Origin of the sequence: Flavobacterium sp. 140616W15 (assembly GCF_003668995.1) — a bacterium.
Lineage (GTDB): Bacteria > Bacteroidota > Bacteroidia > Flavobacteriales > Flavobacteriaceae > Flavobacterium.
This window is the reverse complement of sequence record NZ_CP033068.1, coordinates 2,652,884-2,710,554: the sequence shown is the minus strand read 5'-3', so window position 1 is coordinate 2,710,554 and position 57,671 is coordinate 2,652,884. Positions and strand designations below refer to the sequence as shown.

At 31.6% G+C, this 57,671-nt stretch carries 52 protein-coding genes and 1 pseudogene (1 of these 53 cut by a window edge); 26 read left to right on the top strand and 27 right to left on the bottom strand.

Going from position 1 to position 57,671, the window contains the following annotated elements; translation table 11 throughout:
• Positions 1–33 precede the first annotated feature (33 nt).
• A complete protein-coding gene (locus tag EAG11_RS11540) occupies positions 34–378 on the top strand; it encodes a hypothetical protein (protein WP_129539316.1) in 345 nt (114 codons plus the stop codon).
• A 226-nt stretch (positions 379–604) separates the two neighbouring features.
• On the opposite strand, the gene EAG11_RS22640 is transcribed toward EAG11_RS11540, so the two are convergent.
• Genes EAG11_RS22640 through EAG11_RS11525 form a run of 3 tightly spaced genes read right to left on the bottom strand, consistent with a single transcriptional unit; the run spans position 605 to position 2,371 of the window.
• Complete coding sequence (locus EAG11_RS22640; protein WP_256387088.1) at positions 605–1,207, bottom strand: serine hydrolase; 603 nt, start codon at positions 1,205–1,207, stop codon at positions 605–607.
• A 47-nt stretch (positions 1,208–1,254) separates the two neighbouring features.
• Positions 1,255–1,932, bottom strand: a complete 678-nt coding sequence (locus tag EAG11_RS22635; protein ID WP_129539314.1) for a serine hydrolase — start codon at positions 1,930–1,932, stop codon at positions 1,255–1,257.
• Between the two features lies 1 nt (position 1,933).
• Complete coding sequence (locus EAG11_RS11525; protein ID WP_129539313.1) at positions 1,934–2,371, bottom strand: MarR family winged helix-turn-helix transcriptional regulator; 438 nt, start codon at positions 2,369–2,371, stop codon at positions 1,934–1,936.
• Between the two features lie 365 nt (positions 2,372–2,736).
• On the opposite strand from EAG11_RS11525, the gene EAG11_RS11520 reads away from it, so the two are divergent.
• Together EAG11_RS11520 and EAG11_RS11515 are read left to right on the top strand one after the other, a co-directional pair.
• Positions 2,737–3,681 carry a hypothetical protein gene (locus EAG11_RS11520; protein WP_129539312.1) on the top strand — a complete coding sequence of 315 codons (945 nt, stop codon included), beginning with the start codon at positions 2,737–2,739 and terminating at the stop codon, positions 3,679–3,681.
• Between the two features lie 614 nt (positions 3,682–4,295).
• Positions 4,296–6,227 (top strand): amino acid permease, encoded by a 1,932-nt coding sequence (locus tag EAG11_RS11515; protein ID WP_129539311.1) that lies wholly within the window; start codon positions 4,296–4,298, stop codon positions 6,225–6,227.
• Between the two features lie 251 nt (positions 6,228–6,478).
• Here EAG11_RS11515 and EAG11_RS11510 read toward each other — a convergent pair whose 3' ends face one another.
• On the bottom strand, positions 6,479–7,681 hold the full coding sequence (locus tag EAG11_RS11510; RefSeq protein WP_129539310.1) for an aminotransferase class I/II-fold pyridoxal phosphate-dependent enzyme: 1,203 nt from the start codon (positions 7,679–7,681) through the stop codon (positions 6,479–6,481).
• Positions 7,682–8,018: 337 nt separating this feature from the next.
• Between EAG11_RS11510 and EAG11_RS11505 the strand changes: the two genes are divergently transcribed.
• From EAG11_RS11505 to lpdA, 3 genes are all read left to right on the top strand, one after another.
• Positions 8,019–8,477, top strand: a complete 459-nt coding sequence (locus EAG11_RS11505) for an Lrp/AsnC family transcriptional regulator (protein WP_129539309.1) — start codon at positions 8,019–8,021, stop codon at positions 8,475–8,477.
• A 106-nt stretch (positions 8,478–8,583) separates the two neighbouring features.
• A complete protein-coding gene (locus tag EAG11_RS11500) occupies positions 8,584–8,955 on the top strand; it encodes a hypothetical protein (RefSeq protein ID WP_129539308.1) in 372 nt (123 codons plus the stop codon).
• Positions 8,956–9,287: 332 nt separating this feature from the next.
• A complete protein-coding gene (gene lpdA, locus EAG11_RS11495) occupies positions 9,288–10,691 on the top strand; it encodes a dihydrolipoyl dehydrogenase (RefSeq protein WP_129539307.1) in 1,404 nt (467 codons plus the stop codon).
• 131 nt (positions 10,692–10,822) lie between these two features.
• On the opposite strand, the gene EAG11_RS11490 is transcribed toward lpdA, so the two are convergent.
• The gene (locus tag EAG11_RS11490; protein ID WP_129539306.1) at positions 10,823–11,197 is read right to left on the bottom strand and encodes a DoxX family membrane protein; all 375 of its coding nucleotides are present in this window, start codon (positions 11,195–11,197) and stop codon (positions 10,823–10,825) included.
• A gap of 196 nt (positions 11,198–11,393) precedes the next feature.
• Positions 11,394–12,293, bottom strand: a complete 900-nt coding sequence (locus EAG11_RS11485; RefSeq protein ID WP_129539305.1) for a DUF4349 domain-containing protein — start codon at positions 12,291–12,293, stop codon at positions 11,394–11,396.
• A gap of 208 nt (positions 12,294–12,501) precedes the next feature.
• On the opposite strand from EAG11_RS11485, the pseudogene EAG11_RS11480 reads away from it, so the two are divergent.
• The 3 genes and pseudogenes from EAG11_RS11480 (at position 12,502) to EAG11_RS11470 (ending at position 17,259) form a co-directional block, all read left to right on the top strand.
• A pseudogene (locus EAG11_RS11480) lies at positions 12,502–13,787 on the top strand (anthranilate synthase component I family protein).
• A 74-nt stretch (positions 13,788–13,861) separates the two neighbouring features.
• Complete coding sequence (tilS, locus tag EAG11_RS11475) at positions 13,862–15,169, top strand: tRNA lysidine(34) synthetase TilS (RefSeq protein WP_129539304.1); 1,308 nt, start codon at positions 13,862–13,864, stop codon at positions 15,167–15,169.
• Complete coding sequence (locus EAG11_RS11470; RefSeq protein WP_129539303.1) at positions 15,169–17,259, top strand: thioredoxin family protein; 2,091 nt, start codon at positions 15,169–15,171, stop codon at positions 17,257–17,259. Before tilS ends, EAG11_RS11470 begins: the two co-directional genes overlap by 1 nt.
• A 90-nt stretch (positions 17,260–17,349) precedes the next feature.
• Here EAG11_RS11470 and EAG11_RS11465 read toward each other — a convergent pair whose 3' ends face one another.
• From EAG11_RS11465 to EAG11_RS11450, 4 genes are all read right to left on the bottom strand, one after another.
• On the bottom strand, positions 17,350–18,666 hold the full coding sequence (locus EAG11_RS11465) for an ammonium transporter (protein WP_129539302.1): 1,317 nt from the start codon (positions 18,664–18,666) through the stop codon (positions 17,350–17,352).
• A 340-nt stretch (positions 18,667–19,006) separates the two neighbouring features.
• A complete protein-coding gene (locus EAG11_RS11460; RefSeq protein WP_129539301.1) occupies positions 19,007–20,314 on the bottom strand; it encodes an amidohydrolase family protein in 1,308 nt (435 codons plus the stop codon).
• Positions 20,315–20,349: 35 nt separating this feature from the next.
• Positions 20,350–23,337, bottom strand: coding sequence for an amidohydrolase family protein (locus EAG11_RS11455; RefSeq protein WP_129539300.1), 2,988 nt, complete (start codon positions 23,335–23,337; stop codon positions 20,350–20,352).
• Between the two features lie 160 nt (positions 23,338–23,497).
• Positions 23,498–24,913, bottom strand: a complete 1,416-nt coding sequence (locus tag EAG11_RS11450) for a S41 family peptidase (RefSeq protein ID WP_164998699.1) — start codon at positions 24,911–24,913, stop codon at positions 23,498–23,500.
• 354 nt (positions 24,914–25,267) lie between these two features.
• Here EAG11_RS11450 and EAG11_RS11445 point away from each other — a divergent pair, with 354 nt between their 5' ends.
• On the top strand, positions 25,268–25,675 hold the full coding sequence (locus EAG11_RS11445; protein ID WP_129539298.1) for a RidA family protein: 408 nt from the start codon (positions 25,268–25,270) through the stop codon (positions 25,673–25,675).
• 56 nt (positions 25,676–25,731) lie between these two features.
• Here the strand turns inward: EAG11_RS11445 and EAG11_RS11440 are convergent, their stop codons facing one another.
• From EAG11_RS11440 to EAG11_RS11430, 3 genes are all read right to left on the bottom strand, one after another.
• Positions 25,732–26,805 (bottom strand): alanine/ornithine racemase family PLP-dependent enzyme, encoded by a 1,074-nt coding sequence (locus EAG11_RS11440; protein WP_129539297.1) that lies wholly within the window; start codon positions 26,803–26,805, stop codon positions 25,732–25,734.
• Positions 26,806–26,846: 41 nt separating this feature from the next.
• Entirely contained in the window at positions 26,847–27,281 is a 435-nt protein-coding gene (locus EAG11_RS11435) for a GNAT family N-acetyltransferase (protein WP_129539296.1), read from the bottom strand.
• A gap of 389 nt (positions 27,282–27,670) precedes the next feature.
• Positions 27,671–28,108, bottom strand: coding sequence for a hypothetical protein (locus tag EAG11_RS11430; protein ID WP_129539295.1), 438 nt, complete (start codon positions 28,106–28,108; stop codon positions 27,671–27,673).
• A gap of 405 nt (positions 28,109–28,513) precedes the next feature.
• Between EAG11_RS11430 and EAG11_RS11425 the strand changes: the two genes are divergently transcribed.
• Entirely contained in the window at positions 28,514–29,059 is a 546-nt protein-coding gene (locus tag EAG11_RS11425) for a GNAT family N-acetyltransferase (protein ID WP_129539294.1), read from the top strand.
• A gap of 616 nt (positions 29,060–29,675) precedes the next feature.
• Here the strand turns inward: EAG11_RS11425 and EAG11_RS11420 are convergent.
• Positions 29,676–30,695: an LLM class oxidoreductase gene (locus tag EAG11_RS11420; RefSeq protein WP_207209593.1), complete on the bottom strand. Its 1,020-nt coding sequence runs from the start codon at positions 30,693–30,695 to the stop codon at positions 29,676–29,678.
• 253 nt (positions 30,696–30,948) lie between these two features.
• Here EAG11_RS11420 and EAG11_RS11415 point away from each other — a divergent pair, with 253 nt between their 5' ends.
• The 3 genes from EAG11_RS11415 (at position 30,949) to EAG11_RS11405 (ending at position 34,094) form a co-directional block, all read left to right on the top strand.
• Positions 30,949–31,791 (top strand): AraC family transcriptional regulator, encoded by an 843-nt coding sequence (locus EAG11_RS11415; RefSeq protein WP_129539293.1) that lies wholly within the window; start codon positions 30,949–30,951, stop codon positions 31,789–31,791.
• Between the two features lie 161 nt (positions 31,792–31,952).
• On the top strand, positions 31,953–32,414 hold the full coding sequence (locus EAG11_RS11410) for a GNAT family N-acetyltransferase (RefSeq protein WP_129539292.1): 462 nt from the start codon (positions 31,953–31,955) through the stop codon (positions 32,412–32,414).
• A gap of 144 nt (positions 32,415–32,558) precedes the next feature.
• On the top strand, positions 32,559–34,094 hold the full coding sequence (locus tag EAG11_RS11405; protein WP_129539291.1) for a YifB family Mg chelatase-like AAA ATPase: 1,536 nt from the start codon (positions 32,559–32,561) through the stop codon (positions 34,092–34,094).
• A gap of 54 nt (positions 34,095–34,148) precedes the next feature.
• Here EAG11_RS11405 and EAG11_RS11400 read toward each other — a convergent pair whose 3' ends face one another.
• The 3 genes from EAG11_RS11400 to EAG11_RS11390 all read right to left on the bottom strand — a co-directional run bounded on the left by EAG11_RS11400 (position 34,149) and on the right by EAG11_RS11390 (position 38,901).
• Positions 34,149–35,390, bottom strand: a complete 1,242-nt coding sequence (locus tag EAG11_RS11400; protein WP_129539290.1) for an RsmB/NOP family class I SAM-dependent RNA methyltransferase — start codon at positions 35,388–35,390, stop codon at positions 34,149–34,151.
• A gap of 141 nt (positions 35,391–35,531) precedes the next feature.
• The gene (locus EAG11_RS11395) at positions 35,532–37,490 is read right to left on the bottom strand and encodes a KUP/HAK/KT family potassium transporter (protein ID WP_129539289.1); all 1,959 of its coding nucleotides are present in this window, start codon (positions 37,488–37,490) and stop codon (positions 35,532–35,534) included.
• A 136-nt stretch (positions 37,491–37,626) separates the two neighbouring features.
• Positions 37,627–38,901: a hypothetical protein gene (locus tag EAG11_RS11390; RefSeq protein WP_129539288.1), complete on the bottom strand. Its 1,275-nt coding sequence runs from the start codon at positions 38,899–38,901 to the stop codon at positions 37,627–37,629.
• 117 nt (positions 38,902–39,018) lie between these two features.
• Here EAG11_RS11390 and EAG11_RS11385 point away from each other — a divergent pair, with 117 nt between their 5' ends.
• Entirely contained in the window at positions 39,019–40,074 is a 1,056-nt protein-coding gene (locus tag EAG11_RS11385) for an oxidoreductase (RefSeq protein WP_129541088.1), read from the top strand.
• Positions 40,075–40,138: 64 nt separating this feature from the next.
• Here the strand turns inward: EAG11_RS11385 and EAG11_RS11380 are convergent, their stop codons facing one another.
• The 5 genes from EAG11_RS11380 to EAG11_RS21745 form a co-directional block, all read right to left on the bottom strand.
• The gene (locus EAG11_RS11380) at positions 40,139–40,597 is read right to left on the bottom strand and encodes a sensor of ECF-type sigma factor (RefSeq protein ID WP_129539287.1); all 459 of its coding nucleotides are present in this window, start codon (positions 40,595–40,597) and stop codon (positions 40,139–40,141) included.
• Between the two features lie 28 nt (positions 40,598–40,625).
• A complete protein-coding gene (locus tag EAG11_RS11375; RefSeq protein ID WP_129539286.1) occupies positions 40,626–41,039 on the bottom strand; it encodes a hypothetical protein in 414 nt (137 codons plus the stop codon).
• Positions 41,040–41,072: 33 nt separating this feature from the next.
• On the bottom strand, positions 41,073–41,615 hold the full coding sequence (locus EAG11_RS11370; RefSeq protein ID WP_129539285.1) for an RNA polymerase sigma factor: 543 nt from the start codon (positions 41,613–41,615) through the stop codon (positions 41,073–41,075).
• A gap of 63 nt (positions 41,616–41,678) precedes the next feature.
• Positions 41,679–41,969, bottom strand: coding sequence for a hypothetical protein (locus EAG11_RS21750; protein WP_164998698.1), 291 nt, complete (start codon positions 41,967–41,969; stop codon positions 41,679–41,681).
• Between the two features lie 176 nt (positions 41,970–42,145).
• Positions 42,146–42,793 (bottom strand): SRPBCC family protein, encoded by a 648-nt coding sequence (locus EAG11_RS21745; RefSeq protein WP_164998697.1) that lies wholly within the window; start codon positions 42,791–42,793, stop codon positions 42,146–42,148.
• A 274-nt stretch (positions 42,794–43,067) separates the two neighbouring features.
• Between EAG11_RS21745 and EAG11_RS11360 the strand changes: the two genes are divergently transcribed.
• Positions 43,068–45,104 carry a dihydrofolate reductase gene (locus tag EAG11_RS11360; RefSeq protein ID WP_129539284.1) on the top strand — a complete coding sequence of 679 codons (2,037 nt, stop codon included), beginning with the start codon at positions 43,068–43,070 and terminating at the stop codon, positions 45,102–45,104.
• A gap of 330 nt (positions 45,105–45,434) precedes the next feature.
• Complete coding sequence (locus EAG11_RS11350; protein WP_129539282.1) at positions 45,435–45,818, top strand: nucleoside triphosphate pyrophosphohydrolase family protein; 384 nt, start codon at positions 45,435–45,437, stop codon at positions 45,816–45,818.
• 142 nt (positions 45,819–45,960) lie between these two features.
• On the opposite strand, the gene EAG11_RS11345 is transcribed toward EAG11_RS11350, so the two are convergent.
• On the bottom strand, positions 45,961–47,100 hold the full coding sequence (locus EAG11_RS11345; protein ID WP_129539281.1) for a lactonase family protein: 1,140 nt from the start codon (positions 47,098–47,100) through the stop codon (positions 45,961–45,963).
• 79 nt (positions 47,101–47,179) lie between these two features.
• The gene (locus EAG11_RS11340) at positions 47,180–48,250 is read right to left on the bottom strand and encodes a branched-chain amino acid aminotransferase (protein ID WP_129539280.1); all 1,071 of its coding nucleotides are present in this window, start codon (positions 48,248–48,250) and stop codon (positions 47,180–47,182) included.
• 305 nt (positions 48,251–48,555) lie between these two features.
• Here EAG11_RS11340 and mnmD point away from each other — a divergent pair, with 305 nt between their 5' ends.
• Together mnmD and EAG11_RS11330 are read left to right on the top strand one after the other, a co-directional pair.
• Positions 48,556–49,221 carry a tRNA (5-methylaminomethyl-2-thiouridine)(34)-methyltransferase MnmD gene (gene mnmD / locus EAG11_RS11335; RefSeq protein ID WP_129539279.1) on the top strand — a complete coding sequence of 222 codons (666 nt, stop codon included), beginning with the start codon at positions 48,556–48,558 and terminating at the stop codon, positions 49,219–49,221.
• Between the two features lie 167 nt (positions 49,222–49,388).
• Entirely contained in the window at positions 49,389–49,586 is a 198-nt protein-coding gene (locus EAG11_RS11330; RefSeq protein WP_129539278.1) for a hypothetical protein, read from the top strand.
• Positions 49,587–49,622: 36 nt separating this feature from the next.
• Here EAG11_RS11330 and EAG11_RS11325 read toward each other — a convergent pair whose 3' ends face one another.
• Positions 49,623–50,564 (bottom strand): LysR substrate-binding domain-containing protein, encoded by a 942-nt coding sequence (locus EAG11_RS11325; RefSeq protein ID WP_129539277.1) that lies wholly within the window; start codon positions 50,562–50,564, stop codon positions 49,623–49,625.
• A gap of 109 nt (positions 50,565–50,673) precedes the next feature.
• On the opposite strand from EAG11_RS11325, the gene EAG11_RS11320 reads away from it, so the two are divergent.
• The 4 genes from EAG11_RS11320 to can all read left to right on the top strand — a co-directional run bounded on the left by EAG11_RS11320 (position 50,674) and on the right by can (position 54,059).
• Positions 50,674–51,153 carry a Dps family protein gene (locus EAG11_RS11320; RefSeq protein ID WP_129539276.1) on the top strand — a complete coding sequence of 160 codons (480 nt, stop codon included), beginning with the start codon at positions 50,674–50,676 and terminating at the stop codon, positions 51,151–51,153.
• Positions 51,154–51,288: 135 nt separating this feature from the next.
• Positions 51,289–51,573 carry a hypothetical protein gene (locus EAG11_RS11315; RefSeq protein ID WP_129539275.1) on the top strand — a complete coding sequence of 95 codons (285 nt, stop codon included), beginning with the start codon at positions 51,289–51,291 and terminating at the stop codon, positions 51,571–51,573.
• A gap of 82 nt (positions 51,574–51,655) precedes the next feature.
• Positions 51,656–53,302, top strand: a complete 1,647-nt coding sequence (locus EAG11_RS11310) for a SulP family inorganic anion transporter (protein ID WP_129539274.1) — start codon at positions 51,656–51,658, stop codon at positions 53,300–53,302.
• Positions 53,303–53,423: 121 nt separating this feature from the next.
• On the top strand, positions 53,424–54,059 hold the full coding sequence (can, locus tag EAG11_RS11305; RefSeq protein WP_129539273.1) for a carbonate dehydratase: 636 nt from the start codon (positions 53,424–53,426) through the stop codon (positions 54,057–54,059).
• 40 nt (positions 54,060–54,099) lie between these two features.
• Here can and EAG11_RS11300 read toward each other — a convergent pair whose 3' ends face one another.
• Entirely contained in the window at positions 54,100–55,305 is a 1,206-nt protein-coding gene (locus tag EAG11_RS11300) for an LETM1-related biofilm-associated protein (protein ID WP_129539272.1), read from the bottom strand.
• A gap of 106 nt (positions 55,306–55,411) precedes the next feature.
• Entirely contained in the window at positions 55,412–55,939 is a 528-nt protein-coding gene (locus EAG11_RS11295; protein WP_129539271.1) for a superoxide dismutase family protein, read from the bottom strand.
• 215 nt (positions 55,940–56,154) lie between these two features.
• Between EAG11_RS11295 and EAG11_RS11290 the strand changes: the two genes are divergently transcribed.
• The 3 genes from EAG11_RS11290 to EAG11_RS11280 form a co-directional block, all read left to right on the top strand.
• Positions 56,155–56,595 carry an META domain-containing protein gene (locus EAG11_RS11290; protein ID WP_129539270.1) on the top strand — a complete coding sequence of 147 codons (441 nt, stop codon included), beginning with the start codon at positions 56,155–56,157 and terminating at the stop codon, positions 56,593–56,595.
• Positions 56,596–56,631: 36 nt separating this feature from the next.
• Positions 56,632–57,153, top strand: a complete 522-nt coding sequence (locus tag EAG11_RS11285; RefSeq protein WP_129539269.1) for a DUF4251 domain-containing protein — start codon at positions 56,632–56,634, stop codon at positions 57,151–57,153.
• 70 nt (positions 57,154–57,223) lie between these two features.
• On the top strand, positions 57,224–57,671 hold the 5' portion of the coding sequence (locus EAG11_RS11280) for a hypothetical protein (RefSeq protein WP_129539268.1). It continues 35 nt past the right edge of the window; 448 of the gene's 483 nt are visible here — the first part of the coding sequence; its start codon is at positions 57,224–57,226; its stop codon lies off the right edge, out of view.

The following is a 57,671-nucleotide window of genomic DNA, read 5'->3' as shown; positions in this document are numbered from 1 at the left end:
AACGAGTAGGAAAATCCCCAAATACTTTTTATTATGTCACAATCAACATTTTCTTGGTCCTTAGAGGCTTATGAGTCTCGTGGAAATTTATGGCTAAGATGGAGTACCAATGCACCATTTAGAGCACAACAAGGGCAAATTCACGTATATAATGCGGGCTTCCCTTCAGATCCCCAAAAAGAGACAAAAGCATGGTCTTGGGATAACGAACATAATGCAAACTGGGATACTGGACAAAAATGGGGCACAGGATGGAATTGTGCTTACATTGCTGAGAGAAGCCCAAATGGACCTTATACTTATTTTATTAAATTGACAACTACAAGCGCTATGGGACCTAATGTTCTTAAAGTTCAAGAAGTAGTTACTGAGCAGTAAAATAAATATATTGATTTAGAATAGCTTATATGAAGATTTTCTTTATATAAGCTATTTTTTTATAAATGATACTGGGTAAAAGTAATAGATAATGAGTGAGTTTTGGATTCAATTAAGATTTTAGAGTATGGTTGGAGAAAATTGAAGAAGTAAATTGCTTCTTACTTAAGTACATTAAAATTTAGAATCACGTTATCCCATATTATTGTTAGGGGTTTGTATTTTTTTACAGATTATTTTTCATTATAATTTCTTTTACGCCCCCTTTTGTCAAAATTATAGAATTGTAAATCCCTGATTTGTTTTGTATGAATTCGACTGTCCTATCATTATTGTCTGCTCTAAAAAATTTTGTTTTAGACTCAGGTAAGAGTTCCATTTCTAAGCTATTATAAAATAGCTTTTCTCCATTTTTGAATATTTCAATCTCCCCATATTTGCCTATATATTTATCATATTGCGTAATGTCTGCTTTTACTTGATGATGTTTGTACGGAAGTTCTACGTCTTTTTGTAAAGCAATTGCCGATAGGCTGTACGCTATGATATAAGAAGGTGATTCATTATTAGAAAGTACTGTAACAAAAATTTTGTCATCAGTAAATCGATTAAAAGAAGTCATTGTACCAAAGAAGCCACCATCATGTGCAATAAGTTGATGACCATGATTATAAAATGGATTAATCATAAGTCCGTAACCATAACCCTGATTATTATAAGAAGTAAACATTCGCTTTTTCATATCTGCTGATAAGATAGTTGTTCCATAAAGCGCTTGGTCCCATAAAGCCAAATCCTCAACGGTAGAATAAGTTCCATCATGTCCGATATTAAATGTCCAATTGATATATGGATTGTGAACATATCCTTTTTCGGTTATATGATAAACTTTTGCTTTTTTGAAATTATCGAATCATTATTACTGACTCCTGTATTCTTCATTCCTACTTTCTCAAATATGTTTTTCTTCAAATAAACGACATATTTTTCACCAGATACTTTTTCAATAATCTTGCCCAATAGATAATATCCAATATTACTGTATTCGCTTTTGGTTCCTGGCTCAAACTCATAAGGTATTTTCTTTATTTCATTATAGGCAGAATCAGCCGAAATGGTAGTTAATGCTAATTCTTTAAAACCTAAACCAAGTCCAGATGAATGAGATAATAACATATGAATAGTAACGCTATCAGCTTTTGGGTAATCAGGAAAGAATTTACTTAGTTTATCATCAAGTGACAATTTTCCATTTTCTACTAATTGAAGAATAGCCGTTGCAGTAAATTGTTTTGTTACCGATGCCAACTGAAATTTCGTGTCTACGGTGTTTTTAATATTCCATTCGTAGTCAGCCAATCCGTAAGCCTTTTTTAGTAAAATCGAACCGTTTTTTGTTACAATAACAGTTCCGCTAAAATTATTGACATCGACTTGAGCTTGCATGTATTTTGCAAGATTAGTTGGTATGTCTTTTTGTCCAAAAAATAGAGTTGGAAGTAGTAGGAATATCAAGGATAGTCCTAGTTTAGTTATTTGATGTGCTTTTTTCATTTTAGTTTTTACAGTTTGAAATTATTTTAGTTAGCACTTTATCCAGTAATTCAATTTCATTTTCTGATAATCCTTCAAGAGCAATTTGTCTGTTTTTGTATATAGCTGGAGTTAACAATTCAATTGTTTTTTTTCCTTTTTCTGTGATTTGCAGGTTGAATTTTCTTCTATCTAATTCGTTCATTTTTCTTGTTAGATATTCCTTTTTCACCATCAATTCAATAATTCTGGTAATCGAAGCATTGTCTTTAAAAATTAATTCAGCTATTTCTTTTTGTGAATAATCTGAGTTTTTATTGATAATCATAAGTACTAAAGCTTGGTCAACTGTAATATCATTTACAATTTGGCTTATGTTTTTTTGTGAAATCTTTCGATACTCTTTTATTGTTTGTTCAATTGTATAAAGAACAGTTCCTGTTGGATTATTTTTTTTCATCTTAAGTTGCTTGAAGTGTCAATAGTTGATGTAAATTTAATTGATATATCAATTAAATGAAAATATTTTTTCGTTTTTTTATAAATTAAGTATTTATTTCTAGTTTTTATGAGATCTAAAAGCAGTGTAATGGATTAGTAGAAATTATAATAGTCTAAAAGTTATTGCAACTGCATGAATCAACTTATTAACTCTCCATTAAATAAATTAGGTACTGCAATGAAGCTGTATTTTTGTAGATTAACTTTTATCAATTTTAAATTGCACTATTTTAATTCTAGCATAGAATAAAACAATATTTCTGAAATATTGTTTTATTGTAAGTATTATCCTTATATTGGAAAATATTTAATAATAAATGTGATATGATTGAATTTTTGAAAAAAGATAAAAATTTTAGAAATGCATTATTTGTTTTTATAATTGCTTTTTCTTCCTTTCTGGCTTTTGAACCTTTATTTGAAAATTTAGGACAAAAGGCATCTCAGGAGTTTGCTGCGGCAATTTTCGGAACCATCTTCGCAGCTGTTATTACAATGGTCTTGTTAAGTAAACAATCAGAAACAGAGCTGGAGCGAAGCCGTAATGAAAAAGTCTTTGAACAAAAAATAGTATTATTTAATCAAGTATTGGATTTTTTACAGACTATTTATGAAAACCTTGATGACGCAAATAAAATAAAAATCAGTCGTGTTAAGATTACACAATTAGAATTTTTACTAGCAAAAATGGTAATGGTTGGTAATGATAAAACGATAAAAGAATTCAAATCATTATATCAGAATATAACCAATAGTTATGTTCCCGAAACACAAATACTAACCTTGAATATAAGTCATAAACATACTATTTTTCGCTTTGCAGATTATTGCAGAGAAGAGTTAGGATTATCAGACAAAAATTTAGAAAAAGAAATATTAGAGGACATCGTATTGCAAGGAGAATTGTTTTGTAATCTTGAGCAAAAAGTGTCTTTAGATTTTGACACTCAGGAAACAATTAAAGATATCTATGGTTTTTTAGCCTTTGATTTAAATATACCTATCGAAAATATTAAGTTCCTCCCTAATGGATTTGAAGTTTTTATAAATAAAACCCAAGATAAAAAAGCCCGATTTCTGGAATGTTCAATTGATCAACAGGAAATATATATTAATATTCCAGTTCCTGATATGATAAAAGACTTTCAGCTAAATGATAATACATTTAAAATAAAACCATCAGAGAGGAATAAATTTATAGCACAACAAGTTACTATAGAAAAAGCAATTCAGCAAAGCTACGAGTTCGTTAAAATGCAAAAGAAATAATAATACTCTAGTTCTTTTTTGAAATTGTGATTTAATGATAATTAATAAATCAAGCATTACGATTAAATAGCAACAATGCTTGATTTGATTGAGTAAGGATTAATTAGGTTTTTTGAGCTTTCTAATAACTCAAGAGTAAATCATATAATTCTTTTACATCAATATCTATTTCAGAAGCAGAGTACATTAAGAACCATATCATACTTTGATTAATTTCATTTTAATTATTAGGAAGAATTAATTAGGAAGAGTTTTTTTTGTTATTGTATGTTATTATTAAAAAGAGAAGGATATTCTTAAAAAATATTGAATAGATGAATTTAATAGTTTGATATGGATATTCATTTTTCTACTTAATATTATAAAAAAATAAGGATAAAAATGATCTAATATAAAAGAATAAAAGGATGTAATGGTCTCATTTTGTAAAACTTGAGATTAGATTTTTGCGGTCTCATTTTTTTTGCTTAATATTAGATCTTGATAAAAAGTTCATCAAAAGTGTTACAAAACAAAATCGTTTTATATATTTGATTTCAGGATATTTTTTGCATTATTTGCAAAATAAAAGCAAAAAGCCCGAAATAAATTAATTATTAATAGCAAATACACCTATGTCGTTTTCAAGTCTATTTCGAAAAAAAACAGTACAAGATATTTTAAGTCAAGTCGAAAAAAATAATGCCAATGGGAATGATTCATTAGGCAAACATTTAACGGCGCGTGATTTAACAGCTTTTGGTATTGCAGCAATTGTAGGTGCAGGTATTTTTAGTACAATTGGTAAAGCTAGTGCCGATGGAGGTCCAGCAGTTATTTTTTTGTTTCTCTTTACAGCGATTGCCTGTAGTTTCGCAGCTTTTGCTTACGCAGAATTTGCTTCGATGGTTCCCGTTTCAGGAAGTGCTTATACGTATTCGTATGTAGCTTTTGGAGAAATTATAGCCTGGGTCATTGGTTGGGCATTGATAATGGAATATTCAGTTGGTAATATAACCGTGGCCATATCGTGGAGTGATTATTTTACAGGATTACTCTCAAGCGGAGGAATCCATCTGCCCCAATGGGTTCAAATGGATTATTTAACAGCTTCTAATGGATTTAATGATGCAACAGCGTTAATGCATGGCGGAAAATCATTTGAGAATTTAGAGCCAGCTTTGCAATCAGCATACACAGCATGGACAACGTCACCTCTGATAGGTTCATTTCATTTTGTTGCCGATCTACCAGCCTTATTAATTATTATCTTAATTACAGCATTGATATATCGTGGGATGAAAGAATCTCGTAATGCGAGTAATATTATGGTTGTTGTAAAATTATGTGTGGTACTTTTGGTAATTGCAGTTGGAGTTTTTTATGTAGATACAGCTAATTGGGATCCTTTTGCACCAAATGGAGTAACAGGAGTTCTTAAAGGAGTTTCAGCAGTATTCTTTGCTTATATAGGTTTTGATGCAATCTCAACAACTGCCGAAGAATGTAAAGATCCACAACGAGATTTGCCACGAGGAATGATGTGGGCAATTATAATTTGTACCATTTTGTATATCGCAATTGCATTGGTACTTACCGGAATGGTGAGTTACAACCAACTTAATGTAGGAGATCCACTTGCTTTTGTATTCGAGAAATTAGATTTAAAATGGATGTCAGGAATTATAGCAGTAAGTGCTGTAGTAGCTATGGCGAGTGTTTTATTAGTTTTTCAAATGGGACAACCTCGTATCTGGATGAGTATGAGCCGTGACGGTTTATTGCCAAAACGTTTCTCTAAAGTACATCCTAAATACAAAACACCATCATACGCTACTATTGTTACTGGTTTTGTAGTAGCAGTTCCAGCTTTGTTTTTAAATCTTACAATGGTTACTGATTTGTGTAGTATAGGAACTTTGTTTGCCTTTGTATTGGTTTGTGCAGGAGTTTTAGTATTGCAAAACAAACCAGATATTCCAAGAGGGAAATTTACAACGCCTTATATAAATTCAAAATTTATAATGCCTCTTTTGTTGATTATAGGATTGGTGTTTTCTTTTGGATACAACAAAAAAGCAACAATGAGTTTTATTATGAATGAAACTCAAATTCATGAATCGGCAGATATAATCACCTCTCTGGATAAAAGTCATACAAAAATGGTATATGATTATTTAGTAACTGTTGATCCTGCTAATGCTACAACCGAAAAACCAGATTTAGAATTAATATTAAAGCAATATCAAAAAGATGAAGCTAAGTATGCAAGCGTAATTGCTGGTTTACCAGTAGCAGATTCTATTAAGTATGAAAGTGGATTAAGCTTATTCAAACATAAAATACCAATGTGGATTTTCTTAATCGTTTTGGTTGGATTAACAGTTTGGGCTTTTAAACAAAATCTATCTTTAATTCCATTATTAGGTTTAATTTGTTGTCTTTATATGATGGCAGAATTAAGCGTTTGGAACTGGATTTACTTTACGGTTTGGTTGCTTATTGGTCTTTGTATCTATTTTGGTTTTAGTCGAAAAAATAGTAAGCTTAATTTAGTAAAGCTGTAATATCTAGTTTTTAGTAAAAGAAACTATTCAAATAAAAAATCCGTTCTGATTATTTTCAGAACGGATTTTTTTTTGGTTTTTAAAAGCTACAGAATTCCAAAATCTAAGTAGATCTAACCAGTATAACAATCTAAGGGAATCTAGAAAAGTCTAATTTATAATAAAAAAAATCCGCTTAGAAATAACTCAAGCGGATTCAAACAAACCAATTAAAAATTAAGCAAATTTATTTATAAAGAATTGTTTCGTGTTTATAAAACCCCAAGCTCGACCATGCAGGCTTTCATCATCTGATAGGTTCTTTCGATGTCATTATCCAATCCTATTGAAAATCGAATTAAACCATCTGTTAAACCCATTTCGGCTTGTTCCTCTAGCGGAATTTCACTAGAAGTTGAGGTTCCTGGAGCGCTAAATAAAGTTTTGTAAAAACCTAAACTTACCGCTAAATATCCTAAATTTCGTGCCTGCATCAACTCCATTAATTCATTGGCTTTAGCCAGAGAACCAACATCTATTGTAAGCATTCCGCCAAAACCATATTCAGGGTTAATCATTGTTTTGTACAACGCATGACTAGGATGACTTTTTAAACCAGGGTAAACAGTTTTAAGTCCATCTTTTTCAAATTTATCAGCTAGAACATGAGCATTATGGCTGTGTTGTTTGATACGAATATGTAGTGTACGAAGGTTTTTCATTACACTAGCAGAACGTAAACTGTCCATAGTAGGGCCTAAAAGCATACTAGCACCACTATTTACATTTTTCAAACTATTTATGAATTCTTTTGAAGCACAAGTTACACCACCAACAGTATCACTACTACCGTTTATGTATTTTGTTAAACTATGAATCACGATATCAGCACCTAATTTTGCTGGTGAAACCGACAAGGGAGAGAACGTATTATCTACAACTAATTTTAGATTGTATTTTTTTGCCAGACGAGATAATCCTGCAATATCTGCAACTTCTAATAAAGGGTTGCTTACTGTTTCGCAATATAAAACTTTAGTTTCAGGAGTGATTGCAGCTTCTACAACATCTAATTTTGTAATATCTACAAAAGTTGTTTTTATGCCAAATCTTGGTGTGAAATTTTTAAGGAAAGCGTACGTTCCACCATATATAGTTCTACTCGAAACAATGTGATCTCCCGTACTGCATAATTGCATTAGTGTAGGCGTAATTGCTCCCATTCCTGAAGCCGAAACATTTGCAGTTTCAGTTCCTTCCATAGCAGCAAGTGCTTGGTCTAAATAGAGGTTGCTTGGCGATGAGTGGCGGGAATACAAATAACAACCTTCCATATTTCCTTCAAAAGTGTCAAACATTGTTTTTGCTGAAAGAAAAGTATAAGTTGAAGAATCTGAAATTGATGGGTTTACACCACCAAATTCACCAAAATATTGCAAATCCTGAATTTTGTCAGCCGGATTAAAATTTTCCATTGTTATTGTTATTATGAAGAACGAAATAAATTCATCCTCTAGTTACTATTTATATATCATCCAATCTAAGTTAAAGAATCAGGAGCTAATCCCGCTCTTCGCTATATCTTTTCCTTTTTAAAGAAAAAGAAAAAGGATGTCGCTGCTATCGGGGCTATGAAACCCAGTATGTCAGAAATCATATTCAAAATAATGACATATTAGAATAATAATCAATCATAGTCTTTATTTTTAGATTTTTAGACTATAAATTTATATTTTAATAGATTTATAGTCTAAATTTGATTTTGAAATATGATTAAAACAGATTATTTTTCAGTCTATAAACCAATCGCTTATGATATTAGATTCCATTGATAAAAAACTACTATTGTTACTCCAAACAGATAGCAAGAAAACAACCAAAGAATTGTCTTTAAAATTAGATCTTTCGGTAACAGCAGTTTATGAGCGAATAAAAAAACTAGAACGAGAAGGAATCATTCATAAATATGTAGCCTTAGTAGATAAATCTAAAATAGAAAAAGGATTCGTAGTTTTTTGTCATCTCAAACTCATTCAGCATACTAAAGAATTTTTAACCAAATTCGAAAGTGAAGTGACTCAGTTAAAAGAAGTTCTCGAGTGCCATCATGTTAGTGGAGATTACGATTACATTCTTAAAGTACTAGTAAAAGATATGGAAGCCTATCGGGAGTTCTTAGTAACCAAACTCACAAACTTACAGCATATCGGCAGTACGCAAAGTACTTTTATGATTAGTGAAGTAAAGAATACTACAGTGATTTCTTTTTGAGTTTTTTTGAAGAATTAAGGTTCTGAGAGGCAAAGGAGCAAAGGGGCAAAGGTTTTGTGGCTCTAAAAAAAACTTAAATTTGGGTTTAATATTAAGGATATGATATATGGAACAATGGGAACCAATAACTTTAAATGAGCTCTTTAGTGAAATTCAAAAAACAGAAAAAGATCTAAATGGAGAATTGAAGAACTTCTGGGATTTGATTAAAATAGATCCGACAAAATGGGAGGAAAAAGAATATGGTGAAATGGGAGGAGGTTTTTGGGTAGTAGCGATTTGCGGATATAAAGTAATTTGGTATAATGATATTGAAGAAGGATTTAATATTTCAAATTATAAAATGTTTGGGGAAATTGAAGGCTATTGGTGTAATCAGGAAGAACTGGATTGTTCAGTTGCTAGGTTATTTGAATTAGTTAGATTTGGCGGAGAAGTTATTGGAGGGGCAGGTGGTCCAGCAAAAAAGATGGTTTAAAATAAAACTTTGCGTCTCCGCGCCTTTGAGAGAGATTTTAAAATAATTCTACGAGATTGGTTTTTTAATCAGTTTTAGAAATCATAAACAATATCAGCCTAATCTGCTAAATCTGCGTGCTAATTTTAAACTTTTACAATGCATATTAAATTAGAGATTTTAAAAGTCAGCGTTTTCTACTAAATCTGAAATAAAATTTAACATTTTTATGTATTTATTACAATAAGTTTTCCATACTTCAAGAAATCCTGAGAAAAAACTCTAACTTTAAACTTTAAACAAAACTTAATTCCTTAATTTTGTATCGCTAAAAAAATAAAAAATCAAATACTATGAGTTCATTTGACGTAGTCATTATAGGTTCAGGTCCCGGCGGATATGTTTCGGCAATTCGTTGCGCACAATTAGGTTTCAAGACAGCTATAATCGAAAAGTATAATTCGCTTGGAGGAACATGCTTAAATGTAGGATGTATCCCTTCAAAAGCATTATTGGCATCTTCGCATCATTATGCTGAAATCAAACATTTTGCAGATCACGGAATAGAAGTTTCTGGAGATGTAAAAATAAATTTAGAGAAAATGATTGCTCGTAAAAAAGCAATTGTAGATCAAACAGCAGGAGGAGTAAACTTCTTGATGGATAAAAATAAAATTACTGTTTTTAATGGTTTAGGTTCTTTCGTAGATGCGACACATATTGCTGTTGCAAAAGAAGATGGAACATCAGAAACTATTGAAGCTAAATATACTGTTATTGCAACAGGATCGAAGCCTTCATCTTTGCCTTTTATCAAAATTGATAAAGAAAGAATCATTACTTCTACTGAAGCATTAGCATTAAAAGAAGTTCCAAAACACCTTGTTATTATTGGAGGAGGAGTTATTGGAATCGAGCTTGGGCAAGTTTACCTACGTTTAGGAGCACAAGTTTCTGTAGTTGAATTTATGGACAGAATTATTCCTGGAATGGATGGAGCTTTGTCTAAAGAATTAACTAAAGTATTGAAAAAACAAGGAATGAAATTCTACGTTTCTCATAAAGTAAAATCAGTTGAAAGAAACGGTGATGCTGTTGTAGTTCAGGCTGAAAATGCAAAAGGAGAAACAATTACTTTAGAAGGAGATTATTCATTAGTTTCTGTTGGGCGTCGTCCTTACACAGACGGATTGAATGCTGATAAAGCTGGAGTAAAAATTTCAGACAGAGGACAAGTTGAAGTAAATGACCATTTACAAACAAACGTTCCTAATATTTATGCTATTGGTGATGTTGTTCGTGGAGCAATGTTGGCACATAAAGCTGAAGAAGAAGGAGCAATGGTTGCTGAAATCTTAGCAGGTCAAAAACCACATATTGATTATAACTTAATTCCTGGTGTTGTATACACTTGGCCAGAAGTTGCAGCTGTTGGACAAACAGAAGAGCAAGTAAAAGCTTCAGGAACGGAATATAAAGTTGGAAGTTTCCCATTTAAAGCTTTAGGACGTGCAAGAGCAAGTGGAGATTTAGATGGATTTGTAAAAATCATTGCAGATGCTAAAACTGATGAGGTTTTAGGAGTACATATGATTGGAGCACGTACAGCTGATTTAATTGCAGAGGCTGTTACAGCAATGGAATTCAAAGCATCTGCTGAAGATATTTCAAGAATGAGCCATGCGCATCCAACATTTGCAGAAGCAATAAAAGAGGCTGCATTAGCTGCTACAGATAACAGAGCATTACACGTATAAAAACGTTGTAAAGATTTAATGTGATGTATCTAACATCATATATAAATAAAAACCCGACAATTAATTTAGTCGGGTTTTTTGTTTTTTATGTTCTGTAGAGATGTACCGCAGTGCGTCTATAACAGTACGTTTTAAGCAGTAAATACGCTTTTGTAATTATCCCAATATCTGTAGATTAAAAATAGATTTCCTAAAAACAATAAACCAGCAACAGGTAAATTCTCTGGAGTCATAAAATAATTAATAAATAATATGTTTATAGTAATAGGGAGAATTAAAATATTGGCAAGAGTTACATAGCGTCCGGTTACAAAAGCAATACCACAAATTAATTCTATTGATTTTGCTAATGGCATTATATAGGTCGATGCAATTAAACCTACATTGAATGCTTTAAAATTTCCAGTTACTTCGGGTTCAGGCATTAAATGTAAAAAGTAACTCACAGAAGCAAAAAGTAGTAATAGACCAATTAAAGTTCTGATAATAATAGTAGCGATTTTCATGATATAGATGATTTTTATAGGTTGAAAAATACAATTTTTGATATAAAATTACCTGATTTTAATAATTAGAAAAACGTGTTTAATTATTAAATTATTATGAATTATGTAAACTATTTAGTTTTGTTTTGTAATTTGTTTAATGCTATATCAAATATAGTGATTTTTGTGCTATAAATAAATACATGGTTTGTTATATTTATGAGCCTTTTTTAACATATTTTCTATAAATAAATACTCCAACTGTTCCAATTAAAATAAATGGCCATATACTTAAGAAAAACACAATTATTCCTTGCAATATGTACCAACCACTTTTTAGTGCATCTATAATTTCGATACCAATATTTGGTTTGTAGGTATTGTTGTCCTTAATGCTTGCAATTACTTCTTGTTTTAAAGATTGGTTTTGATATAGTTGTAAAGTAATAGTGCTAAAATTAATTTGATCTTTTAAAGATAGTTTCTCGATTTTGCTAGAATCATTTTGTTCTTTTTGTTCAGCAAGAGTATTTTCGGCTTGCATAACATCATTTATTTTTTTGCCTTTGTTGTCAATTGCTTTTTCAATTCTTTTATGATTTTCTGCACTTCTGTTCTGTGCCAATTGATTAGCAAGTAATTTTAAAGAGACATCATCAGCTTTAATAACGCGATAATCCAAAAAATCAATTTGTTTGGCAATTGTTTTTATAACTGTATCAAGTCGTGTGTTAGGGATACGAATCGTTATGTTATTTATTACAGAGTATTTTGTAGTTTGTAAAGTGCTGTCTTGACTTATTTTAGTTTGTATTTCATCATGAATTGTACTTTGTAAATTAGTGTAAGTAACAAAGCCTCCAAATTTTACAGTTGCGTTTTCAATTGCATAAGTCGATTTAGCTACATTTTTGACTTTAAATTTTATATCAGCTGTTCGAATAAACTGATGACTACTGTCCTTTTTTTCAACAGCAGCTGACGATGAAATAATATCTGTAGTAGAATTAGACGAATCTGAAAGGGAATCTTCAGCGAGAGAATCTGCTTTTTTACAGGAAAATAATACAGTGATGATTACTAATGTAGTCAAACCGAATTTTGCAATTGTTTTCATAGGTGATTGATATAAGTATTGATTAATAAATAGTTTTTTTGTGATAGTTTTTTTAAAATAGGGTATAAGTAGTTTTCTCTCGATAATCGTTTTAATTTTAGAAATGGGTTATTATGTGGTGTAATAAAAAGCGTGCCAATATTTTTTGAGATTACTTTATCGAAGGAATTTTTTGTCGTAATTTTGAGGCATTAAAAAAAAACAATTTTTGAGAGTTTCAATTTATAAGGATATTCCAAATCCTGCAGTCTTTAAACAGCAGCTTTTAGTTTGGGCACAACAATACCGAGAAGTTGTTTTTATGGATAGTAATTTATATCCACAAGAATATTCAAGCTTCGATTGTTTGCTGGCTGTTGATGCTTTTACGTCAATAAAAACTGATTTCCATAACGCATTCGAAGATTTAAAACAATACCAACAAACAACTAAAGATTGGCTTTTGGTTATCTTACCTATGATTTAAAAAATGATATCGAAGAGTTACAATCTTCTAATTTTGATGGATTAGAATTTCCAGATTTATTTTTCTTTCAGCCTAAAAAAATATTTTTATTGAAAGGAAATCAACTAGAGATTCAATATTTATTAATGTGTGATGATGAGATAGTAGGTGATTATAATGAGATTGTAGAACTTGAATCTCAATCTTATATTACGCTTAGTGAAGTTGAGGTTAAGCAACGAATTTCGAAAGAAGATTACATTTCTAAAGTAAATACAGTTTTAGAGCATATTCATCGTGGAGATATTTATGAAGCTAATTTTTGCATGGAATTTTACGCAGAAGATGCGATTATTAATCCGTTAGAAAAATTTGAGAAGTTAAATGAAATATCGCAAGCGCCATTAACTGTATTTTTTAAAAATCACAAGCAGTTCTTATTATCGGCTTCGCCAGAAAGATATATTCGAAAAATAGGAGATCAGATTATCTCACAACCTATTAAAGGAACTTCAAAGCGTTTTGAGGATACAGTAGCTGATGAGGAATCTAAAAAGCAATTGGAAGCAGATCCAAAAGAACGTGCCGAAAATATTATGATTACCGATTTGGTTCGGAATGATTTATCCCATACAGCTCAAAAAGGGTCAGTGAAAGTGGTTGAATTATGCAAAATTTATTCTTTTTTGCAAGTACATCAAATGATTACTACGATTACTTCAAGATTAGATTCGCAATATTCAGCAATCGATGTTTTAAAAACTACTTTTCCAATGGGAAGCATGACTGGGGCACCAAAGATTTCGGCAATGAATATCATCGAAAGTTTAGAAGAAACCAAACGAGGTTTGTATAGTGGAGCAGTGGGGTATTTTACACCTGATGGAGATTTTGATTTTAATGTCGTTATCCGAAGTATTTTATATAATCAAGAAAAAAAATACATTTCATTTTCGGTTGGTAGTGCCATAACAGCACAATCGGTTCCTGAAAAAGAATATGCTGAGTGTTTACTCAAGGCAAAAGCCATGCAGCAAGTATTACAGTAGTTAATGAAACTATTTTGTATTTTTAACCAGCCGATTTGTAAAAATAAATTCCAATAAAAGACCTAAATTAAGATATGCTTCAGAAATTTAAAAATCATGTTGCTCAAACATTTCCTTTTTTAGAAAAAAAGAAATTACTCCTAGCTACAAGTGGCGGTTTGGATAGTATGGTTATGGTTCATTTATTTACTCAATTAGATTATGATTTTGCGATAGCACATTGTAATTTTCAATTAAGAGGAATAGAGAGTTTTGGAGATCAGGATTTTGTTAGTTCAGCAGCAACTACTTTAAAATGCCCATTTTTTGTTACCCAGTTTGATACAGAAGCTTTCGCTAAAGATTACAAACTTTCAACTCAAGTTGCAGCGAGGGAATTGCGATACAATTGGTTTTATGAACTTTTAGAAAGCAACGGGTATGATTATATTTTAACAGCACATCATGCCGATGATAACCTCGAAACATTTATAATTAATTTAAGCCGAGGAACAGGATTAGAAGGACTGCTTGGAATTCCGGAGCAAAACGATTCGCTTATTCGTCCTCTTTTACCATTTTCAAGAGAAGAGATAAAACAATATGCTGAGGATAATAATATTGAATGGCGCGAGGATAGCAGTAATGCGTCAAATAAATATTTGCGAAATAAAATCCGTCATGATTTAGTTCCGATTTTAAAGGAGATAAATCCTAATTTTTTGATGGCTTTCCAAAAGACGCAAGAATATTTGCAAGAAGCACAAATTATGGTAGAAGATGCCTCGATTATGGTGTATCAACAAGTTGCGAAAGAAATTAATGATGAAATCCATTTTGATTTAACTCAATTAAAGCGATTAACAAATTATAAATCGTATTTATACCAATGGCTTAAGGAATATGAATTTTCGGCTTGGGATGATATTTATGAGTTGGTTGAAAGTCAGTCGGGTAAGCAGGTTTTTTCGCCAGAGTTTCGATTGATAAAAGATAGAACAACATTAATTTTGAGTCCAATTCCTGAAATAAAGGAAGAAGAGTTTTATATAGACAGCAATGACAAAGAAGTTAATTTACCCTTAAAATTAAAACTCTGTAACGTAGGTCACATAACTATAGACTCAAATAAAGCTATATTTGTTGATTCTGAAAAAATCCAGTTCCCTTTGCTTTTACGTAAATGGAAAGAAGGAGATGTTTTTTATCCATTTGGAATGAATGGGAAATCTAAAAAAGTAAGTAAGCTTTTTAAAGATGAAAAATTATCCTTGGTTGAAAAAGAAAATACATGGATACTGTGTTCAGAAAATCAAATTGTTTGGGTTGTAGGAATCAGACAAGATGAACGTTTTAAAATAGAAAATACTACAAACAAGATATTAAAAATAGAATTACAATAATGAAATCAACCTATCTACTATCAAAACAATTTTGGAATAACTCGATCGTATTTTTATTGCTTTTCTTTTTTGCTTTTGCAAAAGGGAATGCACAAATATTAGAACCAGTAAAATGGACTTCTAAAATCGAGAAAAAATCAGGTAATAATTTTGTATTAATTTTTGATGGAGTTATTGAGAAAGATTGGCACATATATTCTCAATTTACTCCAGATGGTGGGCCACTACCATTAGAAATATCTTTTAAAAATCAAAAAGGGAATTATAACTTGGTTGGCAAAGCCAAAGAAGGAAAAACTAGAACAGCATTTAATGATATATTTGGTGTTAATGAAACTTTCTTTGAAGGGAAAGCGCATATAGAACAAGAAATAACAATTATAAATCCTGATATAAAAACAATCGAAGTCGAATTCGACTTTCAGATTTGTAAAGAGGTTTGTATCAATTTAAATAAGAAATTCTCTATTGCTATTCCAGCTTCATTTAAGATGGATGCAACAGCGCCAGTTGTTAAAATTGATGAAATAAAAGCGGAAGAAACTCCAAAAGATGGAGTAATAGTTGATACTACAAAAACTACTGCAGGTACTGTAATTGAAGATACAGCGAAAGATGATGCAGATGTAACGGTAGATAATCAGGAAATGCCTGAGTCGGCTCCACAAAGAAGTTTATGGTCTATTTTCTTTATTGCATTTTTATCTGGTTTTGCAGCATTGCTTACTCCATGTGTGTTTCCTATGATTCCTATGACGGTTAGCTTTTTTACAAAACAAAGTAAAACTAAGGCTACAGGAATAAGAAATGCAATTATTTATGGTATCTCAATTATAGTAATTTACGTTTTACTTGGTTTCTTAGTATCATGGATTTTTGGTGCTGATGCTTTGAATGCCCTTTCTACAGATGTTTGGTTTAATTTAATCTTCTTTGTTATATTAATTATTTTTGCTTCGTCATTTTTAGGAGCTTTCGAAATTATGTTGCCTAATTCATGGGCAAACAAGGTTGATAAACAAGCTGATAGAGGTGGTGTTATCGGTATTTTATTTATGGCTTTGGCTTTGGCTATTGTATCGTTTTCATGCACTGGACCAATTGTAGGTACACTTTTGTTTGAGGCAGCTACAAATGGTATTATTGGACCAATCGTTGGAATGTTTGGTTTCTCATTAGCATTAGCATTACCATTTATGTTATTTGCAATGTTCCCAGGTTGGTTAAATTCATTACCAAAATCAGGTGGTTGGTTAAATACAGTAAAAGTTGTTCTAGGATTCCTTGAATTGGCTTTGGCATTCAAATTTTTATCAAATGCTGATTTAGTTTTACAATTGCACTTACTAGAAAGAGAAGTTTTTATAGCAATTTGGATTGCAATTTTCGCAGCGTTAACATTATATCTATTCGGTAAGATTACATTACCACACGATAGTCCTTTACAGCATATTTCTGTTGGACGTTTGTATTTAGGTTTACTTACACTTGTATTTACCGTGTATTTAATTCCAGGACTTTGGGGAGCACCGCTAAAATTAATTAGCGCTTTCCCACCACCACCACAATATAGCGAAAGCCCATTTGGAGTTGGAGGATCAAATAATTCGAATTTTGGTTCAGATAAAGGGTTACCTGATGGTGCAGAATTAGGCCCACACGGAATTATGGTTTTTCATGACTATGAAGATGGAGTAGCTTTTGCTAAATCTATTAATAAGCCTATTATGCTAGATTTTACAGGTTATGCTTGTGTGAACTGTAGAAAGATGGAAAATAATGTTTGGTCGGATGAAAGAATTCTCCCGATACTAAAAAATGATATTGTTCTTATTTCTTTATATGTTGATGATAAAAGAGAGTTGCCTGCAGATAAGCAATACGTAACTGAATCTGGAGATAAAATTATTACAGTAGGTGATAAATGGACTGATTTTATGATTTCTAAATATAAAACGAACACACAGCCATTGTATATTATGACCGATTTAGAAGGTAATAATCTAAACAAAACGAAACCTACAATTAGTTATGTTGGAGCAGATGAATATTTGAAATGGTTAAAAGAAGGTATTTCAAATTTTAAATAATTAAATAGAAGGTGAAGTTAATTCAAAGAAAAAGCACTCTAATTTATACTTAGAGTGCTTTTTTATTTATGTTAGATTAAGAATGTTTTTCTACAAGAATTCTCCATGTTGAGAGATATCTAATCCTAATTCTTCCTTTTCTTCAGTTACTCTTAGAGGTGTAATTTTGTTTACAATAATGAAAAGAATATAAGATCCTACAAAGGCAAAAACAGATACGATCACCATTGCTATTAGTTGATTTGTGAATAATGTTGAGGTTCCAAAAATAAGCCCTTGATTGTCTCCAACGGCTGGATTAATCGCTTTAGAAGCAAAAACTCCAGTTAATACCATTCCTACCATACCGCCTACACCATGACAAGCAAAGACATCTAGTGCATCATCGATTTTTCCTTTAGGAAATTGGCCAACAACAAGATTGCTCACAATAGCGGCAAATGATCCAATAAAGATTGCGTGAGGAATGCTTACAAAACCTGCAGCAGGAGTGATCGCTACAAGACCTACAACTGCTCCAATACAAGCTCCGAGTGCAGACAATTTATGTCCTAAAATTTTATCAAGAAACACCCAAGCCATTGCAGCGGCAGCAGCTGCAACTGTTGTTGTTCCTAAGGCTTGAACGGCTAAACCATTAGCTCCTAAAGCTGAACCAGCATTAAATCCGAACCATCCGAACCATAATAATGCTGTTCCTAGTAATACATAGGTTATACGGGCAGGATTTACTTTTTGAACTTTTCTTTTTCCTAAAAATATGGCTCCTGCTAATGCTGCCCAACCTGCACTCATGTGTACAACTGTTCCTCCAGCAAAATCAAGTACGCCCATTTTAAAGAAAATACCTTCTGGGTGCCAAGTCATATGTGCCAAAGGAGAGTAAATGACTAATATAAATAACACCATGAATAATAGATAGGCCCAAAAACGAACACGTTCTGCAAATGCTCCTGTTATTAAAGCTGGGGTTATAATGGCGAATTTTGCCTGAAATAATGCAAATAACATAAAAGGGATAGTAGGAGCAAGACCCCACGCGGTATTAGTGCCTACGCCTTGAAAAAACAAATTTGAAGTTGGGTTACCTATAATACCTTTTATTGATGGACCAAATGCCAATCCAAATGCAATAACTACCCATAAAATGGTTACAATTACCATTGCCATAAAACTTTGAAGCATGGTACTAATTACGTTTTTCTTGCCTACCATTCCTCCGTAAAAGAAACCTAATCCTGGAGTCATTAGCAATACAAATGCAGTTGCAACAATCATCCAAGCAGTATCTCCAGTATCAAACTTTACAGCTTCAGCAGGAATAGGGTTGTCAGACAAGATAAAATTAGAGAGAAAGGTTAGTACCAAAATCGTGATAAGAATCACAGTTAAAATAATTTTTCGCATAGTTGGTTAGTTTTAAATTTTGATAAAAGTATAAAATGATTTAATACCCCTATGAAAAATAGCGTCAACTGTTTTATTTTTATTAAATTTTCATTTACACCCCCTTAATTTTGCAGGTAGTGGTTAAAAACTACGTAAAAATTAAATTTCGCAAATGATAGGTTTTGTTTATTCAGTGTTTGTAGTTTATGATTTAATTAAAAATGCACGTTTTTTCATGACGTGATTAGTTATTAATTAAATGTAGAGTATAAGTATTTTAAAAAAAAAGACCTAAATGAATTACTCATTTAGGTCTTTTGGCTCAGCTGTAAATAGTTCAAACTATTATTAATAGCGTTTATTTCTGATTGTATTTTTCTTTGTATTTTTTGTATAATTTAGTTTGATGTGTTTCCAGACTAATCATTCTTCCTTGTATAAAAGCATTAGTAAGTTTGTTGGTTCTCATATCGAGTGCATCACCTTCTGATATAAATAAAGTAGCATCTTTTCCAGTTTCTAGAGTTCCGCAAAGTTCATCTATACTTAATAGTTTAGCGGTATTAGATGTTATTAATTGTAATGCCTGTTCTTTATCTAAACCATAAGCTGCACATGTACCAGCCAAAAATGCTAAGTTTCGAGTATTCATACGCTCATTGTCACCGCTATTTTCTAAGCCAACTAAAATACCTTTATCAGTTAATATTTTAGCCATTTTATAAGGTAAGTTAATGTCTTGATCATCACTTTGTGGCATATCATGAACGCGTTTTAATAGCACACCAATATTATTTTTTTGTAATAAATCAGCAGATTTATAGGCTTCAAAACCACCTACGATAACTACTTTTTTGATTCCATTATCTTGAGTTAATTTTATAGCATCGATGATTTGTTTTTCTTCATTGGCATGAATGAACAAGGTTTGAGTTCCATCAAAAAGCCCTTTCGTTGATTCAAAAATCAAGTTTCTTTCTTTTGGAGCGTCCCCGAAATAGGCTTTAGAATTAATTAAAAAAGCATTGATTTCTTCAATTTGGGGTACATAATCTTTGTTGGCTTCAATAGGGCCTGGCTCAAACCAAGAACCACTTTTTTTAAAGCTAGGAGGGAAATTAAGATGAATCCCGTCATTTTCTTTTAGTATAGCATCTTGCCAGCTCCATGCATCTAATTGTACTATAGATGAGGTTCCAGAAATCCTTCCTCCACGAGGTGTAACTTGAGCTATTAAAATTCCGTTGGGACGGACAGTTTCTATTACTTTAGACTCAGAATTATAGGCAATAATACTTCTCACATTAGGATTAATACTTCCAATTTCTTCATCGTCATTAGATGATTTTACAGCATCGATTTCTACAAGTCCTAAGGTAGAATTTGGAGCAATAAATCCTGGATAAACGTGTTTTCCACTAGCGTCGATTGTAGTATCGTATGCATTAGCAGCAAGTCTGATTGTTTTAGAATCTGCTACTAATGTTATTTTCCCATCTTTAAACCCGATAGCACTATTCTCTATTACAGTTCCGTTGCCTAAATGTGCAGTGGCATTTAGTATTAAAACCGATTTTGTTTGTTTTGGAGCAGGTATTTGTTGTGCTATTATAGTTATTGGCATGCAAAATGCCAATAGTAAAATATATGTCTTTTTACTTATCATAGTTATCTATTTTTCTATTTGTGAATCTTTTGTTTTTATTGTTCTAAAGTATCACAGTGATATTCTTTTTTTTCTTTCTTTTTCGGTTGTTGTGTTACCGCTCCTTTATTTTTTTCTTGAAGCAATTGACCTATTAACTCGCTTCTTTCTTTTGTAATAGCTAGTTCTTGCTCCGTTTCTTTTTGAATATCATAATATACAACACCTTCAATAATTGTTTTTTCAGCTTTAGCATAAATAGATAACGGATTTGTACTCCATAAGACAACATCTGCATCTTTTCCTATTTTTAAACTACCTACTTTATCATCAATATGTAATAATTTTGCAGGATTCAGGGTGACAAATTTCCAAGCTTCTTCTTCAGATATATTGCCATATTTTACTGCTTTGGCTGCTTCCTGATTTAATCTTCTCGACATTTCGGCATCATCAGAGTTGTAGGCCACTACAATTCCTTCATTGTGCATAATTGGTCCATTAAATGGAATAGCATCATTTACTTCAAATTTATACGCCCACCAATCAGAAAAAGTTGAAGCTCCGACTCCGTGTTCTTTCATTTTATCGGCTACTTTATATCCTTCAAGAATATGGGTAAAAGTGTTTACTTTAAAGTTAAATTTTTCAGTAACATTCATTAACATTAAAATCTCCGATTCTATGTAAGAGTGACAAGTAATGAAACGCTCTTTGTTTATGATTTCGGCAATGGTTTGTAATTCTAGATCTACTCTAGGCGCTTTTCCTTTTTTAGAACCAGAATTGTATTTTTTCCAAGAGGCATCATATTCTTTTGCACGTTGGAAATAATCAGTAAAAACTTGTTCAACTCCCATTCTTGTTTGAGGAAAACGTGTAGGATTTGTGATTCCCCAATTAGATTGTTTTACGTTTTCACCCAGTGCAAATTTGATGAACTTAGGTTGGTTTTTGTATAGCATTTCTTCTGCTGGTTGTCCCCATTTCCATTTTACAATTGCTGAACGACCACCAATTGGATTGGCAGATCCATGTAGTAATTGTGAAATTGTAACACCACCAGCTAAATCTCTATAAATATTGATATCTTCTGAATTTACAACATCTTCAATAGTTACTTCTGCTGTTGAGTTGTGTCCCATTTCATTTACACCATTTGATATAGCAATATGTGAGTGTTCATCAATAATACCACTCGTTATATGCTTGCCTTTAGCGTCAACAACTGTTGCTGATCCGTCAGATAAGTTTTTACCTATAGCAGCTATCTTTCCGTTTTTGATTAAAACATCAGTTTCTTCAAGGATTCCTTCTTTTTCATTAGTCCAAACAGTAGCGTTTTTAAATAATATAGTTTGTGCAGTTAATTTTTTTGAATTACCAAAAGCTATGTTTGGGTAAGTAACTGGCATAATTGGATTTAGTTTTTCTGTTTTAGCAGAATCTTTCTCTGTTACAAAAGGAGCCGTTTTTATGGCTGTCCATTGTACTTCATTGCCATTAGGTAAAACTGCTTTTCCAGAAAGTTTTTGAGAGTTTTCTACAAGTCCAGTTAATCGACTATAATCTGCTTTAGTTGAATCTTTAGATCTTATTAATAGAGTAATCCAATTGTTTGCAGTAGAAAATGTACTAGTTATTTTTTTAGCATCGACAGTTGTTATCTCCGATTTTTGAGCAGTAGCTGTGCCATCAATTTTCCATTTGTAAGTAGTTGAGTCGAAAGTTAAATCGTAATTACCACGAATATCTTTTGCATTAGCATCATTTATAACATATTTACTTCCTTGAACCCAGTTTTCATATAAAATGGTTTTCTCATCAAATATCTCCCCTGAAGTAATTACGAAGTTTGCATAACTGCCATTTTTTAAGCTTCCTATTTCGTTGCTTTTTCCTAATATAGTAGCAGGTACAGTTGTTAAGGCTTCTAATGCTTTTGTTTTATCAAAACCGTATTTAATAGCTTTTATTAAATTGGTTCTAAAATCTTCTGTTTTCTTTAATTTGTCAGTTGTCAAGGCAAAAACAATTCCATTGTCTGAAAGAACCTTTAGGTTCGTTGGTGCTTGATTCCAAAAACGCATGTCGGCTAATTCTATTTGATTAGATTGATATGGATTTGAAACATCATATGCTTCTGGGAAGTTTATCGGAATAATAAATTGTGAATTTGTTTTCTTGATTTCTTCAATTCTTTCAAACTCGTTTCCTGATCCTTTTAAGATATAATTTAATCCAAATTCTTTAGCTATTTTGGCAGCTCTTAAGCTGTTTAACTTGTCTTCTGTAGTAAATATTTGTGTCAATTTTTCGTTACTGGCCAAGGCTTCTAATGATAAATCCTTGGTAGGTGAATTTCCTTTTTTATACCAGTCTAGATCCAAATACATTTGACGAAGCAATGCCATCATCCCCATTAAAGAACTTGGATAGGCTTGATTAGTCGTTGCGCTTCTGGTAAAGCCAAAATGGTTTGTTGCTTTATTAGATAGTATTCGAGTGCTATTTTCGGTATTATTTAGTGCTACTAAAACACCAGTTCCACGAGCAACTCCGTCAGGGATATGAGTTCCAACTACTCCAAAACCAGCTTTTAATAATTCTTCAGCTTTAGGTTGGTCATATTTAAAGCTTTCGTATGCATTTACTTCAGAACGAATACTTTCATTCCAGTAATATCCAGCTCTTTTAGTATCGTATAACGGGTTGCGTCCTCCAGAATAACCTTTTGGTTTTTCTACTCCAAAAGAAGTATAAATATCGATAAAAGAAGGGTAAATTGTTTTTCCCTCCAGATTAATCGTGACGCTGTTTTTGGGAATAGCGATATTGTTTCCTGCACCAATTACTTTTCCATCTTGTATAAGTAAAGTACCTTTTTCTATTTTTTGTGTTGGAGTTACATAAATAGTTGCATTAGTAAAAACCGTATAATTATTGTTTTTACTGTGAATACTTTCATTATTTGGAAAATAATCTTGGGCGTGTATTTTTGTTGAAAAAGTACTCAAAAAGAGTAGTAATAAGGCTTTTTTCATAAAGATATAGGTTATTTTTTCATAAAAATAGCAAATATTAATACTTAAGCAACTTTAATGCTTAAAATTTATTTTATTTATTTGAACAAGTTGAAGAAAGGGTGTAATTGACCTTTTTTTTGTTTTAAATGGGTATAAATATTACTATTATTGGTTGATACTATTTTCCTTTTAAGACACTTTCATAGCGATTTTTTAATCCATCAAGATAAGGAGCCTTAATTTCTGTAGCGATGTCTACGGCTTTTTTTAAAGCTGCTATGGCGTTATTCTTCTTTCCGTTTTGTTCGAGCATATCACCATATTTTAAAAAAGCAATTGGCGAGTTGGGATGCAACTCTGAATTGCTCTTTAAGATAGATTCGGCAATAAAAGGCTTTGTTTTTGTATATTGAAAAGTCAAGGCAACGATATCATCCTCTTTGTATAAATCTGACTCTGCTAAATTTTTTACAGCATTAAAAATTTGCTGATCCATTTTAGCCAAATCAGTTTCGTTAATAGGTTTTGTTTGTTGATTAATTGTTGCCTGTAGTTCTAGATAAAGTTTTTTTGATTCAGCAGCCTTTCTATTTCTATAGTCAAAAGCAGTTTTTTGAGCCAACTCTACAGCTTTATCATAAGCCATATCGGGAGTTGTTTTATATTCTGGAATTACACCGACACCTTCCCAGTTTGTCTTGGTTAATGGGTTTATTCCTGTTCCGTTAGGAGCAAACATTTCTAACCGATTGTTAATATCGAAAACCTCCCCAGGATTAGCTCCGCCACCAGTTGTTTCACCAATTATTGTTGCTCTTTTCTGGGTTTGCATATTGTAGCTAAACTCTTCAGCTCCTGAAAAAGTTTTTGGACTAGTAATAATAAACAAGGGAACATCAATCATCTTCTTGCCATTTACCTTTTTTACCCAAAATTCCTCGGTATAATTATCTTTCCTAAAATATAAAGTGTTTAGTAATATAGGATCTTTGAAAAAATAACTGCAAAAATATTGAACAGTTTTTGGGCTCCCACCGCCATTGGATCTTAAATCAATAATAATTGCATCGGCATTTTCTAGCAAGTGCATGTATGAATCAATTGTTTGGTCTGTCTCGTGTATGAAATTATTATATTTAATATATCCGACATTACTATCAATCAGTTTGACTTCTCTAAAACCATTTGCGCGTTTGCGATTGTCGGTATAATTATGCAGATAAATTTCATAAGAATCTTTATCTACCTCTTTTTTCTCATCAACAGGAGGGATAAATTTAGGCCAGATTCCAAGATGCTTGTCATTATTAATAAATCGAACTTCTTTTGTTAATGCTACAGCGAAAGAATCTAATAAATCATATTTCTTGAATTTCCCTTCTTTATAGGCGTTTTTTAAATGGTTCCCAATTAATTTGGCTTTATCAGGAAATATGTAATTTTCTTGTAATAAAGAATCTATTTTTAAAACGGTTTCTTTTTTGAATTTCTCCGTTATTGTTTTCTGTTGACCGCTTACACTTACTGTAATAGCAAAGGATAGGATTAGAAAAAAAATAAACTTATTTTTTGAAGATTTAAGTGGTTTATTCATAATTACTAGGTTTGGTTGATAACGTTTTTTATTTCTGCTTTGATGATTGAAATCCATCAGTCTCGAGATAATAAAAGACGAAGAATTTATACATGCTAATATATAATTTTATTGTAAACCATTTATAAGTAATAAGTTACTCTGTTTTTTTTACAGAATTGAAGTTGTAATAATGAAAATGGCTTTTTTTATGAATGATGAATCAGCGGGAAGTATTGTTTTATCTTGTAATGTAACAAGTTAAATATTTCAAAAGAGAAAGGAAATTTATAATTGCATCTTTTAAATTTGTTTAGCTCGGAATTATTTGCGGAATAAAAGTTGTCAAAAAATTAATAATTATTAGAAATAAAAATGAACATAAACAATAAAATAAAAGCGGTAACAAGATCAAATCCAAGTACCTTATCGGCACCAGTTGGCAATTATTCTCATGTTACGAAGATATCTGGTAATGCAGATATTTATACTTTTTCTGGACAAATAGGTACAAGCAAAGAAGGAGATTTACCTGAGAACTTTAACGAACAAGTCGCTAATACTTTTCAGAATATAAAAGCGGTGCTGGATAGTCAGGAATTAGTTGCAGATGACGTAATTAAAGTAAATATCTGGGCAACTCAAGAAATAGATTGGGATGCTTTTTATGCTGTGTGGAATGCTTTTTTTGGAGAAGTATATCCGTCAATGACTGTTGGATATATTTCGGCATTGGGATTGCCAGAGATTAAATTAGAAATTGAAATCTGGGCAGCAAAATAATTCAATACTCTTATTAAAATAAAAAACGAGATGAATGTCATCTCGTTTTTTATAAACTACTCAATTGTTTTCTCAATATAATCGGAGTTCAAAAGGTATAATGCTCCCATATATTTTATGTTAAATGATATTAAGTCGCCTACGTTATATTCTTTTTTAGATTTAGAGATATCAATTACCAACATATCCGAACTCGCATCGACAATGCTAATTTCGGCATCATCAGATTCTAAGTATTGTGGTTGCATATCGAGTAAACCAATATCTAGAATTGCCCGCAAAGATGTTCCTCCAAAATCCTCGGTATCATTCATAGAAAAAGTATTTCCCGCTACATTTTCTCCTAATTCACCAGTGGGAATGTCTGGTTTTTCGGTTATTTCGATAATCTCCGTATAGAGTTTAAATACATCATTGTGCATGCCTTCAATAGTTTCTCCAGTAAACAAATCTTTTCCGAAGAACAATGCTTCACCAATTCTAAAATGATTTACTTCCATTGGTCTCGCATTCTTTATAATTAAAGGCAATGCAACCGAAGTTCCGCCTGAAACCCACGGAATGCTAATATTAAATTTAGCTTCGATAAGTTGTTTGTATAAACTTAATTGAATTAATTTATCTTGGGTAGGCATAACGCCGCTCAAGCAATTTAGGTTGGTACCAATACCACGAATTTCAATATTCGGAAGACTTAAGACCTGACCATAAAATTCAATTAAATCTTCGCCCATTACACCTTCGCGTAAATCGCCCATCTCTATCATAATAATGATTTTGTGGATTTTATTTTGTTTTTCGGCCTCACGTGAAAGCAGTTGTATAGTATAAATTTCGGTGTTAAAACTAACATCAGCATATTTTACAATGCTTGCAATACTTCGTTTTGCAGGAGGTTTTATGTAAACAGTTTGAATGTTTGGATCTAATGCTTTAATTTTTCTCAGGTTGCTAACTCTCGAATCATGAATTTCGGTAACTCCTAAAGCAATTATTTCTTTCAGGTATATTTTGTTTCCACATAAAAGCTTAGATACAACGCCCCATTTAATATTTTTTGAAATGAAAATGTTGTTGAGAAAAGTATAATTCTCCTCTAATTTTTTACGGTATAATTTGATGAATGCCATTGCGTTCTTTTTCTTTTTTTATTTGAATTAATAATTCAGGTTTATTTATTCAAACGCATTTCAAGGTATTTGTTTGTAAAACCTAGTTTTTCGTATAAAATTTTAGCTGGATTATCGGGTTCTACGTGTAATGCGATATTTCCTTCGGCGGTAGCAATTACTTTTCGCATTAATTTTTTTCCATAACCTTTTCCTCTTTGGGATTTATCAACTGCAATATATACAAGTATGTTCTCAGGAATATAGTCTTTCATTCCTGTATTGTTTAAGACGCAGGCCCCCACGATTTTATTTTCTTCCAGACCAAGTACAATTGTTCCTCCTTTAGCAGGGTTCATTGCATATGCAATAGCCTTAAGTATATCTTCAAGAGTATCTCCATATTGTTCTAGGTGTGTATGAAGAAATTGAGCAATTATTTCACCAGTAAATATTTTATCCTCTCCTTGTTCAGGAGTAATTATCTTGAATTCCATTTTGTTATTCTTTTTCGATTATTTGAGCCCCGTTTTGAAATTTTTTCAAAGGCAAAAGATGCAATATGAATTGCAAATTGATATGGTTTTTTTAGTCAGATTCCAGATAGGTAAAATTATATTTGATAAATGGCAAATATAATTTTTGACTAAAAATGTGATAGATATTTCGCAATTTAAGGAAAAATAACTGTAAAATAGCCTTCAAAATCAGCTTATTTTGTTTTAGACAAATGAATAACAGGCTGATTTTACTGGTTTATTAGAGAGGAAAAAGATTTTGACAAAGGAAGTTGTGAAGTACTTTTATGAGTAATAGTACTAAGTGCCAATTGTTTTTGTTTTAAAAAAGTAGAGAGAAATTCAGGTTTTAAAAAAAGATATTTTTTTTACGAAACTGTAGGTTCAACTTGTAGGTTAAATCCGTATCCAACGTATTCAATTTCTTTTTCATTAAAATATTTTTTGAATATTTTCACTTCTTCGTTTATTGTTTTTATTTGTTCTTCAATCTTATTTTTATCGAAAAGCCAAATTTTGTTGTCATTAGGATTTATCCATTTTATTTGATTTTCCAAATGAATAACTTTAATGGGATGTATCCAACCACTACATTTGGGAAGACCACAGCAACATGAAAAAATAAAATATTCACCATCTGATTCTAAACTTTCTAATAATGCATCAGGATCTATGATATCACTTTCACCATATGGTTTTTTTTCATTAATAGTAATTTCAAGACTTCCACTCAGCCAAATATCAGATTCTGTTTGATTTGCTACAACTATTAGCTCTATGTAAATTATATCGATGGGCTTTTCCATTTTAGATGAATTAAAATTAAAATCGTAGTGTAGCTATTACAAGGAAAAAGGCTTGAATAGTTATCGGTTAAGGTATTATAAAATTGATTGAAGTTGAAATACAATCAGTGTGACTGTTAAATATAATGTTAAATGGAGTAATCTCAAATAGATTTAAAGACTTAGGATTACTGTTTAAAATAGTCAATATTTTTTTAGGGATGTAATATTTCAAAAGAGAAAGGGTATCAATTACGAAAGCTTTTGCTTATTTGTATTTTTTAATTATTTTTAAAAAAAATAAGACCAAACAAACCTTTGCCAATCTACCTAACTGGCAGATGTATACACGAAGTCTTGTTTCGCATATATGCTAGTTATGCGACATTTTACTAAAAATCGTGTGATAATAATAATTAAAAAAATATGAACATACATTTAAAAACTGAAAGATTAAAGATAAAACCAATTTCTATATTAAATATTGAAGATGTTTATAAGTTGCAATCATTAGAAGAAACTGCAAGATTTAATACATCGGGAATGCCAAAAAATAGTAACGAAACAAAAATTACTGTTGAAAATTGGATTCTCGAAAATGATAAAGAAAGCTCTAAACGATTTACGTTTTCAGTTGAATTAATCGATGGAAATGAATTTATCGGTTTGATTGGAATGAATTTAGGGAGAGAACATTATAAAAATGCAGAAGTTTGGTTTCAATATGATTATAAATTTTGGAATAAAGGATACGCAACAGAAAGTTTAAGAAAAATAATAGATTTTGGATTTGAAAACTTGAAACTGCATAGAATTGAAGCTGGTTGTGCAATTGAAAATATTGGTTCAATCAGTGTTCTAGAAAAAGTTGGTATGCTTAGAGAAGCACATACACGAAAATTATTACCTCTAAAATCTGGTTGGTCAGATAATTATGGATATGCAATTCTGTCCACTGATGAAAGAAAATAATGTAAAAAACGTCGCGTAACAGTAAAGGTTTCGTTGCGTGCGAAGCACTAACAATGAAACCTGTGTTGAACGGAACCGTTGAGATTCCGCAATTATGGGATTATCGATAAGTTATTGTTAGGATTTCAAGAGGATTTTGCATCCTCTTTTTCTGTTACCATAATATTTGAATTTTAAGTATATTCGTTATGTACAAAATAACAGTGAGTGCTACCGAAGGTTTAATTCAACAGTTGCTACAACTATTAACTCTATGTAAATTATATCGATGGGCATTTTCATTTTAGATGAATTAAAATTAAAATATTAGTGTAGCTATTACAAGGAAAAAAGCTTGAATAGTTATTGGTTAAGGTATTATAAAATTGATTGATTGAAGTTGAAATACAATCAGTGTGGCTGTCAAATATAATGTAAAATGGAGTAATCTAAAATAGATTTAAAGACTTAGGATTACTGTTTAAAATAGTCAATATTTTTTTTTGAATGTAATATTTCAAAAGAGAAAGGGTATCAATTTTGACACCCTTTGTTCTTGTTTGAATAGTAAAAACTATTATTATATTTTATTATTTAATAACGCATTTTTTGAGTGAAATACCAATTGAAACTTAGATTAATATTGAAGAGGTACTGATTTTGTGCCTTTGTGAGTTGGGAATAATGGTAAGACTTCTTCTGCTAGTTCTTGTATAGTTTCTAAAGCTGGACGTTTGGTAAATTGTATTCCTAGAGCTGCATGATTAACTCCTATTGATTGCCATTCTTCTAGAAGCTGGATTAGTCCTTTTCTTCCTGTTTTAAGTATAAAACCGCCTCGAAGCGGTGTGCGAGGAAAATCAGGGTCATCTACTAAATCAATCCATTCATTTGTTACATGAGGGCGAAATACTCCACGAGGAATTATTTTGGAACGCCAGTTTTCAATCTTTGATTTCAACTGCATCACTCCCTCTGTCGTAGCTGTTGGCGTAGGGTAACTTAACCAACCATCGGCATGTTCTCCAATCCAATCCATCGATTGTTTGCTAGATCCGGTAACCAATAATGGAATCATATCGTTTACAGGTTTAGGTAGTAATTGAGAATTTTGTTTGATTAGTCCAAGAGTAGATTGTATAGCCTGATTTTGTTTGGATGATATTAGAGAGCGAAACATAGAAACAGTTTCTCTAAAACGTTCGCCACTGATATTAATATCAATACCATAAGCAGGGTATTCTACAGGTCGATCACCAGATGCAACGCCAAGTACTAAACGCCCTCCTGATAATTGATCAATTGTTGTAGCGGCTTTTGCTAAGTCGACAGGATGTCTTAAAGGAAAAACCAAACTTCCTGTTGCTAATGTGATTTGTTTCGTTTTAGCAGCAAGATAAGCCAAATAGCTAAAGGTGTCAAAAACTTGGCCTGCATCACCAAAACTAGGATCAAATAAAGGAACGTCACGAGTCCATACAGCTGCAAAATTATGTTGATCTATTAGGGAAACTAAATCAGATTGCCCTTCTAATGCATTCATATTTCCTTCATAAAATCGCAGGGGAAGGAAAATACCAATAGTCAATTTATTTTCAGCAAACATGCGACTGTATCCAATGTGATTACTAAAATCTCTATTTAATTCTTCTTTCATAATGTAGATAATTTTTGTTTTTAATGGTATAATATTTAGACATAAGCTAGTAGGAAAATAGGCGAAGTAATTGCTTTATCTTTATTAGTCTTTTGTGAGCAAATGGTTTACTAAAACTGATTTATGTTTTTGGTCAGTTAATCAATCACAAAATAATTTACTTGCAGTGTCTTTATTTATAAAAAGACAAAATTATACATTAAAAACAGGTAGATATCCGTACATATCTGCATTAATTAGGTATATTTATGACATGAAAAAGAAAAATATTCATGCCCCTTATGAAATTCTTATTGAAAAAGTTGACGAATGTCCTTTGAGAGATGTTGTATTCAATTATTTTCAAATGGTTTATGTGGTTTCTGGAAATGGAAGGCAATGGGTTGATACTCATGTAACATCATACTCAGCGGGAGATATGTTTTTGCTTACACCAAATAACAAACACTCTTTTGATGTGGATACGACTACAGAATTCTTATTAATAAAATTCAATAACTTTTATATTCACGATAAAAAAATAGGTTTAGACAATATACAAAGGCTTGAATTCATTCTCAATAATGCGGAATTAAAAACAGGTTGTGTGCTTAATAACGAATCGGATAGGGAAGTAGTTAATACCATTACTGGAATAATGATGAATGAGATTGCGAATGATACTATTTATGGTAAAGATTTAATTCAACAATTAATGAACACACTAATTGTTCTTGTTGCTCGAAATATGGTTGTAGACCTACCAAAAGGAATCAAAGAAACTACAGATAATAAAATCACAAAAATATTGCAATACATTCAAACTAATATCTATAACCCCGATCAATTAAGAATAACCCTGATTAGTGAAAAATTTAATTTTTCAGAAACTTACTTAAGTCGTTATTTCAAAAAGCATACAGATGAAACACTTCAGCAGTATATCACAAATTATCGAATGCAATTAATTGAAAAAAGATTATTACATAGTGATATGCGTATTGGCGAGATTGCTTTTGAATTGGGATTTTCAGACGAAACACATTTAAGTAAATTTTTCAAAAAGTCTAAAACTATGAATCCATCCCTTTTTAGAAAAAAAGGAAAAATGAAATAATTAAGATGGATTTATATTTTTTGATTTCATGATATATCTCAGAATAGCGTAAAGTCGGTATCGTGCTAAAATTGGTAATGTTTGTTTTGAGATTGTGTTTGTCAGAATGTTTTAATATATTGTTTAGTTGTTCTTTTAATTAATTGAAAAGATATTTGATAATGAATACTATAACTATACGCAGTGCTAGTCATAATGATATGGATAAGCTTCTCTCTTTTGAACAAGAATTAATTAATGCTGAAAGGTCATTTGATCCAACATTAAACAAGTCAGGTGTCAAGTATTATGATATTGATAAAATGATGAGTTCACCAGATATTGAACTACTTGTTGCAGAATTAGATGGTGAAGTTATTGGTTCAGGTTATGCAAGGATAGACGATGCAAAACCCTATTTTAAATACGCACAATATGGTTACTTAGGATTTATGTATGTTGATCCTAAATTCCGTGGCAGAGGTATCGTACATAAAATAATTGAAAAACTTACTGAATGGACTACTTCAAAAGAAATCACTGAACTTCGCTTAGAAGTATATCAAACAAATGAATCTGCAATAAAAGCATATGAAAAATTAGGTTTTATAAATCATTACATTCAGATGAGAAAGGAAGTATAACTATTTAAGCTGGATTTAAGAGTCACTTTGGTCGCTAAAAAGATTGTAAGTTTTAAAACGTACTTATTTGTAATATTTAATTTACAAATAAGTACGTTTTTAATTTAAATTTAAATACTTTTACTTTTATAAATAAAAGGATCTATGTTAGTTAAAGTATACGGAAGTGCAGTTTTTGGAGTAGAAGCCACAACTATTACTGTTGAGGTAAATATGGATCCGGGTATTGGGTATCATTTAGTAGGTTTACCAGATAGTGCAATCAAAGAAAGCTGTTTCAGAATTGCAGCAGCGCTAAAAAATAACGGGTACAAAATGCCTGGCAAAAAAATAACTATAAATATGGCGCCAGCCGATTTGCGAAAAGAAGGTTCCGCTTATGATCTAACTTTGGCAATTGGCATTTTAGTGGCTTCAGATCAAATAAAAGCACCCGAACTAGATGAGTATGTCATTATGGGAGAACTTTCGCTTGATGGAAGCTTACAGCCCATTCGAGGCGCTTTGCCAATTGCTATAAAAGCTAAAGAAGAAGGGTATAAGGGATTTTTTCTGCCAAAGCAAAATGTAAAAGAAGCTGCAATTGTAGCTGGTTTAGATGTGTATGGAGTCGAGAATGTACAGGAAGTAATAGACTTTTTAGAAGGAAAAGGAACTCTGGAAACTACAGTTATAGATACAAGGGCAGAGTTTTATAAAACGTTAGATTTTCCCGAATTCGATTTCTCGGATGTAAGAGGACAGGAAAGCATCAAACGCTGTATGGAAATTGCTGCAGCTGGTGGACATAATATAATTTTGGTTGGACCTCCTGGAGCAGGAAAAACAATGCTAGCCAAACGATTACCAAGTATTTTGCCACCAATGACATTAAAAGAAGCATTAGAAACGACTAAAATTCATAGTGTTGCAGGAAAACTAAAAGAAGTAGGCTTAATGAATCAAAGGCCTTTTCGTTCACCGCATCACACTATTTCGAATGTTGCATTAGTAGGAGGAGGGAGTTATCCGCAACCAGGAGAAATTTCGATGGCGCATAATGGAGTTTTATTCTTAGATGAATTACCGGAGTTTAAAAGAGAAGTTCTCGAAGTAATGCGACAACCTCTAGAAGATCGTGAAGTAACAATCTCGAGAGCAAAGTTTACCGTTACCTATCCGTCCTCTTTTATGCTAGTAGCAAGTATGAATCCAAGTCCAAGTGGATTTTTTAATGACCCCGATGCACCACAAAAATCTTCTCCACACGAGATGCAACGGTATCTAAGCAAGATTTCTGGACCATTATTAGACCGAATTGATATTCATATAGAAGTTACACCAGTTCCTTTTGAAAAATTAGCGGATGATAATAAAGCCGAAAGTAGTGTGCATATTCGAGAACGTGTTACGGCTGGGCGCGAAATTCAAGCTAAAAGATTTGAAACATTCGAGAATATAAATTACAACGCTCAAATGAACACGAAGCAAATCAGGGAGTTTTGTGCACTCGATGAACAATCAAAATTATTATTAAAAACAGCAATGGAACGACTTAATCTTTCGGCCAGAGCCTATGACAGAATTTTGAAAGTAGCCAGAACTATCGCCGACTTAGAAGCGGCTCCCAATATTATTTCTTCTCATATCGCCGAAGCAATTCAGTATAGAAGTTTAGACCGAGATGGTTGGTTGGGATAAAAAAGAGCAACTTGTTAGAGTTGCTCTTTTAAATATATTGAGTAAAAGGAGTAATTATGCAACTACTTCTTTAGGTTCTTTAACCTCTTTACGCTCTAATAAAGCCATGTAAAAACCATCAAAACCAGACTCAGAAGCCAATATTTTGTGATCTTTTACAAAAGTAAACTGTTTACCAATTTCTGTTTTTAAGAATTTCTCTACCTGTTCTTGATTTTCAGAAGGTAAAATAGAACACGTAGCATAAACTAATTTACCACCTGGTTTTACAATCTTAGAGTAACTTTCTAAAACTTCAGCTTGAACTTTACGAATGTTATCGATAAATTCAGGCTTCAATTTCCATTTAGCATCAGGGTTTCTTTTTAAAACACCTAAACCACTACATGGAGCATCGATTAAAACTCTATCCGCTTTTTCATGTAATTTCTTAATGACCTTCGTAGAGTCAATAATACGGTATTCGATATTAAAAGCACCATTACGTTTTGCTCTAAGCTTTAATTGCTTCAATTTACTTTCGTATAAATCCATAGCAATTAACTGCCCTTTGTTTTCCATCAAAGAAGCAATATGCAAAGTTTTTCCACCAGCACCAGCACATGTGTCAACAACGCGCATTCCTGGTTTTACATCTAGAAAAGCGGCTACACGTTGTGAGTTAGCATCCTGAACCTCAAAGAAACCTTGTTTAAAAGCATCAGTTAAGAATACATTGGCTCTTTCTTTAAGAACTAAAGCATCTGGTTGCTCTTTTAAAAATTCAGTTTCAATATTTAAGTCCATTAAGATAGCTCTTAATTTCTCTTTAGTAGTTTTTAGAGTATTTACTCTAAGTATAACTTTAGCAGGTTGGTTTTGAGCAGCAATTTCTGTAGCCCAAAGTTTCTCGCCTAATTCTTTAACTCCTAATTCATCCATCCAATCAGGGATAGATTCTTTAATAGCTCTAATTTTAGAAAGTTCGTCAAAACGACCTTTTATTTTTCTTTCAGGAACACCTTCCAGTTGGCGCCAATCAGGAATTGGATATCCTCTTAACACAGCCCATACCGAAAATATTCTCCAAAGGTTGTCTCTGTCAAAAGGTTCTTTAACTTCAGCAATCTCACTGTATAATCTTTTCCAACGAACTATTTCGTATATCGTTTCTGCGACAAATTTCCTGTCAGAACTTCCCCAACGCTTGTCTTTTTTTAATGCTCTTGCAACCACTTTATCTGCATATTCGCCTTCATTGAATATAGCATTTAAAGAATCGATGGTCGTATAAACTAAATTTCTATGTAATCTCATTTTAAATAATTGAGCTGCAAAGGTACTATTAATTGGTTGAAAGTTAAATTTTTAATTTTGAATGTTCATTTTATATTTTTGAACCAAAAAAAAACACTCTTTTAAGAATTAAAAGAGTGTTTTGTAACTATTTAGCAAGGCTTAATGAACCCTTGTTAAACCTATGTTTTCTGGAGCATGAAGGACCATTGGGAATTTTTCAATTTTCACAGAACTGCTGTCTAAGCCAAAAGCGCGTTCTTCAGAAAGACTTAACTTTTTGATAAAGAAATACGAGTTCATGATAATATTTTCATGCCATCTTAGATCATTGTCGTTAGATAAGAATTTCTCAGATAATACAAATTTGAAATCTCCAATGATATTATTTTTATTCAATGATTCATATCGGCTTGTAATATCAACTTCCCCTTTTTTCACCATATCACGAATAACTTCTCTAAACATAAGGTTGATTTTGGTAGGTTCTCTAAATCCTAAATTAAAATCAACTCTATAGATATCGTCTTTTGCAATTTCAGTGACCTTATATTGTGTTTTGTATGGTTCTGTTAAAATATTTACGTGAACAAACCAATAGATATCAGCTCTTTTTGGACGCTTTTGTAAAATAGAATAAATAACTTTTTCTTCCAATTCATCTACACGACTAGCATTAGTCATATAAACTAAATGTGTAGCATATTTAGGAATAGTTAAGTCTTCGCTTAATTCCATTAGTACTTTTTTATAGTCTTCAATTTTGATAACCTTAGTGTAATTTTTATTGATTTTCTTAGCCAAGAACCAAATCGTCATGATAAGAATAAGTGCTGAAGCAATAATTAATGTTACGTATCCACCTTCTGCAAACTTAGTTACATTGGCAATTAAGAAACTAATCTCGATAGCTAGGTATATTGTAATTAAAGGAACCATAAAGTATAATTTTACTCGTTTCATAATCAAGTAAAAATTAAGTAAAATAGTAGTCATGATCATACATAAAACAATTGCTAAGCCATACGCATGTTCCATTTTTCCTGATTCTTCAAAATGCAATACGATTCCAACGCAACCAAAGAATAATAACCAGTTGATAGAAGGAATATATAATTGTCCCTTAACTTCTGTAGGATATTTTATTTTTACTTTAGGCCAGAAGTTCAATCGCATAGCTTCATTTATTAATGTAAATGAACCACTAATAAGCGCTTGAGAAGCAATTACTGCAGCAAGAGTTGCTATAACAATTCCGATAGGTTGAAACCAATCAGCCATGATTAAATAAAATGGATTTCCATTTCCGCCTAAACCTTGTAAAGTTTGGCCTTCATGATGAATAAGAAATGCTGCTTGTCCAAAATAGTTTAATACCAATGCCGATTTAACAAATATCCAGCTTATACGAATGTTTTTTCTTCCACAGTGACCCATATCAGAGTATAAAGCCTCAGCTCCAGTTGTACATAAAAATACAAAACCTAATACGAAGAAACCATCAGGATGTATAGAAAGTAAGTGATAAGCATAATAAGGATTTATTGCTTTAAATACTTCAGGATGATGTACAATTTGTATTACTCCCAAAACACCTAGCATGGTAAACCAAATCAGCATCATTGGAGCAAAAAATTTACCCACTAACTTAGTTCCGAATTGCTGTATCGTAAATAAAACAAATAAGATTGCTATAACGATAGGAACAGTATTAATACTAGGGTAATACGTTTTAATACCTTCTATTGCTGAAGAAACAGAAATTGGTGGTGTAATAATACCATCGGCTAGCAAGGCACTTCCCCCAATAATGGCGGGAACAATCAACCATTTAATCTTTGTTTTTTTAACCAAAGCGTATAAAGCAAAAATTCCGCCTTCACCGTGATTATCAGCGCTTAATGTGATGAGTACGTATTTTATTGTTGTTTGAAGGGTTAATGTCCAAAAAACACAAGAAATACCACCTAAAACAATGTCAGCATCGATTACATGTTTGCCAAGTATGGCTTTCATTACATATAAAGGAGAGGTTCCTATATCACCATATATAATTCCTAAAGTGATTAATAAACCTCCGAAAGTTAACTTACTATGTAAGTTCTTGTGTGATGCGCTCATTTAATTTTTAATTTTATAAAAGTCGCGTCAAATTTACTGTTTTAAAACAAATTAACATCAAATTATGAGTAATAAAGATAAAAAAAACACGATGGTTAAATCGTGTTTTTATTTTAATCAGCTAAGTGTAATAAAATTAGCCTCTTCGGTTGCCACCTCTTTCAGAAGAGCTGCTTTCTCTTGAATTTGAATTGCCTCTGGAAGCCGAATTTGATCTTTGATCATTAGAGCCTTGTGGGCTTGATTGTCTAGCTGAGCTAGTTCTGTTTTCAGAGTTACCTCTTGAACTTTCTGTTCTCTGAGACGAATAATCTCTAGAAGAATTTCCTCTGTTTTGACTGTAATCTCTAGTAGTCTCCGTTCTTTGCGGTGTTGTTGCTACAGTAGAACTTGGTCTGTTTTGAGTATAGTCTCTAGTCGTTTCAGTTCTTTGAGTAGCATTCCCTCTATTATAATCTCTAGAAGAGGTATTTGTTCTATCTACAGACGTCCCCGTTGAGTTTGATCTATTTTGAGAATAATCAGGAGTAGTTGGTCTAGAAGTAGCATTGTTTTCTCTAGAAGTATTTGTTCTGTTTTGAGAGTAATCTCTATTAGTTGATGCCGTTCTATCAGTTACTCTGTTAGTATTAGAGTAAGTATTGTTTCTTCTGTTTGTTTCTCTGCTGGCAACACGTCTTTGATCCAGTTCATATCTATTGTTTACATTATTGTTACGTTGACTAAATCCGTTGTTAGGATTACGTCTTTCATATCCATAAGAACGATTTGAATTGTATATTACAACTGCTGCACTACTTCTTCTATGGTTTACATAGTTGTAATGGTTGTTTACGTTAATACAAATATTAATATTGCTTCTGTATCTGTAAATTGGGTAAGGTCTCCATGCAGTATAATAAGTTGGATAGTAATTCCATCTCCAGCTTGAATAATAAGGACGGTAATTGGTTACCCAAAACGATGTGTAAATTACAGGGGTAACTGTATATACAGGCTCGTAGATATAATTTTGACCATAAATAAAGTCGTTTCCAACAACCTGAATGTGGACTTTATTAAAAGAGTCTCTCTCTAAATCAATTGTTGCTATATCTTGATAAATATCTTGGTCGAGTACAGCTTGAATGATGACAACGTGAGTTCTGTTTTCAACTTTTTCGATTACACGCAAATAATCTACTTGATTATCATTGTTTAAGTCAAGGTTTGATATTTGGTATTTTGGCTCGTTTAATCTTCTTTCAAAATCTTGAAGATTTGAAGATTCTCCAAAAATAGAGGCTACAGCTCTTAAATCTAAATTATCACTAATATCAGAATTTTTAGCATATACAGTAGCTCCAGCTTGAGCTTGCATTGTAGCAAACCCTAAAGTAAGTAGGCCTATTAAAAGTAATTTAGTTTTCATAACGTATCGTATTGTGATTGTTGTTTTGAATTATCCAATTACTGTGCCATAAAAAAAATTAGCGTTTTGATTTTATATAAATAATTGTATTTTAGCATAAAATATATTAAGAATATGATGAAGAAATTGGCTCTCTTTTTAAGTTTTTATAGTTTGGTTATGCATTGTCAGACAGTAGATTATAAAGTAATTGATGAAGGGTTTAAGTCGGTAGTGATCGATACGTTATTTAAAGATAAAATAAGTATTAGAGCAATAGCAATCGATAAAAATAAAGTATGGTTTGGAGCTGATAATTCACGATTTGGATATTATGATTTAAAGGGTAAAGAAAAATATGTAGAGTATATTTATAGAGATACTTTAAAATTAGAGTTTAGGAGTATAGCGCAAACTGCAAAAGATATTTTTGTATTAAGTGTAGCAAATCCAGCTTTGCTTTATCAGGTATCTAAGAAAACCAAAATAACTAAATTGGTTTATAAGGAGGTTAATGATAAAGTGTTTTACGATAGTATGCAATTTTGGAATGATAAAGAAGGGATTGCGCTGGGAGATCCTACCGAAGATAGTTTTTCAATATTAATAACACGTGACGGAGGTAATACATGGGCAAAGTTATTGGCAGATCAGTTGCCTACTATGGCCAATGGTGAAGGTGCATTTGCAGCAAGTAATACTAATATTGTTATAAAAGGAAAATATACTTGGCTTGTTTCTGGAGGAAAAAGAGCGCGAGTTTTTTATTCAAGTGATAAAGGAAGAACCTGGAAAGTTGCTGAGACTCCTATTGTACAAGGAAAAACAATGACAGGGATTTTTACAGCCGATTTTTATGATTCTAAAAATGGCTTTATTGCTGGCGGTGATTATGAAACTCCAGAGCAAAATTTTGATAATAAAGCAATTACTACAGATGGTGGGAAAACATGGAGTTTAATTGCTCAGAACACTGGTTTTGGTTATGCTTCTTGTGTCCAGTATGTGCCGAAAAGTAAGGGAAAAGGGCTTGTTGTAATTGGAGCTTTAGGTTTGTATTACTCAGCAGATGGAGGGAATACTTGGAAGCAATTGTCTACAGATCCTAGTTTATTTACAATACGTTTTATAAATTCAAATACTGCAATTGCTGCGGGATATAATAAGATGGTGCAAATCCACTTTAAAAAATGAGAACCCTAAATAATAAAGTAATTATTATAAAGGGTTCTCCGCTGTTGTTATTTTTAAGTAGGATTTAGTTTTTACCTGCTTTATCTCGATATTGATGTAATAGTTTGCGATTAAAGTCATCTTCTGATTTTCGAAGGATTATGATTTTTTTCGCAGGAAGAATTTTCTTCAAGTTAGTTGTGTATTTTTTGCGCAAGAGATATAACTCTTCATCTGTGTTTTCGATTTGGGAAAGAAGTGTGGCAGCTTCTTTTTCAGTCATGTTTTTTAAGGTCTCCTCAGTTAACTTTCTCGTGTATGCTTTCATTTTTTGATGCCTCAATTCATATTGTTTGTCATCATATGCGTTGTATATCGGCCAGAATTTTTCTGATTCAGCCGAAGTCAAGTCTAATTCGGTTGTGAGGAAAGAAACTTTATATGCTTTTATTTTCTCTCTCTTTTCGTCCATTTTCTCATTCTGAGCATAAAAAGGAAGAGTGATTAAGAATATAAATATCGGAAGTATGTTTTTAATTTTCATCTGCATTATGTTTAATGTAATTGTATTTTTATTCTAAAATTAGATGTTCAATATTGGGGTTCGATGCAAGGAGATCTTCTAGAGTATCATCTCCTAAAGCAATATTTTGATCTAAACTTTTAATATCGTTTGTGTCTAGTTCATGAATTAGATCATATTGATTTAAATTAGATTGATAGGATAAATAGGTTTCTAAGGTCGCCTCGTCAAGCTCTTTAGATTTTGTTGCATATTTATATACGACAGGAACGGTTAAAGCAATGACAAGAACTGCGGCAATTGCAATAAGTGCTTTTTTATTCCTAGCAAATAAAGAAATTGTTTTAGGTTCGTTTTGAGGTAATTTCTCTAATAAATTCACAGAGAAATTTTCAAAGTAATGCTCCGGAGTTCTAAATCCAGTTTCTATTTTAGGCTCGTTTTCTAATTTAAATTCTTTCATGATATATGTAAGACTATATTACTTGTAAAAGGTTTAATTGGATATAACATAAGCTTCTATTTTTTTTACCGCATGATGATAAGATGCTTTTAATGCTCCAACGGAAGTGCCTAGTATTTCAGCTATTTCTTCATATTTTAATTCTTCAAAATATTTCATTTTAAAAACCAATTGTTGTTTTTCAGGAAGTAAAACGATTGCTTTTTGTAGTTTTATCTGAATCTCATTTCCATCAAAATAAGTGTCAGCTTGCAGATTATCAATAGTTTTATTTTGTAGTTCTTCGGAGGTTATTCCGCTTAATTTTGCCTTTTGAGTTAAGAAAGTTAAGGCTTCATTGGTTGCAATGCGATATACCCATGAAAATAGTTTGCTATCTCCTTTAAATTTATTTAGATGTCGAAATACCTTCACAAATGTATTTTGTAAAACATCGTGAGCGTCATCATGATCCAAAACAATATTTCGGATATGACCATATAGTGGTTTTTGGTAATTAGATACGAGCTTTTGAAACGCTATATTTTGCGTCTTCGGGTTTAATAATTCTTGTATAAATACCTTTTCGTCTGTCAACTTTATAAATTATATAAGTTAGAATAGAATTATTCGAAAAGGTTTAATGTCCGTTTCGGGTTTTTAAAATTCAGATTCCTCTTCTTTTGCAACAGGAGGAGTATGAGTTGGAGTAGTTTCTACTCTTGGAGTACGAACTACATGTGGTTCAACAGGAACGACCTTCGGTTTTACTGGATAATAAATCTCAGTAACCCATTTTGAAGGATTCGCAATTTCAAATTTACTTACGGAGTAAATTTCAAGATGTGACCAATTAAGATCAGGAGATAATTTTTGATTATTTATATAGGCAGTAGCTTTTTCAATAGCTTGTTTGGTGTGTGAGTAGTCTCCTTTTAAAGTTGTTTTCACAGCTTCGAATGGTTCTAATTTTCCTGTTGAAATATCACTTCCAGCGCTAGTAAAAATTTCTTTTTTGATAGGTAGGCAGATCGAAATTTTTGCTAATCCATTTGTTGTGTCGTAAGTGTGGTATAGGACAAAAGGTTTTCCGTTGATTTCAATGCCATTAGCTTCGCAAAATGAAATTAATTGAGGAGCAACAACTCTAACGTTTTAGTGATTTTTGCAATCTCACTTGTAAATGTTTGACTAATGTAAAAGGTTTCTGGTTTCTTTACAACTCCATCAACTTTGATGTCAAAGGTATTGGTTTCATAAACCAATATTTTATCTAAGTTGGCCAGACTTTTTTCGTACATAGTACCAATAACTTTATCTGCTCCACCATGAAGTGCTGAATATATTTTGAAAAGAAAGCTCATCGTTCCTTTAGATTTCCATGTAACTTTTGTGCCTCCAAGAGTATCTTTAAAAACCCATGAAACATCTGCTAAACTACCGTCGAAATTCATTTTTTGATTAATACTTTGCGTATCGGTTACAGCTGTAGTTTTAATATCTCCATTACCGTCATTTCCTTTCCACGAAAATGAAGCGTTTAATCCAGAGGTGTTTTGAGGATATACAAATTGGGTTGTAGGATCTTCAACAATCCAAGAGCTAAAATCAGCCCAGTTTCTGTAGTCATTTACGAAATTAAATAAAGGAGCACGTTGTATCTTTATAACTTTACTTCTCTCAACTGTGAAATCACCTTTTTGAGTAGCTACAAATACGGTTAATGAGACTAAACTTAATAGTAATAGTAGGAATATATATTTTAAAATTCTCATAGTATCTTGGTTGTTTACAGGTGTAAAGTTATAAATTTTATTAATATTCGATAGAGAATATTAAAAGGCCAAAACTAGGTCTTTTTTGTTAGTTTTTTCACTTTCCGAATAGTTTTATAAAAAATATTTGAAGGAAAAATGATTAAGCAATATAAATAAAATTGGCTTTTAAAAAGTACTCAAAAGTAATATTAACGTTGTTTTTTATATTTTTTTTAAAGAAAATGTATCTTTGATGGATAATAACAATTTTATAAACTAAATATCATTAATAATGAAATTACTTAAAGCTGCAGGAATTTTTATGATTGCTGGTGTTTCGGTTATTTGTAACGCACAGGTTGCTAATACATCTAAGCTGAAAACAAACAATGATAAGCCTTTTGATTTTACAGTAGAGCAATTTGCCGACATTAAAGTACTACGTTATCAAATACCAGGTTGGGAGAATTTAACGCTCAAAGAACAAGAATTAGTATATTATCTTACGCAAGCAGGAACTGCTGGACGTGACATAATGTGGGATCAGAACTATAAGAATAATCTAAAAATCAGAAAAGCACTTGAGCAAGTTTATGTAAGTTATAAAGGGGATAAAAAAAGTTCTGACTGGAAAAATTTTGAAATTTATCTTAAGCGAGTATGGTTTTCTAACGGTATCCACCATCATTACTCTAATGAGAAGATTAAGCCTGATTTCTCAAAAGAATATTTTGAAGGTCTGTTAAAAGCTACAAAAACTAAATTGGCAGCAGACGTTACGGCTATTTTGTTTGATGATGTAGATAGTAAAAAAGTAAATCTTGATGAGTCTAAAGGTTTGTTAGCTGGTTCTGCAATTAATTTTTATGAAAAAGGAATAACAATAGAAGAAGCGGAAGATTTTTATAAAAAACAAACAAGTCCAGATCCAAAGAAACCTATTTCTTATGGATTGAATTCTAAATTGGTTAAAAACTCAAAAGGACAATTAGAAGAAAAAGTTTGGAAAAGCGGTGGAATGTATGGAGCAGCAATTGACAAAATTATCTTTTGGTTAGAAAAAGCTAAAACGGTAGCCGAAAATAAAAAACAAGGAGATGCAATTGGATTGTTAATCGAATATTATAGAACTGGAAGTTTAAAAACTTGGGATGATTATAATATTGCTTGGTTGCACGCTACAGAAGGAAATATTGATTATATAAGTGGTTTTATTGAAGTGTATAATGATCCATTAGGATATAGAGGTTCTTATGAAGGAGTTGTGCAGATTAAAGATTTTGATATGTCGGCTAAAATGCAAGTAATATCAAAAAATGCACAGTGGTTTGAAGATAATTCTCCATTAATGGATGCTCATAAAAAGAAAAATGTTGTTGGGGTTTCATATAAAACGGTTATCGTTGCAGGAGAGTCAGGTGATGCTTCTCCAAGTACGCCAATTGGTGTAAATCTTCCTAATGCGGATTGGATTCGTGCAGAACATGGCTCAAAATCAGTTTCATTAGGAAATATTATCGATGCTTATTCTCAATCAGGCGGTAGCGGTAAATTACAAGAATTTGCTAATGATGAAGAAGAAATTGCATTGGCGAAAAAATACGGAGAACTAGGGGATAAATTACATACTGCTTTGCATGAAGTTGTAGGTCATGCTTCTGGGCAAATAAATGAAGGTGTTGGAACACCAAAAGAAACCTTGAAAAGTTATGCTTCGACTCTTGAAGAAGGTAGAGCTGATTTAGTTGGTTTGTACTACTTATACAATCCAAAATTACAAGAAATAGGATTAGTTGATGATTGGAAAAAAGTTGGAATGGAATCGTATGATAGTTATATCCGTAACGGATTAATGACTCAATTGGTTCGTTTGGACCTAGGAGCAAACATCGAAGAAGCTCACATGAGAAACCGTCAATGGGTAAGTGCTTGGGTTTTTGAAAAAGGAAAGAAAGACAATGTAATCGAAAAAATTACTCGTAACGGTAAAACGTATTTTAATATTACTGATTACGATAAATTACATGATTTATTCGGACAGTTATTGCGTGAAGTACAGCGTATAAAATCTGAAGGAGATTATAATGCAGGAAAAGCTTTGGTAGAAAATTATGGTGTAAAAGTAGATCAAAAAATACATGCTGAGGTTTTAGAACGTAATAAGCAATTTCCATCAGCGCCATACAGCGGATTTGTTAATCCTGTTTTGGAGCCTAAGTTAGATGCAAAAGGAAAGATTATTTCTATAGAAGTAAAACAACCTAAAACTTTTGCTGAGCAAATGTTGAATTACTCTAAAAACTTTGGTTTCTTGCCTTTAGAAAACTAATAAGTATATCTAAATAATAAAAATGCCCGCTTATTTAGCGGGCATTTTTTATGAAATATATTATCGTTTGAAGAATATTTTATCAAAAATAGAATAATGATAAATGCTATGAAAACTAACAAAACTTTATAGTTTCCTTTATAGAATATTTTGTGAAGGCCTACATCTTTTCTGTAAGCAAATATCATTGCGATAACAAAAGCGATAAAAAAACACAATGCAAATATTAATTGTCCCTGACTAAACATAAGTTTAAATTTTTTGTGGCAAATTTAGGCAATAGTTTAAGAATAGTTGTTAATTTAGTTTATCATTTAATTAAATATAATTATGCAAAAACAAATTGATGCAGTGAAGGAATTTCATACTGCTTTTAAAATTGGACATAGCGAATCACCAATTGCAGATTTGGGAGAGACAAAAAATATACTTCGTTACAATTTGATGAAAGAAGAAAATGAAGAATATCTTGAGGCAGTTAAAAATAATGATTTAGTAGAGATTGCCGATGCTTTAGGAGATATGATGTATATTCTGTGTGGAACAATTATTGAACATGGTTTACAAGGAAAAATTGAAGCTGTTTTTGATGAAATTCAACAAAGCAATATGAGTAAGCTAGGAGAGGATGGACAGCCTATATATCGTGAAGATGGAAAAGTAATGAAGGGGCCAAATTATTTTAAACCTGATTTTTCTAAGATTTTAAAATAATAACTACTATTTAGTTATAAAGAAGGATAACACGAATTTCACGAATTTACACCAATTAAATGAGCCTTATTTTAAAAGCTCAAATTAGTGCTAATTAGTGAAATTTGTGTTTTGTATTTTAGCTTTTAAAACTATTATCCTTTTAATATTGTTTGATTTGGACGCAGGAAACATTTCTGATTGTAATTTTTTTGCCTACTTTTTTCAATAATCCAGTTTCTTTATCTCTTTTAAATACAATAACATTCCCGTTACCAGTATTGGTTGCAATTAAAAAACTTCCAGATGGATTTAATGCAAACACTCTTGGGTGTTCTCCTAGAGTCGATTGATAACCAATGTTTTTTAATATGCCATCTTCGGTAATAGAAAAAATAGCAATATTGTTTTCTAGTCCTCTATTAGATGCATACAAGAACTTTCCGTCTGGCGAAATGTGAATGTCTGAGCTTTCAAAATTATTTTTTAATGTTTCAGGATGTGTATTTATCCTCTGGAAGGCATCTAGTTTTCCGTTTATATATTTGTACGCGCTAATAGTTCCTGAAAGTTCTTCTATACAATATCCAAATTTTCCGTTAGGATGAAAAGTAAAATGTCTTGGACCGCTTCCAAGAGGAGCCTTCTCAAAAGGGTTTTCGGTAGTTTGTAAAGGTTGACTTTGATTAGAATCAAATTGGTAACATCTTATTTTATCTGCGCCTAAATCTGGAAAAAAGATATAATCATAATTAGGAGAGAATATTGTAGAGTGTATATGAGATCGGTCTTGTCTTTTTGGATTTACACTTCCTTCTGTATATTGAAAGTTTTGAGCAATTGGTTCTATTTTTCCATCTTCAGCAATTGGGAAAACCGAAACACTTCCTTCGGTATAATTGCCATTAATAAGCCATCTTCCGTTTTTATGAACTGTTACATAAACTGGATTTTCACCTCCACTTTTCTGGCTATTCATAAAATTAAGTGTTTTCTTTTCAGGATTGAACTCAAAACTACTTACGCTTCCAGCATCTGGAGTTTTACTTTCGGTACATGCATATAGATATTTTCCGTTAGGTGATAAGGTTAGAAAAGAAGGATTGGCAATATTTCTTACTGTAGTGATTTTTTTTAGCCTTCCGTTTATAGTGTCTAGTTGGTATACATAAATTCCGTTGGTAGTTTTATCCCAATTATACGAACCAAAAAAAACATAATTATCCTGTGAATAAAGATTGATACACGTGAGAATAGTAATTAAAAGAAAGGTTGTTTTCTTTTTAAATTTATTGGTTATCATTGGTTTTTTGTGAGTTAGGTTTAACAAAAAAAGGCGATTTTCATTAAGAAAATCGCCTTTAGTTATATAATGTAATGAATTATTTTACTTGAACAGTCCAGTTAAAAGTATCTTCAGCTAGTTTGTTTTGTATTCCTGTTAGTTTTTCTTTTAGAAGAGAAGCGTAAGAATCAGCTACTTTAGGTAATTCATGATATTCATCTTTGTATGAGAATCCTTTAATGACACTTACTACAGCAGCAGTACCTGCACCAAAAATTTCTTTTAATGATCCATCTTTTGCAGCTTCAACTAATTCAGAGGCTAATACAGAACGAACTTCTGTTTTTAATCCTTCTTTTTCTGCAATTGCAAGTAAACTTTTACGAGTAATTCCGTCTAGAATTCTTTCGCTTGTTGGAGCAGTTAATAAAGTATCATTGATTCTGAAGAATACATTCATTGTACCTGCTTCTTCAAGTTTAGTGTGAGTAGCATCATCAGTCCAGATTACTTGTTGGAATCCGTCTTTGTTGGCTAAATTTGTTGGGTAGAACTGTGCACCATAGTTACCAGCAGCTTTTGCAGCTCCGATACCACCATTTGCGGCTCTACTGTAATGCTCAGCAATAATAACTTTTACTTCTCCAGCGTAGTATGATTTTGCAGGTGAAAGCAAAATCATAAATTTATATTCATCAGATGGGTTTGCAACAACTCCAGCGCCAGTTGCAATCATAAACGGACGGATATACATACTACTTCCGTTTCCTCTTTTAACCCATTCAGCGTCTAATTTTAATAACTCATTTAATCCATCTAAGAAAATAGACTCAGGAATTTCCGGCATTGCCATTCTAACTGCAGAAGCATTAAAACGCTTGTGGTTTTCCTCAGGTCTAAAAAGCCAAATAGCATCTTTATCATCTTTATAAGCTTTCATTCCTTCAAAAATTGCTTGACCATAATGGAAGACTTTTGAAGAAGGATCCATTAAAATTGGAGCATAAGGCTTAATGACTGGTGTTTGCCATTCTCCATTTTTAAAATCACATTCAAATAAATGGTCTGTAAATACAGCACCAAAGCTTAAGTTTTCAAAGTCTACATCATTTATTTTAGATGAAGTTGCTTTAACTATTTCAATTTTGTTTGTTTGAGTTGTACTCATGATAAAGTGTGGTTTTTATGAACTTTAATCATTGCTTAAGATTGTAATCTAAAACATTGAAAAGATGTGAAATAAATTTTATTAATTGCAAAATTAAGTAATATATATATAATTTGACTGCTAAAATACTATTAATTATGGCATTTGATTGTGATTTATTTATTTTCTAAAAAAGTTAAAAAAAACAATAGATTTTATATGAAATTTTTGAAAAAAACAACAGTTTTTTAAGGCTTTACGCATTTGTTTTGATTAAATTTGACTTCTAAATAATACAAAAACAGCAATAAACTGATTTATAAATAGTGAAAAGAGAAATAATTCAAACTCTAGATGGCTCAACGACAATTCATTTGGAAGAGTGGGGCGAATGTTATCATTCTAAACATGGAGCAATTCAAGAAGCAAAGCATGTCTTTATACAAAATGGGTTTTCGTTATTCGATGATAAGCCTATCTCAATATTAGAAATTGGTTTTGGAACTGGATTGAATGCCTTTATTACTTTTTTAGAAGCAAACAAAAAAGGACAAAGTATTAATTATGTTGGAGTAGAAGCATATCCAGTTGCAGCTAATGAAGTGCTTATGATGAATTATGTAACCGAATTAGGAGCTGACGAATATAATGGTGTGTTTAAAAACATGCATGAAATGAGTTGGGACGAAACAATTGCGCTTACTGATTTATTTGCATTAACTAAAAGAAAACAGTTTTTTCAGGAAATCGATGATGTTGCCGTTTTTGATTTAATTTATTTTGATGCTTTTGGCTATCCAGTACAACCAGAACTTTGGAGTACTGAAATATTTAGAAGAATGTATGCTGCTTTAAAGCCAAATGGTGTTCTTGTAACTTATGCCGCTCGAGGCGTTGTTAAAAGAAGTATGATTGAGGTAGGATTTACTGTTGAAAAATTAGCTGGGCCTCCAGGAAAAAGAGAGATGTTTAGGGCTCGTAAAGTGATGTAAATCAAACTATTTAGACTCGTTTTAAATTGATGTATTCGTATTTTTGCAAACGTATTCGCAAATAATAAAACAAAAAAATAAGTTAAAACAGGAGTACTTGATTAGAAATTGCTTATTTTTACTTCGAGTTATAAAATAAAGAGATAACCCCATAATCTTAATTTATTATGTCTAAAATAATGTTCGATTACACGAAATCAATACTCGAAAGAGTAAGTTTCAACCCGGTACTTTTCTTAAAAGAATTAGAGAAAGCTATCAAAACACTATTACCATACGAAATGGAACAATTGGAAGAGTGGTTATTAAAGTTTACAATCGGAAAGCCCGAATTAAAAGAATGTTTACTGATCGTTAAAGTATAGATAAACAAAAAAAGGAACCTAATTAGGTTCCTTTTTTTATTTCTTCTGTATTGGACTTATTATCTGAACATTTTGAAAAACAATAGCTCCTTTTACAACACCAGCAATCGTGTTTCGTAAGGCATCAATGATTTGAATTTTTAATTCACTTTTTGGATAGATTAAACTTACTTCTCTGGCAGGTTTAGGTTCCTTAAAGTGACGTAGCTTTAATTTGTCTGTTTCTTTTAAATCTATTGTATGTAAATAAGGCAACAAAGTTGTGCCTAAACCCTCGTCTGCCAATTTTATAAGAGTTTCAAAACTACCGCTTTGTATCTGGAAAGCATTGTGCTCAACATCTGTACCGTTTTTGCAAAGATTTAAAATACCATCTCTAAAACAATGTCCATCTTGTAGAAGTAATATCTCGTTGATATTTAAATCAGATACTTCGATTTCTTCTTTTTGAAAAATAGAATGTTGCTCTGGGATATAAGCAACAAAAGGTTCAAAATAAAGAACGATCTCTTTTATTTTTTCATCTTCTAATGGCGTTACTGCAATTGCAGCATCAAGATGTCCATTTTTTAATTTGGTTATAATTTCGTCTGTATTAAGCTCTTCTATTAATAGCTTAACTTTTGGATATTTCTTGATAAAATTATTCAAGAACATTGGTAAAAGCGTAGGCATAACTGTTGGAATAATTCCTAATTTGAATTCGCCACCAATAAAACCTTTTTGTTGTTCGACTATATCTTTTATTCTATCGGCTTCATTAACAATGTTTTTGGCTTGATTTACGATCTTTTGGCCAATTTCAGTAAGTTGAATTGGTTTTTTGCTTCTGTCAAATATTAAGATGCTAAGTTCTTCTTCTATTTTTTGTATTTGCATACTAAGCGTAGGTTGAGTAACGAAGCATTTTTCGGCAGCGAGAGTAAAGTTCTTGTATTCAGCAACGGCTAAAACGTACTGTAGTTGAGTTATGGTCATTTTAATAGTATTTTCTGATGCAAAAATAAGAAAATATAATTTTTTTTATGGCATTTTAGAAAAAGTTATTTTAAATTTACAATTAATAGAAATATAAAATTATTACACTATGAAAACTAATATTTTAGGATTACCAGTAAAAGAGTCAGAATTAATTGTTGAAGAATTAAATGTCTTACTATCAAATTTTCAAGTTTATTATCAGAACTTGCGAGGAATTCACTGGAATATTCGCGGAAAACGTTTTTTTGATTTACATGTAAAGTTTGAAGAATTATATACAGATGCTCAATTAAAGATTGATTTAATTGCTGAGAGAGTTCTTACATTAGGAGGAACACCATTACATACTTTTGAGGATTATATTAAAAATAATAAAATTGTAGTTGGAAAAAATATCTCGAATGATGAAAAAGCAATTCATTTAATTGTGGACTCATTAACAGATTTGCTGAAGATTGAAAGAGATATTTTGGTGAAATCAGATGAAATAAATGATGAAGGTACAAATTCGATGATGAGTGATTTTATCTCTGAGCAAGAGAAAACAATTTGGATGATGAAAGCATGGTTAGAAGAGGATTTGTAAAATCATGAAATAGAATAAATTAAAAAACCAGAACAGCATTACTTAGCAGTTCTGGTTTTTTTGTTAATGTTAAATTTGTTTAAAATTTTCAGCTTAGTGTTTTGATTTTATCAGTTTAGCTCTACTTTTGCACTAATGAAAAAACTCGCTTACACATTATTAATCATTTTTATTGCTTTCTTATCGACGCCACCGATTGTGACGATGATTGAGAAAACATGTGATGTGTCTGCGTTTTATAGTTTTTCAGAAGAAGAACATTCACATAAAGAAGTCAAAGTTTATGTGTATCATCCATCATTTTATGGTGAGTTCAATTTACCTATGTTTGACAAATCAAATCTTATATTGTCAGAAAAATTATCTAAGCACGATAAAATTTCTGCAAGCATTTTTGCGCCTCCACCTAATTTGGCATAGTACATCTGGTTATATTTTTTAAACATTTACTGTATTTTAAGTAATACAGTAGGTATTTTATGAACATTTTTACTATTGTATTATGAAAAGAAAAGTAAATCTTTTTGCCAATCTTAAATCTGATTTTGCGTCAGGTTTAGTAGTTTTTTTAGTGGCTCTCCCATTGTGTTTAGGTATTGCAATGGCTTCTGGAGCTCCTCTGTTTTCTGGAATTATTTCTGGAATTATTGGAGGTATAGTTGTAGGTTATTTAAGTCAATCACATATTAGTGTATCAGGTCCTGCAGCTGGTTTAACAGCAATCATCCTAACAGCAATTACTGACTTAGGAGCCTTTGATGTGTTTTTAACTGCCGTTTTTATTGCAGGATTAATCCAGTTAGGATTAGGTTTCTTGAAAGCGGGGAGTATATCTAATTATTTTCCAACCAATGTAATCGAAGGGATGTTAGCAGGTATCGGAGTTATTATAATTCTGAAACAATTGCCACATGCGTTTGGTTATGATGCTGATTTTGAAGGAGATCAGGCGTTTGTTCAAGCTGATGGAAGTAACACAATTTCATCTTTGTTTGAAATCTTCAACCATATTCATATGGGGGCAGTTATCATTACCCTTGTCTCTTTTGTTATATTAATTGCATGGGATAAAGTTTCTTTTTTGAAAAAGCTTAAATTAATTCCTGGTGCTCTTGTAGCTGTAATTGCAGGGATAATCTTAAATGAAATTTTTATTTCTTCAGGAAGTGCTTTAGCTATTGGTAAAGAGCATTTGGTATCGCTACCAATTCCTACTTCATTTGAAGAATTTAAAGCAATTATTGTAACGCCTAATTTTGCTGGAGTAACGAATCCTCAAGTTTGGGTTGTAGGTATAACAATTGCGATTGTAGCTTCTATCGAGACGTTACTATGTATCGAAGCATCAGATAGAATGGATGCACAAAAGAGATACACAAATACGAATGTTGAGCTTAAAGCACAAGGTATCGGAAACATGGTAAGTGCTCTTTTAGGAGGTTTGCCAATGACATCAGTTGTTGTTAGATCTTCAGCAAATAATAATGCTGGAGCAAAATCAAAAATGTCTGCAATTATCCATGGTGTTTTATTATTGATAAGTGTATTGGCTATTCCAGTTATTTTAAATAAAATTCCATTAGCTACTTTGGCTACTATATTAATATTAGTAGGTTATAAATTGGCTAAACCAGCAACTTTTATTCATTTTTGGGAAAAAGGAAAGTACCAATTCATCCCATTCGTAGCAACCTTAGTATTTGTTGTAGCAACAGATTTGCTTAAAGGAGTTGCTTTAGGGATTGTAATTAGCGTTATTTTCGTCTTGAGAGGTAATTTAAAAAGAGCATATAGCTTCAAAAAGGAAGAATATGCTGATGGAGACGTAATTCATATCGATCTTGCTCAAGAAGTTTCTTTCTTGAATAAAGCTGCTATAAAACTTACATTAAATTCGATTCCAGAAAATTCTAAAGTAATTATCAACGCACAGGATACCGTGTACATTGCTCATGATATTCTAGATTTAATAAAAGAGTTTAAAGAAACAAGAGCTGTTGATCAGAATATTAAAGTGAAGCTTAAAGGATTTAAAAAAGCTTACGAGTTAGAAAACACTCCCGATTTACAAAATCATGTATCTATAGAACATTATTATGATGTTGCAAAAAGAGCAATGGTTAAAAAAACAGAAAAAGAAAAATTTTAAAAATAATAATTAAATAAGCTGTAGTGTTGTGTTTATGGAGGATTAAAAATAAGTAACTTTACATATGACTTTTTTAGAATCCTCTAAACACAAGAAATTGATAGTTATAAAAATAAACAAAATGAAAGAGTTTTATAAACAAATATTAGACAATAATAAAAAGTGGGTTGAAAAATCATTAGCTAGCGATCCTAATTATTTTGCAGATTTAGCAAAAGGACAAACACCACCTTTATTATGGATAGGTTGTTCAGATAGTCGTGTTCCTGCAAACGAAATTATTGGAGCAAAACCAGGTGAAGTTTTTGTACATAGAAATATTGCCAATATGGTTGTTCATTCTGATATGAACATGTTAAGTGTTTTAGATTATGCAGTTAATGTTTTAAAAGTTAAACACGTTATAGTTTGTGGGCATTATGGTTGTGGTGGTGTAAAAACTGCTATGGGTAATCAATCAGTAGGAATTATTGATAACTGGATCCGTCACATTAAAGATGAATACCGCTTACACGATAAGTATTTAAATTCCATTGAAGATGAAACAGAACGTTTCAATGCTTTTGTAGAAGTAAATGCTAAAGAACAAGTTTACAACTTAGCAAAAACTTCTATTGTACAAGGTGCATGGAAAAACGGTCAAGATTTAATGTTGCACGGTTGGGTTTATGGTTTAAATTCAGGATTTGTAACTGATCTAAATGTAAATATTAGTTCGAATGATGAGCTTGATGAAGTTTATCAATTGAAATTGTAAATATGTAAATAAAAAAATCGCCTTTAAAGGCGATTTTTTTTTATTCGTTTTCATCATTTAAGTTCTCATTAAATGCCGATGGCAATAAGGTGGGGATGAACTTGATTAATATAGGTAATAACAAACTTCCACCTGGAAGTAAAAATATTGTTAGTGATGGAATCGTTTTACAAATATCTAATAATTGTTTTTTTACTTTCTTCTTTTCGCTTGCATCTAGATCTCTAAGCGTCGAATTGGCAAGGAGAATCATTAATTCTTTACTTTGGATGATTTCCTTAATGAGTCGGTTTTTATTGCGTTTTATAAGCGTAATAACTCCCATTGTCATTTGGTCATAAAAATGCTTTACCGGATTGGAGTAATTAAAATACGGAATCTCTTTTTTGTGCTCAGTAATAAATGCATTAGTACTTTTAATGCTTTCTGTTACAAAATCATCAGATACCTCTAATATACTTGATAGGGTATGTAAAAAATAAGCTTCTTCATTCTCTATAACGCCATCACTCCATAAAGCCATTCCGGCCATATCAATTAGATAATATTTCTCTAGTTCATTTGTAAAATGATGTAATTGTAATGTCTCTAAGGTTTCAACAGTAACTTTAGAAAATTTGCTATACCGTATTGAAGCCTCAAAAAGTTTAATCAATAAATCATCGTACTGTGATTTATTTGTTTTGGTTTTTAAAGCCAATGCTACAATACTCATAACGGTTTCTTCAATTTTCTTAAGGTATTTCTCAGGAATTGCCCCATGAATTAAATATTGACGAAAAGCCAAAACATCTATAAAAAGTAATGCATTTGTCACTAAATGAGAAAAGTTCTTGCTAATGATACTATCATTCGTCTGAACGCGTTCATTGATAATATTTTCTAAAGTCAATGAATCACTACTTTTTGGGAGTAGTATTTTGAAGGGATTAAAACCTTCGGGATTCATTTGATTATAAAAAGTCAATGCTTCAGTAATAAAACGTTCTGAATTAGTATCGCTTTTAGTTAAAGAGTAAATACCGAATAAAGTATTTAATAAAGCTACTTTTGAAATTTCAGTTTTAAACCAACCTTTTGTCTTAATTGGTACAGGGGTTTCAATTGTAATTATATGACCATAAATGAAACCTGTTGCTCTAACTTTTTGATAAAATGAATTATTAGTTTCAGTAACTATATGTTCTGCGAACTTTTGTTTACTAAAAAATTTATCTATCCAACCAGTTGCTGAAGGGTTAATCATTGCTTTAATTTGAAGCTACAAAGCTATCTTTTTTTTGTGATTTGAGGATTGATTAAAAATAAAAAAACCACCTTACTTTGTTAATAAAATGGTTTTTTTGATAAGTTTATTTGATGATTGCCGAACAAGCAACTCTTGCTCCTGCATTTCCCGCTGGTTGCGAGGTAAAATCATCTGGATCTTGATGTACGATTAATCCTTTTCCTAAAATATCTTTTGCAGGATCACCACAACCGATACACCATTCGTCTGTTTTTAATGTAATAGTTCCGTTTCCTTTTTCATCTGCAGTAAAGTTTCCGATATCACCTTTATGATATTCGCCAACACCCCATTTCCCATGTTTTTTAAATGTTGGATTCCAATGTCCTCCAGCAGAACTTCCATCAGCGGCAGTACAATCTGATTTTTCATGAATGTGTATTGCATGAACTCCGGGTTGTAAACCACTAATTTTTGCAACAAATGTTACTTCACCTTTTTTCTCTACAAAAGTTGCAGTACCAGATACTGAACTATTGCTTTTAGGCTCAAGTGCGATGGTTAATTTTTTAGAATCTTCTGAGTTATTTTTAGTTTTACATCCAGTAATAACCGTAGCAATTACTACAAGAGATAGAATTATTTTTTTCATAATGTATGTGTTTTTTTTAATCAAAAGTAAAGTTAGCTTAAAATTATTAAATTAAAATAAATAGAATGGTAAAAAACGTTACAGCTCAAGTTAAAAAATAAGTGTAAAATCATAAGTGTCGATGAAATATTGCTTAAATTCGTATGTGAATTTAATTGCAATAATGCTAAAAACAGTCTTTTAATAGTTCTTTGTGAAATTTAAAACTTTAAATTATGATAAAAAAAATGGCAATCTTCGCTATATTAGGAATTGTTTTATTTTCATGTGACGCTACAAAAAATAAAGCTACAGTTACAAATGCAGCAACAGAACTTAATGGAACTTGGGAGTTAAATTATATTACAGGACCCAGAATCGCTTTTGACGGTTTGTACCCAAATAAAAAACCAACGATAACTTTTGATACTAAAGAGAATAGAGTTTCTGGAAACAATAGTTGTAACTCTTTTACTGGAAAACTAAATGTTGATGGTCATAAAATTAATTTTAGAGACGGATTAGCAACCACTAAAATGATGTGTATAGATAATCAAGGAGAACAGGTTTTTATGGACACCATGTTAAAGATAACTTCTTATGATATTACAGATAACGGAAAAACATTGAACTTTATTTCTGGTGATATCGCTATGATGCGATTTACAAAAAAATAAAGTTTGTTTGAATTTAATGCAACTAATACTTATTTTATGAAAACTAAATTATCCATTTTATTAGTGCTGTCATTCTTTTTCAGTTTCTCTGTTTTTGCACAAAAAAAATCTTCTAAAGAGCTTAAAGCTGAAAAAGAAATACAGCAGCAAAAACAAATTGAAACTCTAATTGATTCGAAGAACTTTGTGTTCGAAGCTCAGAAACTTTCTCCGCGTGGAGGAAGGATCATCATATTAGATTATAATACTTATTTTTTAGATTTTACTCAAGAAAAAGTAACTTGTGACTTGCCGTTTTTTGGGCGTGGTTATAATATTGCTTATGGAGGAGAGGGAGGTATGAAATTTGAAGGTGCACCCGAAAATATAATAGTTGAAAAAAAGAAAAAGAGCTATAATCTTAAAGCTATTGTTAAAGGGAAAAAAGATGTTTATAACTTGATATTCTCTATTTTTTTTAATGGAAGTACGACACTTTCAATAAATAGTAATAATTTATCATCAATTACATATTATGGTGAAATAAGCGCGCCGAAAGTAGATGCTGATAAAAAATAAAAGCTTCTAGCTAAGGCTCAATTAATACTAATAGAATAAAATTATTACTATAAAATTAAAAACTAAAATTATGAAAAAGGTCCTTATCGTATTATTGTTAGTGGTTTCTGCAAATTCTTTTGCTCAATCTTTAGAGAAAGAAGATTTAGATGTTATTCAAAGTATATATGGAAGATCAAAAGCAGAACTTGTAAAGCAGTATATGAATTTGTCGGATGAGCAAACTACAGCTTTTAAGAAAGTATATGATAATTATGAGGCTGAGCGTAAATCATTAGGAATAACAAAATTAAGATTAGTAGATGATTATGCGGTTAATTATGCTACTCTTACAGATGCTAAAGCCGATGAATTGGCAAAAGGGCTATTGAAAAATAATCTTAGCTATGAGAAATTATATAGCAAAACGTATAACAAAGCTAAAAAGGCGATAGGTGCTATTAATGCTGCCAAATTTGTACAGTTAGAGTTTTATTTACAAACGGCAATTAGCAGTGAAATACAAGATTCTATTCCTT

Coding starts and splice junctions, on each gene's coding strand:
- EAG11_RS11540 (WP_129539316.1), top strand. CDS start 34: ATGTCACAATCAACATTTTCTTGGTCCTTAGAGGCTTATGAGTCTCGT.
- EAG11_RS22635 (WP_129539314.1), bottom strand. CDS start 1,932: ATGAAAAAAGCACATCAAATAACTAAACTAGGACTATCCTTGATATTC.
- EAG11_RS11525 (WP_129539313.1), bottom strand. CDS start 2,371: ATGAAAAAAAATAATCCAACAGGAACTGTTCTTTATACAATTGAACAA.
- EAG11_RS11520 (WP_129539312.1), top strand. CDS start 2,737: ATGATTGAATTTTTGAAAAAAGATAAAAATTTTAGAAATGCATTATTT.
- EAG11_RS11515 (WP_129539311.1), top strand. CDS start 4,296: ATGTCGTTTTCAAGTCTATTTCGAAAAAAAACAGTACAAGATATTTTA.
- EAG11_RS11510 (WP_129539310.1), bottom strand. CDS start 7,681: ATGGAAAATTTTAATCCGGCTGACAAAATTCAGGATTTGCAATATTTT.
- EAG11_RS11505 (WP_129539309.1), top strand. CDS start 8,019: ATGATATTAGATTCCATTGATAAAAAACTACTATTGTTACTCCAAACA.
- EAG11_RS11500 (WP_129539308.1), top strand. CDS start 8,584: ATGGAACAATGGGAACCAATAACTTTAAATGAGCTCTTTAGTGAAATT.
- lpdA (WP_129539307.1), top strand. CDS start 9,288: ATGAGTTCATTTGACGTAGTCATTATAGGTTCAGGTCCCGGCGGATAT.
- EAG11_RS11490 (WP_129539306.1), bottom strand. CDS start 11,197: ATGAAAATCGCTACTATTATTATCAGAACTTTAATTGGTCTATTACTA.
- EAG11_RS11485 (WP_129539305.1), bottom strand. CDS start 12,293: ATGAAAACAATTGCAAAATTCGGTTTGACTACATTAGTAATCATCACT.
- tilS (WP_129539304.1), top strand. CDS start 13,862: ATGCTTCAGAAATTTAAAAATCATGTTGCTCAAACATTTCCTTTTTTA.
- EAG11_RS11470 (WP_129539303.1), top strand. CDS start 15,169: ATGAAATCAACCTATCTACTATCAAAACAATTTTGGAATAACTCGATC.
- EAG11_RS11465 (WP_129539302.1), bottom strand. CDS start 18,666: ATGCGAAAAATTATTTTAACTGTGATTCTTATCACGATTTTGGTACTA.
- EAG11_RS11460 (WP_129539301.1), bottom strand. CDS start 20,314: ATGATAAGTAAAAAGACATATATTTTACTATTGGCATTTTGCATGCCA.
- EAG11_RS11455 (WP_129539300.1), bottom strand. CDS start 23,337: ATGAAAAAAGCCTTATTACTACTCTTTTTGAGTACTTTTTCAACAAAA.
- EAG11_RS11450 (WP_164998699.1), bottom strand. CDS start 24,913: ATGAATAAACCACTTAAATCTTCAAAAAATAAGTTTATTTTTTTTCTA.
- EAG11_RS11445 (WP_129539298.1), top strand. CDS start 25,268: ATGAACATAAACAATAAAATAAAAGCGGTAACAAGATCAAATCCAAGT.
- EAG11_RS11440 (WP_129539297.1), bottom strand. CDS start 26,805: ATGGCATTCATCAAATTATACCGTAAAAAATTAGAGGAGAATTATACT.
- EAG11_RS11435 (WP_129539296.1), bottom strand. CDS start 27,281: ATGGAATTCAAGATAATTACTCCTGAACAAGGAGAGGATAAAATATTT.
- EAG11_RS11430 (WP_129539295.1), bottom strand. CDS start 28,108: ATGGAAAAGCCCATCGATATAATTTACATAGAGCTAATAGTTGTAGCA.
- EAG11_RS11425 (WP_129539294.1), top strand. CDS start 28,514: ATGAACATACATTTAAAAACTGAAAGATTAAAGATAAAACCAATTTCT.
- EAG11_RS11420 (WP_207209593.1), bottom strand. CDS start 30,695: ATGAAAGAAGAATTAAATAGAGATTTTAGTAATCACATTGGATACAGT.
- EAG11_RS11415 (WP_129539293.1), top strand. CDS start 30,949: ATGAAAAAGAAAAATATTCATGCCCCTTATGAAATTCTTATTGAAAAA.
- EAG11_RS11410 (WP_129539292.1), top strand. CDS start 31,953: ATGAATACTATAACTATACGCAGTGCTAGTCATAATGATATGGATAAG.
- EAG11_RS11405 (WP_129539291.1), top strand. CDS start 32,559: ATGTTAGTTAAAGTATACGGAAGTGCAGTTTTTGGAGTAGAAGCCACA.
- EAG11_RS11400 (WP_129539290.1), bottom strand. CDS start 35,390: ATGAGATTACATAGAAATTTAGTTTATACGACCATCGATTCTTTAAAT.
- EAG11_RS11395 (WP_129539289.1), bottom strand. CDS start 37,490: ATGAGCGCATCACACAAGAACTTACATAGTAAGTTAACTTTCGGAGGT.
- EAG11_RS11390 (WP_129539288.1), bottom strand. CDS start 38,901: ATGAAAACTAAATTACTTTTAATAGGCCTACTTACTTTAGGGTTTGCT.
- EAG11_RS11385 (WP_129541088.1), top strand. CDS start 39,019: ATGAAGAAATTGGCTCTCTTTTTAAGTTTTTATAGTTTGGTTATGCAT.
- EAG11_RS11380 (WP_129539287.1), bottom strand. CDS start 40,597: ATGAAAATTAAAAACATACTTCCGATATTTATATTCTTAATCACTCTT.
- EAG11_RS11375 (WP_129539286.1), bottom strand. CDS start 41,039: ATGAAAGAATTTAAATTAGAAAACGAGCCTAAAATAGAAACTGGATTT.
- EAG11_RS21745 (WP_164998697.1), bottom strand. CDS start 42,793: ATGAGAATTTTAAAATATATATTCCTACTATTACTATTAAGTTTAGTC.
- EAG11_RS11360 (WP_129539284.1), top strand. CDS start 43,068: ATGAAATTACTTAAAGCTGCAGGAATTTTTATGATTGCTGGTGTTTCG.
- EAG11_RS11350 (WP_129539282.1), top strand. CDS start 45,435: ATGCAAAAACAAATTGATGCAGTGAAGGAATTTCATACTGCTTTTAAA.
- EAG11_RS11345 (WP_129539281.1), bottom strand. CDS start 47,100: ATGATAACCAATAAATTTAAAAAGAAAACAACCTTTCTTTTAATTACT.
- EAG11_RS11340 (WP_129539280.1), bottom strand. CDS start 48,250: ATGAGTACAACTCAAACAAACAAAATTGAAATAGTTAAAGCAACTTCA.
- EAG11_RS11330 (WP_129539278.1), top strand. CDS start 49,389: ATGTCTAAAATAATGTTCGATTACACGAAATCAATACTCGAAAGAGTA.
- EAG11_RS11325 (WP_129539277.1), bottom strand. CDS start 50,564: ATGACCATAACTCAACTACAGTACGTTTTAGCCGTTGCTGAATACAAG.
- EAG11_RS11320 (WP_129539276.1), top strand. CDS start 50,674: ATGAAAACTAATATTTTAGGATTACCAGTAAAAGAGTCAGAATTAATT.
- EAG11_RS11315 (WP_129539275.1), top strand. CDS start 51,289: ATGAAAAAACTCGCTTACACATTATTAATCATTTTTATTGCTTTCTTA.
- EAG11_RS11310 (WP_129539274.1), top strand. CDS start 51,656: ATGAAAAGAAAAGTAAATCTTTTTGCCAATCTTAAATCTGATTTTGCG.
- can (WP_129539273.1), top strand. CDS start 53,424: ATGAAAGAGTTTTATAAACAAATATTAGACAATAATAAAAAGTGGGTT.
- EAG11_RS11300 (WP_129539272.1), bottom strand. CDS start 55,305: ATGATTAACCCTTCAGCAACTGGTTGGATAGATAAATTTTTTAGTAAA.
- EAG11_RS11295 (WP_129539271.1), bottom strand. CDS start 55,939: ATGAAAAAAATAATTCTATCTCTTGTAGTAATTGCTACGGTTATTACT.
- EAG11_RS11290 (WP_129539270.1), top strand. CDS start 56,155: ATGATAAAAAAAATGGCAATCTTCGCTATATTAGGAATTGTTTTATTT.
- EAG11_RS11285 (WP_129539269.1), top strand. CDS start 56,632: ATGAAAACTAAATTATCCATTTTATTAGTGCTGTCATTCTTTTTCAGT.